The 44,902-nt window shown below is 63.0% G+C and carries 41 protein-coding genes and 1 pseudogene; 33 read left to right on the forward strand and 9 right to left on the reverse strand.

What is annotated here, in order from left to right:
• The 6 genes from ACSR1C_RS18260 to ACSR1C_RS18285 form a co-directional block, all read left to right on the forward strand.
• Positions 1-203 (forward strand): TrbG/VirB9 family P-type conjugative transfer protein (locus ACSR1C_RS18260; protein ID WP_460260547.1); only part of this gene is annotated, 203 nt, incomplete at its 5' end.
• Positions 200-1,579 carry a TraB/TrbI/VirB10 family type IV secretion system protein gene (locus ACSR1C_RS18265; protein WP_054540680.1) on the forward strand — a complete coding sequence of 460 codons (1,380 nt, stop codon included), beginning with the start codon at positions 200-202 and terminating at the stop codon, positions 1,577-1,579. The genes ACSR1C_RS18260 and ACSR1C_RS18265, both read left to right, overlap by 4 nt.
• A 4-nt stretch (positions 1,580-1,583) precedes the next feature.
• On the forward strand, positions 1,584-2,570 hold the full coding sequence (locus ACSR1C_RS18270; RefSeq protein WP_460260548.1) for an ATPase, T2SS/T4P/T4SS family: 987 nt from the start codon (positions 1,584-1,586) through the stop codon (positions 2,568-2,570).
• Complete coding sequence (locus ACSR1C_RS18275) at positions 2,567-2,761, forward strand: DUF4177 domain-containing protein (RefSeq protein ID WP_054540678.1); 195 nt, start codon at positions 2,567-2,569, stop codon at positions 2,759-2,761. The genes ACSR1C_RS18270 and ACSR1C_RS18275 overlap by 4 nt, the downstream gene beginning before the upstream one ends.
• Positions 2,758-3,177: a hypothetical protein gene (locus ACSR1C_RS18280; protein ID WP_054540677.1), complete on the forward strand. Its 420-nt coding sequence runs from the start codon at positions 2,758-2,760 to the stop codon at positions 3,175-3,177. Before ACSR1C_RS18275 ends, ACSR1C_RS18280 begins: the two co-directional genes overlap by 4 nt.
• A 12-nt stretch (positions 3,178-3,189) precedes the next feature.
• Positions 3,190-4,266 carry a TrbL/VirB6 family protein gene (locus ACSR1C_RS18285; protein WP_054540676.1) on the forward strand — a complete coding sequence of 359 codons (1,077 nt, stop codon included), beginning with the start codon at positions 3,190-3,192 and terminating at the stop codon, positions 4,264-4,266.
• A 247-nt stretch (positions 4,267-4,513) separates the two neighbouring features.
• Here the strand turns inward: ACSR1C_RS18285 and ACSR1C_RS18290 are convergent, their stop codons facing one another.
• The 3 genes from ACSR1C_RS18290 to ACSR1C_RS18300 form a co-directional block, all read right to left on the reverse strand.
• Positions 4,514-5,581: an IS110 family RNA-guided transposase gene (locus tag ACSR1C_RS18290; protein WP_054540675.1), complete on the reverse strand. Its 1,068-nt coding sequence runs from the start codon at positions 5,579-5,581 to the stop codon at positions 4,514-4,516.
• Between the two features lie 455 nt (positions 5,582-6,036).
• Complete coding sequence (locus ACSR1C_RS18295; protein ID WP_054540674.1) at positions 6,037-7,197, reverse strand: acyl-CoA dehydrogenase family protein; 1,161 nt, start codon at positions 7,195-7,197, stop codon at positions 6,037-6,039.
• 19 nt (positions 7,198-7,216) lie between these two features.
• Positions 7,217-8,008: an IclR family transcriptional regulator gene (locus ACSR1C_RS18300; RefSeq protein ID WP_054540673.1), complete on the reverse strand. Its 792-nt coding sequence runs from the start codon at positions 8,006-8,008 to the stop codon at positions 7,217-7,219.
• A gap of 537 nt (positions 8,009-8,545) precedes the next feature.
• On the opposite strand from ACSR1C_RS18300, the gene ACSR1C_RS18305 reads away from it, so the two are divergent.
• The 6 genes from ACSR1C_RS18305 (at position 8,546) to ACSR1C_RS18330 (ending at position 15,793) form a co-directional block, all read left to right on the forward strand.
• Positions 8,546-9,448, forward strand: a complete 903-nt coding sequence (locus ACSR1C_RS18305; RefSeq protein ID WP_054540672.1) for an alpha/beta hydrolase — start codon at positions 8,546-8,548, stop codon at positions 9,446-9,448.
• A 115-nt stretch (positions 9,449-9,563) separates the two neighbouring features.
• A complete protein-coding gene (locus tag ACSR1C_RS18310; protein ID WP_054540671.1) occupies positions 9,564-11,201 on the forward strand; it encodes a flavin-containing monooxygenase in 1,638 nt (545 codons plus the stop codon).
• An 80-nt stretch (positions 11,202-11,281) separates the two neighbouring features.
• Positions 11,282-12,037 (forward strand): glucose 1-dehydrogenase, encoded by a 756-nt coding sequence (locus tag ACSR1C_RS18315; protein WP_054540670.1) that lies wholly within the window; start codon positions 11,282-11,284, stop codon positions 12,035-12,037.
• A 165-nt stretch (positions 12,038-12,202) separates the two neighbouring features.
• Positions 12,203-13,102, forward strand: coding sequence for a transporter (locus ACSR1C_RS18320; protein WP_462596930.1), 900 nt, complete (start codon positions 12,203-12,205; stop codon positions 13,100-13,102).
• Between the two features lie 232 nt (positions 13,103-13,334).
• The gene (locus ACSR1C_RS18325; RefSeq protein WP_235974527.1) at positions 13,335-14,303 is read left to right on the forward strand and encodes an alcohol dehydrogenase; all 969 of its coding nucleotides are present in this window, start codon (positions 13,335-13,337) and stop codon (positions 14,301-14,303) included.
• Positions 14,304-14,350: 47 nt separating this feature from the next.
• On the forward strand, positions 14,351-15,793 hold the full coding sequence (locus ACSR1C_RS18330) for an NAD-dependent succinate-semialdehyde dehydrogenase (RefSeq protein WP_054540667.1): 1,443 nt from the start codon (positions 14,351-14,353) through the stop codon (positions 15,791-15,793).
• Positions 15,794-15,859: 66 nt separating this feature from the next.
• Here ACSR1C_RS18330 and ACSR1C_RS18335 read toward each other — a convergent pair whose 3' ends face one another.
• From ACSR1C_RS18335 to ACSR1C_RS18350, 4 genes are read right to left on the reverse strand one after another with little or no spacing between them, the layout of a single operon-like run.
• Positions 15,860-16,723: an HpcH/HpaI aldolase/citrate lyase family protein gene (locus ACSR1C_RS18335; RefSeq protein ID WP_082386786.1), complete on the reverse strand. Its 864-nt coding sequence runs from the start codon at positions 16,721-16,723 to the stop codon at positions 15,860-15,862.
• Positions 16,717-17,610: an HTD2 family dehydratase gene (locus ACSR1C_RS18340; RefSeq protein ID WP_460260550.1), complete on the reverse strand. Its 894-nt coding sequence runs from the start codon at positions 17,608-17,610 to the stop codon at positions 16,717-16,719. The genes ACSR1C_RS18335 and ACSR1C_RS18340 overlap by 7 nt, the downstream gene beginning before the upstream one ends.
• A complete protein-coding gene (locus tag ACSR1C_RS18345; protein ID WP_054540665.1) occupies positions 17,570-18,670 on the reverse strand; it encodes a CaiB/BaiF CoA transferase family protein in 1,101 nt (366 codons plus the stop codon). The genes ACSR1C_RS18340 and ACSR1C_RS18345 overlap by 41 nt, the downstream gene beginning before the upstream one ends.
• Positions 18,670-19,833: an acyl-CoA dehydrogenase family protein gene (locus ACSR1C_RS18350; protein ID WP_407926659.1), complete on the reverse strand. Its 1,164-nt coding sequence runs from the start codon at positions 19,831-19,833 to the stop codon at positions 18,670-18,672. Before ACSR1C_RS18350 ends, ACSR1C_RS18345 begins: the two co-directional genes overlap by 1 nt.
• Before the next feature lie 121 nt (positions 19,834-19,954).
• Between ACSR1C_RS18350 and ACSR1C_RS18355 the strand changes: the two genes are divergently transcribed.
• The 9 genes from ACSR1C_RS18355 (at position 19,955) to ACSR1C_RS18395 (ending at position 29,399) form a co-directional block, all read left to right on the forward strand.
• The gene (locus ACSR1C_RS18355; protein WP_054540663.1) at positions 19,955-20,902 is read left to right on the forward strand and encodes a LysR family transcriptional regulator; all 948 of its coding nucleotides are present in this window, start codon (positions 19,955-19,957) and stop codon (positions 20,900-20,902) included.
• Between the two features lie 451 nt (positions 20,903-21,353).
• The gene (locus tag ACSR1C_RS18360; RefSeq protein WP_054540662.1) at positions 21,354-21,722 is read left to right on the forward strand and encodes a Zn-ribbon domain-containing OB-fold protein; all 369 of its coding nucleotides are present in this window, start codon (positions 21,354-21,356) and stop codon (positions 21,720-21,722) included.
• 1 nt (position 21,723) lies between these two features.
• Positions 21,724-22,875 carry a thiolase gene (locus tag ACSR1C_RS18365; RefSeq protein WP_054540661.1) on the forward strand — a complete coding sequence of 384 codons (1,152 nt, stop codon included), beginning with the start codon at positions 21,724-21,726 and terminating at the stop codon, positions 22,873-22,875.
• A gap of 2 nt (positions 22,876-22,877) precedes the next feature.
• Positions 22,878-24,995, forward strand: coding sequence for an acetate--CoA ligase family protein (locus tag ACSR1C_RS18370; protein ID WP_054540660.1), 2,118 nt, complete (start codon positions 22,878-22,880; stop codon positions 24,993-24,995).
• Positions 24,992-25,837, forward strand: coding sequence for a MaoC/PaaZ C-terminal domain-containing protein (locus tag ACSR1C_RS18375; protein WP_054540659.1), 846 nt, complete (start codon positions 24,992-24,994; stop codon positions 25,835-25,837). Before ACSR1C_RS18370 ends, ACSR1C_RS18375 begins: the two co-directional genes overlap by 4 nt.
• Before the next feature lie 13 nt (positions 25,838-25,850).
• Positions 25,851-26,909 carry an acyl-CoA dehydrogenase family protein gene (locus ACSR1C_RS18380; RefSeq protein WP_054540658.1) on the forward strand — a complete coding sequence of 353 codons (1,059 nt, stop codon included), beginning with the start codon at positions 25,851-25,853 and terminating at the stop codon, positions 26,907-26,909.
• 54 nt (positions 26,910-26,963) lie between these two features.
• Positions 26,964-28,139: an acyl-CoA dehydrogenase family protein gene (locus tag ACSR1C_RS18385; RefSeq protein ID WP_054540657.1), complete on the forward strand. Its 1,176-nt coding sequence runs from the start codon at positions 26,964-26,966 to the stop codon at positions 28,137-28,139.
• A gap of 27 nt (positions 28,140-28,166) precedes the next feature.
• Complete coding sequence (locus tag ACSR1C_RS18390; RefSeq protein ID WP_054540656.1) at positions 28,167-29,096, forward strand: SDR family NAD(P)-dependent oxidoreductase; 930 nt, start codon at positions 28,167-28,169, stop codon at positions 29,094-29,096.
• Positions 29,097-29,162: 66 nt separating this feature from the next.
• Positions 29,163-29,399, forward strand: a complete 237-nt coding sequence (locus ACSR1C_RS18395; RefSeq protein ID WP_054540655.1) for a hypothetical protein — start codon at positions 29,163-29,165, stop codon at positions 29,397-29,399.
• Positions 29,400-29,562: 163 nt separating this feature from the next.
• On the opposite strand, the gene ACSR1C_RS18400 is transcribed toward ACSR1C_RS18395, so the two are convergent.
• Together ACSR1C_RS18400 and ACSR1C_RS18405 are read right to left on the reverse strand one after the other, a co-directional pair.
• Positions 29,563-30,396: an IclR family transcriptional regulator gene (locus tag ACSR1C_RS18400; protein ID WP_054540654.1), complete on the reverse strand. Its 834-nt coding sequence runs from the start codon at positions 30,394-30,396 to the stop codon at positions 29,563-29,565.
• A 222-nt stretch (positions 30,397-30,618) separates the two neighbouring features.
• Complete coding sequence (locus tag ACSR1C_RS18405) at positions 30,619-31,413, reverse strand: IclR family transcriptional regulator domain-containing protein (RefSeq protein WP_054540653.1); 795 nt, start codon at positions 31,411-31,413, stop codon at positions 30,619-30,621.
• 221 nt (positions 31,414-31,634) lie between these two features.
• On the opposite strand from ACSR1C_RS18405, the gene ACSR1C_RS18410 reads away from it, so the two are divergent.
• The 12 genes and pseudogenes from ACSR1C_RS18410 to ACSR1C_RS18465 all read left to right on the forward strand — a co-directional run.
• The gene (locus ACSR1C_RS18410) at positions 31,635-31,817 is read left to right on the forward strand and encodes a hypothetical protein (RefSeq protein ID WP_054540652.1); all 183 of its coding nucleotides are present in this window, start codon (positions 31,635-31,637) and stop codon (positions 31,815-31,817) included.
• A gap of 21 nt (positions 31,818-31,838) precedes the next feature.
• Complete coding sequence (locus ACSR1C_RS18415; protein ID WP_162231845.1) at positions 31,839-32,843, forward strand: acyl-CoA dehydrogenase family protein; 1,005 nt, start codon at positions 31,839-31,841, stop codon at positions 32,841-32,843.
• Positions 32,843-33,979: an acyl-CoA dehydrogenase family protein gene (locus ACSR1C_RS18420; RefSeq protein ID WP_054540650.1), complete on the forward strand. Its 1,137-nt coding sequence runs from the start codon at positions 32,843-32,845 to the stop codon at positions 33,977-33,979. The genes ACSR1C_RS18415 and ACSR1C_RS18420 overlap by 1 nt, the downstream gene beginning before the upstream one ends.
• 17 nt (positions 33,980-33,996) lie before the next feature.
• Complete coding sequence (locus ACSR1C_RS18425) at positions 33,997-34,791, forward strand: crotonase/enoyl-CoA hydratase family protein (RefSeq protein WP_054540649.1); 795 nt, start codon at positions 33,997-33,999, stop codon at positions 34,789-34,791.
• A complete protein-coding gene (locus ACSR1C_RS18430; protein WP_054540648.1) occupies positions 34,788-36,017 on the forward strand; it encodes a CaiB/BaiF CoA transferase family protein in 1,230 nt (409 codons plus the stop codon). The genes ACSR1C_RS18425 and ACSR1C_RS18430 overlap by 4 nt, the downstream gene beginning before the upstream one ends.
• A 2-nt stretch (positions 36,018-36,019) precedes the next feature.
• Positions 36,020-37,450, forward strand: coding sequence for an NAD-dependent succinate-semialdehyde dehydrogenase (locus ACSR1C_RS18435; RefSeq protein ID WP_054540647.1), 1,431 nt, complete (start codon positions 36,020-36,022; stop codon positions 37,448-37,450).
• A gap of 501 nt (positions 37,451-37,951) precedes the next feature.
• Positions 37,952-38,215 (forward strand): hypothetical protein, encoded by a 264-nt coding sequence (locus ACSR1C_RS18440; protein WP_054540646.1) that lies wholly within the window; start codon positions 37,952-37,954, stop codon positions 38,213-38,215.
• Positions 38,216-38,314: 99 nt separating this feature from the next.
• Positions 38,315-39,229, forward strand: coding sequence for an alpha/beta hydrolase (locus tag ACSR1C_RS18445; RefSeq protein ID WP_054540645.1), 915 nt, complete (start codon positions 38,315-38,317; stop codon positions 39,227-39,229).
• A gap of 84 nt (positions 39,230-39,313) precedes the next feature.
• Positions 39,314-40,957 carry a flavin-containing monooxygenase gene (locus tag ACSR1C_RS18450; RefSeq protein WP_460260551.1) on the forward strand — a complete coding sequence of 548 codons (1,644 nt, stop codon included), beginning with the start codon at positions 39,314-39,316 and terminating at the stop codon, positions 40,955-40,957.
• Positions 40,958-41,135: 178 nt separating this feature from the next.
• The gene (locus tag ACSR1C_RS18455; RefSeq protein ID WP_054540643.1) at positions 41,136-41,906 is read left to right on the forward strand and encodes an SDR family NAD(P)-dependent oxidoreductase; all 771 of its coding nucleotides are present in this window, start codon (positions 41,136-41,138) and stop codon (positions 41,904-41,906) included.
• A gap of 309 nt (positions 41,907-42,215) precedes the next feature.
• Complete coding sequence (locus tag ACSR1C_RS18460) at positions 42,216-43,094, forward strand: helix-turn-helix domain-containing protein (protein WP_054540642.1); 879 nt, start codon at positions 42,216-42,218, stop codon at positions 43,092-43,094.
• Positions 43,095-43,419: 325 nt separating this feature from the next.
• Positions 43,420-44,121 (forward strand): annotated as a pseudogene (locus ACSR1C_RS18465) (transposase); the annotation flags it as partial.
• Positions 44,122-44,902 lie beyond the last annotated feature (781 nt).

The raw sequence follows: 44,902 nt of genomic DNA on the forward strand, positions 1-44,902 counted from the left end.
CGTTCACGTATTTCGCGTTTCCAAGAAACGCGCCTGTGCCCGCGATCTTCCGCTACGCGGGCGGCCGCGAGCGCACGGTCAACACGCAAACTCCTGAAGACGGCGTGATCCGCGTCAGCGGCGTGAACCGCCAATGGGTCCTGCGACTTGGCGAAGAGGTGGTCTGCATCGAGGCAATCCCGCCCGGGGAGGCCGCCTCATGAGCGATACCGAGAACACCGAGCTGGAAAAACGCCTCGCCGCCCTTGAGAAAGGCAGTGCCCGCGCCCCCATAGCGGCGCAGCGCCGGTCGCCCCTTCTCGCGCTGGTCGTGGTCCTCGTCATCGGCGCGGGTGGTGCCCTGCTCTATCTTCTCTCCCAGCCCGAGGAAGAGGAAGCCCTGCCGACGGCCACCCCGGACGTGTTTCAAAACGAGGGGGACGGCTTTGGTGCCATCGAGACCTTGCCCCCGCCCGAGCCAGAGGTCGTGTTCGTCGGACCGGATCCAGTCGAGCCCAACGCGGAGCTTCTGGCGCAGATCACCGCCTTGCAGACCCAGATCGAGGAATTGCGCAACGCCCCCGAACCGGTCGTCGAGGAAGACACCGCCGCCGCAGAGGCGATCGACGCGCTGACCGCTCAGATCGCGGCGCTACAAGCCGCCTCGGAAGCCGCACAGCAACGATTTCAGGACGAACTGACGGCGCGGGATCGCAGCCTTGAGCAACTCCGCATGGATCTGGAACTGGCCCAACTCGAGGCCAGCCGACCGCAACCCGCGCCAGTGGGCCCCACGGAAGATGAGCTGCGCGCACGCGAGCAAGAGCGACTGCGCCGCGAGGAAGAAGCCCGGCGCATGGCCGAGCTGGAGCGCCGCGCCGCGGAGGAACGCGCCTTCCAGGAGCGGCGCATCACCTCGCCCACCATCGCTTTTGGCGGTGCCTCCGGAGCGAATGAAACGGCTCTGACCGAACGCACTTTTGGCGAGGTGACGGATTTCGTGCTGAACGGGGCGCTGCCCTCGACGGTGACGCAGGCCGAGGTGATCGCCAATCCCTCCAACACGATTCTACAGGGCACCATGATCCAAGCCGTCATGGAAACTGCCCTTGACAGCTCCCTGCCCGGCCAGACCCGTGCCGTGGTGTCCGAGGATGTCTACAGCGTCGATGGCGTGCGCCTCTTGATCCCCCGCGGATCCCGTCTCGTCGGGCGCTACCGCGCTGGCGTCGATATCGCGCAGCGCCGCGTCACGATCGCCTGGGACCGGATCATCCTGCCCGACAACCAGACCGTCCAGATCAGCTCCTTCGGAGGTGATGAACTGGGCCGTTCCGGTGTCACGGGGTTCGTGGACACGCGCTTTGCCGAGCGTTTCGGGTCGGCCGCCCTGATTTCGCTGATTTCCGCCGCACCAAGTGCCGCCGCATCCGAGGTCCAGGATGAGACTGCCGCCGACGTTCTCGAAGACGTGGGCGATGATCTGGCAGATGCGACGGACAGCGTCATAGGCGATTATCTCTCCATCGGCCCCGTCATCTATGTCGACCAAGGCGCACGCGTCACGGTCATGGTCGACCGCGATCTGGAGATATTCTGAGCCCATGTCGCTGAGCTATCTCGAAACCTCGCTCGACCGGATTAACGCCGCCGCCCGCGACGACGTCATCGAGATCTGCATCAATCCCGACGGGACCTGTTGGGGCGAATTCCAGGGCGATCACTTCATGCGCGCGCTGGACCAGAGGCTGACCGGCGTTCAGGTCAGGGACCTCGGCAACCAGATCGCCTCATCGGCCAATACCACGATGAGCAAGGACCGCCCCATCGTCTCGGTTTCGATCACCTACAAGGGGCGCCCGATCCGCGCACAGGTCATCACCCCGCCCGCCGTGCTCTCGGCCATGTCGATCAGCCTGCGGTTCTTCTCAAGCCTGCCACTCGAGGGCATTGCGCTCGATTTCCTCTACGGAAAAGAGCGCAAGCTCGAAGACCTGCGCGTCGAAAAAAAGCGCGCCTTGCGCGCAGTGGTGGCCGCGGGTTTGATCGATGATGCGCTGGCCTTCTGCGTCGAGAACAAACTCAACATGATCGTCTCGGGTGGCACCTCCACCGGCAAGACCGTCGCCGCGCGCAAGATCCTCTCTCACGTACCGGCCGAGGAACGCATCGTGACCATCGAAGAAGCGGCCGAGCTTCTGCCGACCCAGCCAAATGCCGTTACCCTCATCGCCAATCGCGACGCGGAATTCCAGACCGCCGATGTGCTTCTCACCGCCACGCTGCGCATGCGCCCCGACCGGATCATCCTGGGCGAGGTGCGCGGCAAGGAGGCCATGACCTTCCTCGAGGCCATCAACACCGGCCATGGCGGCTCCATGACCACGCTGCACGCAGAAACCCCGCAACTCGCCGTGCAGCGCCTCGCGATCGCAGCACTCAAGACCGAGATCCCGATGACCTATGCCGACATGATCCAGTACATCGAGAACTCCATCGATGTGATCATCCAGGCCGGTCGCCATGACGGCAAACGCGGCATCACCGAATTCTACCTCCCCGGCGCAACTGAGATTGGAATTTCCCCATGAAGACGTTTGAATACAATATCCTGTCCTTCCCCATGACCCGTAAGACCAGCCTCTCCGACATGCAGGCCAGCCTGAACGAGAAGGGCGCAGACGGGTGGGAGGTGGTGTCGATCAGCACTTCGGAATTCGCCAATGTCGGGCACACGGTCTTCCTGAAGCGCGAAACCGCGCCCCTCGGAGCCGCAGCATGATGCGGGCGCGACGCCGCTTTCCGCTGAGTGCGCTGGCCGTGGCCCTGGGCCTGACGACCACCCCCGCCCTCGCCGAGCGCAACCTTGTGCCGACCCTCGAGCGCAGCTTTGACGTTTGTCCGGACCGGCCCGCCGAGCCGCTCTGGATGCAGGAGATCCCGCTCCGCCAAGTATACCATCGCGTCCTGGTCCAGGACATCTACAGGGCACAGAACCTCGAGCGGGTCGTCGAGACCGGCAACTGCGACTGCGCGACCCGGTTCCCGTCCTGGGACGCGGCCGAGGCCGTGTTTCGGGAGAGCTACGCGAGCGACGAACGGTGGGAAATGCTGCAATCCTCGGACGCCTACAACCGCCGCGCCAATGCCGCCCGCCCTGCCGCCCAGGCAATCTGCGACGCCGCAGGCAATTGGTAAGGCAGCCCCGCGATGAGTGTCGTCACCTACTTCGTTGAAACCTCCCAGGCCTATCTCGACACCGCCGCTGAGACCCAGTTTGGTGCGGTTGCGGCAACGGTCGGCACGCTCCTGGTTTTGGGGACAACGCTGGTGGTGATCCTCGTCGGCATCAACATGATCTATCAATATCGGGCCATGGATGGGCACACGGCTTTCTGGCTCGCGGTCAAGATCGGGCTCATCGGGATATTCGCGACCAATTGGATGCAGTTCAACGCGTTCTCGTCTGCCATTCTCTATGGGATCGACAGTATCGCGGGCGCGCTTGTAGCTTCCGTCGGCGGCGGCAGCCCGGGCCCTTCAGGCACCTTCGCGGAGGAATTCGACCGGCTGATCGCGGAGCTGGGCAACTATTTGAACGCTGCCGGGTCCGAACTGAACTGGATGGCCGGCGCCATGCTCGACATCGTCGGTGTTCTTCTGCTCTCAATCCTCGGCGGACTGGCCGCCTTCATCCTCGTGGCCTCCCGACTGATGATCGCGCTTCTGATCGGGATCGCGCCAGTGATGATCTTCCTGACGCTGTTCGAGGTGACCAAGGATTACTTCGCGCGCTGGTTATCCGCGCTTATCTCCTTCGCGATCTACCCTATCGTGATCGCAGGGGTCTTCGCGACCATCACCGGGGTGGCCTCGGCTCTCATCGGCGAGTTGGGTGATCCGGAAGGGGCTTCCAACATTGGTGCCCTTCTCCCCTTCTTCATGATGGTCCTCATGGCCAAGGGCTTCATCATCGCAACACCCTTCATTGTCCGCGCGATCTCCGGCAACATCATGATGCCTGCCCTCTCCGGAGGCCTCGGTGGCGGATACAGTTTCGCCCGCGCCGCCATGGGAAGCCAGCAGGCCTACAATCGCTACCTCATCGGCGGGGCCAGTGGCGCGGAATACGCAGCCCTCAGGGCGCGGCAGTTCTTCGGGGTGCAGCAGATGCCCGTGCGGCAAGGCATGGGGCAGACGGGTTCTGCAGGCGTCACAGGGTCCGCAGACTCAGGATCAAAAATGCTGGCGCAACTGGCACGGTTGGGGAGGTTAGGGCGGCGGTGACGGCCCAAATGTATGTGTCGGCTGCTGTTCGCAATCGAGAGTTTGGCACGATTTCGGAAATCGCTCATATGTATCCGGCCTGTTGATCGGCTCGCGGGCCGTGGCCTTGATGGGGTTACGCACGCGCCTTGGTCTCATTAGCGGATAGGTCGATGATGACCATTTGGGCCGTCAGACTCTGGGGGCGTATCTTCTCCGTTCCATGCTGTCCTCTCTATCGCGAACTCCTTGGTGACCGTGGAAGGCGTCAGATCGCTTCCATGGCCGCGTCTTTTGGCGCGTCGAACCGGGTGCCGTGTCGCAGAAGGCTCCAGGCGGTTCGAGCGAGTTTGTTGGCAAGCGCGACGGCCGCTTTGTTTCGCGGCATACGGGCGACCGCAGCGGTCAGCCACGGGCCGAAACTGAAGTCCGACCATCGGTGTGGGCGCATCATGATCACTTTTGCCGCCTGCACGAACAACATCCTCAGATAGCGGCTGCCGCGTTTGGTGATCCTGCCGAGAATGGTGCGACCGCCGGTGCTGAACTGTCGCGGCACCAGGCCAACCCATGCCGCGAAATCGCGCCCCCGGTCGAATGCTTCGCCTTTGCCGACGGCCGCGACCATCGCCGTCGAAATCATCGGCCCGATGCCGGGTATTGTCATGATGTTGGCGCAGTTCTCTTCGGTGCGGCTGATCTCTTCGATCTCGCCAGAGACATCCGCGATCCGTTTGTCCAGCCAGAGCCAGTCGCCATAGAACCCGATCAGAATGCCGCTCATCCAGGGCGATATCTCATCCCGTCGCTGTTCGAGGATCGTCTCGAAGGAATTCTTCAGCGCTCGCAGCCCCGACCTGACGGTGATGCCCTGTTCGATCAGGAAGGCCCGGATCTGGTTGATGGTGGCCGTGCGCCGAGAAACCAGCCGTGCCCGGACCCGGTGCAGGGCTTGAAGGTCGAGCTGATCCTGGTCTTTCTCCGAAACGGTCCGAAGGTTGGGTCGCAACGCAGCTTCTGCGATCGCCTCGGCGTCGTTGTAATCGTTCTTCTGGCCCTTGTTGAACGGCTTCACGTAAATCGCCGGTATGATTCGCGGCTCGAACCCCATGCCCCGCAGCGTTCGGCTTACAAAATGGGCGCTGAGGCAAGCCTCCATTCCCACGATGCAGCGTGGGAGTTGCTCAAAAGTGGCATTCAGGGCCAAGCGCTTGATCTGCTTGCGCATGACCAACTGGCCGGACCGGTCGAACCCGACCAGGTGAAACGTATCCTTCCCGATGTCGATCCCGATGACGGCGAGGTCTTCGATGCTTCCTGTTTTCTTTGCACACATAGCTGCTTCTCCTTGTTGCGCGGTTGATCCCGGTTAAGGATAACCCAACGGTGGGGAAGCAGCCGACACATCCCATTAGCCGACTTTCAGAGGGAATGTGGTTGGGAGCGTGGTCGCCGCAGTGGAGCACCGCTCGGAGCGAGCCTAGCACTTGAGCATTTGAAAACTGCGCACTTAGCCCGCCCGCGCCGCAGCGCTAACAGGAATGCCCGCGCCAAACGTGCAGACAGTCGAAATGACCAAGAGACCCGCAGGGTGGGCGGCTGCGGAACATGAAGCACGCATTGCTCTCACGCCTATGAAATAACTGACGTCTTGCGCTACATGTAGTATTTGCGCATTGTCAGTTCACAACAGATCAACCTGCGCAGGTACTCTTTGTCGGGCGCTCCGGCCTGCCATACGATCCTGGAGGGGCAAAGGAAGTTGAAGTTCACTGCAAGGCTCCGTAATATTCAGGCTGCGGCATCGCGGATCATGTTCCGCGCGATGACCATCTGCTGGATCTGGGTGGTTCCCTCGTAAATCCGGAACAACCGGACATCGCGGTAGAAGCGTTCGACGGCATAGTCGGCCATGTAGCCCGCCCCGCCGTGAATCTGCACTGCGCGATCCGCGACACGACCGACCATCTCGCTGGCATACATCTTGCAGCAGGCGGCATCAGTGGAGACATTGACACCGGCATCCTTGCGGCGCGCGGTTTCCTCGATCATGCAGCGTGCCGCAAAAGCCTCGGCGCGGCTGTCGGCCAGCATCGCCTGCACAAGTTGCTTTCCGGCGATGGGTTCCCCGAATTGCTTGCGCTCCATTGCATAGGCAAGGCTGTCGCGGATCAGCCGTTCCGCCGCCCCGACACAGACCGCCGAGATGTGCAGCCGACCACGATCCAACACCTTCATCGCGGTCTTGAAACCCTGGTTCTCGCGGCCGGATCCGCCGATGATGTTGTCAGCAGGAACGCGGACGTCTTGCAGGATGACATCGCTGGTGTGCGAGCCCTTCTGTCCCATTTTCCTGTCATGCGGCCCGACCGACAGCCCCGGCGTCCCGGCCTCGACCAGAAAGGCGGACACTCCCGAGGCATTTGTCGTTGCTGGATCAGTGCGTGCGAAAACCGTGAAGACATGGGCGTGCGGAGCATTGGTGATGAAACGCTTCGTGCCATTGAGGACGAAATGGTCCCCATCGCGGCGAGCCGAGGTGCGCACCGAGCCTGCGTCAGAGCCTGCGTCAGGTTCCGTCAGCGCGAACGAGGCGATCATCTCACCGCTTGCAAGCTTCGGCAGGTAGGTCGCCTTCTGCTCCGGCGTGCCGTCGATGATGATCCCCTGCGAGCCGATGCCGTTGTTTGTGCCGACGAGCGAGCGGAATACAGGCGACGTCTGCCCCAGCACGAAGGCTGCTGCAACCTCTTCAGCCATCGTCAGGCCCAGACCGCCGAACTCCTCGGGGATCGACATGCCGAAAAGTCCCATATCTCGGATTTCGGCGATCAGCGCGGGTGGAATGGCATCCTCTTCCGCCACCCGCTCCTCGTTCGGGATCAGGCGCTCCTTCACGAAGCGGTCCAGTGTGTCCAGAAATTGTGCAAGCGTTTCGGGGTCTAGTGACATGATGTTCGAAGTCCTGAATTCAGTGGGCCACCGCCGACACGCGGCGGACGAGTTCGGTAAGACGGGGCGCGATATCGCTTTCAATCCAGTCGCGCGTCAGGGTCTGGGACGGCCCGCCACAGTTGAAGGCCATGACCGGCGAGCCATCCCGCGGCGCAAGCGCCACGGCGACGGAATTGACATCCGGCTTCCATTCAGTGAGCGACATGCAATAGCCACGCTCCTGATAGCATTCGATCGCAGCCTCGATCCCGCGCCTGACTTCCGGCCAGGCGGCCCCTTCGTGCTGCACAAACTGTTCGAACAACGCGGCACGCTGTTCGGGAGGGATGACAGCAAGATAGGCGCGCCCTGCAGCGGTGGTTGCCATCTTGATATGGGCACCGACCTCGATGGCAAGTGTCACCGCATTCTCTCCTCGGCAACGCTCCAGATAAACCATGGTCAGGCGATCCGGGCTTGCCAGAGCGACAGGCATCCCGGTGTGGTCGGCAAGTTCCTGCATATAGGGCTTTGCGATCTGGCGCAGTGGTATGCCAGCAAGGCACGAAAACCCCAGCGAAAGCACCGGCGGCGCAAGTTGATAGCGCGCAGTGTCGGGATTCCAGCTCAGATAGTCGAGCTTGTGGAGGGTATAGGTCAGGCGCGAGACAGTCGACTTGCTCAACCCGGTGCGCATGGCGAAGTCGCCGTTGCCAAGTGCCTCACCCTCGCGCCGAAAGGCACGAAGAATTTCGAGACCCCGCGCAAGAGCGACCACGAAATCGCGGTCCTGCCCATCGCTTTCTGCGTGCTCCTTGCGTGGTCGCACGTTCGCCCCTCCTCGGCAGACCGCCCCTATATGAATCTAGGGTAGCAGGCGCTAAAGTCTCTGTCAATATCGCGGAATACTTTTCCGCTCTGCGGAATATATCACCTCACCGCCGACTGCTGAACAATAATCCGCTTGTCGGAATAAACACCTCTCCGCTCATGTGATGCGAACGTAACACCGGGTGCGCGACCGCACCGGCGCGGAACGCAGTAACCGCTTGATCGAGGTCACGCCGAGTCATGCGTCTCTTCCGCTCTTATGGGCACTTTCGGCACGCTTCGTGTCCGCGAGGAACGAATTGCTTCTTGCAGGAAGGCCCGGCCTGGCGGCGTTCCAGCCCATGCCGCGCGGACGCGCGCCTCGACCGGGCAGCAAGAATACACAATGAACCGAGCAAGATTATCCAATACAGGCCACTGCAGCGGTTCTAGGCTCAAAGAATTGGAGGGCGATCCGCGACCGGCCTGTGCCGATTGGGATCTCGGTCGAGATGACGCGGACCTGCAAGACAAACCTGTCTCTGGGAGGAGAAATATGCCGATCAGCAAGGAAGCCGATACACTGCGTGCGCTCTATCAGAGTTGGACCGACCAGATGGTCGCGAATCCGAATCTCTCGATCCTGAATCTGCGCAGCATGTTCGATGAATGGGGCCAGCCCGCGCTGGAGCCCGAGAACGTCACCTACAAGAGCGACCATGTCGGCGGCGTCGAGGCGATCTGGGCGCTGCCTGCGGGCGCCGACACCAAGCGCGTGATTCTCTATACCCATGGCGGCGGTTTCTGCGTGGGGTCGGCCGACAGCCACCGCAAGATGGTGGGGCATCTGGCCAAGGCTCTGGGCGTGACGGCCTGCAACCTGCATTATCGCCGTGCGCCGGAACACCCCTTCCCCGCCCAGATCGAAGACGCCGTGGCCGCCTACAAGGCGCTGCTGGCCAAGGGTTTTGATGCAAAGAACATCCTGACGGCGGGCGACAGTGCCGGTGGCAACCTTGCCGTTGCCTCGGTTCTCAAATTCCGCGAGCTTGGCCTGCCGCTGCCGGGTGCCGTCATCGCCTATTCGCCCTGGCTCGACATGGCACTGCGCGGCAAGACGCTGGAAACCAATGCCGGGACGGACGCTCTTGTCAGCCGTGCCATCCTGGAAGGGATGTCGGGAATGTTCCTGGGCGGTGCGACCGACCCGCTGAACCCGCTGGCCAACCCGCTGGAAAACGACTTCACCGGCTTCCCGCCGCTCTACATCACCTGCGGAAGCGCCGAGACGCTGCAGAGCGACTCGGAAGCGCTGCACGCCAAGGCCAAGGCCGCGGGCGTGAAGACGACGCTTTCGGTGGTTCCCGGCATGCAGCACGTCTTTCCGTCGCTGGCGGGCCGTGCGCCCGAGGCCGATCAGGAAATTGCCCGCATCGCCACCTGGTATCGCGCGCTGTGATTGCGCCACCCGATGTCGCATTGCGGCGCTGGGCGGCCTGACGCGTCAAGACAATCAATCCGGCGCCAGGCCCGTATCGCACGGGGCTTCGGAGCCATGATATGGGAAGAGAAACATGACCGAGACTCTTGAAACCACCAAGACCAAAGGGGCCGATTTCGATGCTGTCGTCGTCGGCGCGGGCTTCGGCGGCCTCTACTCCGTTTACAAACTTCGCAATGAGCAGGGCCTGAACGTCAAGGCCTATGACAGCGCCGGCGATGTCGGCGGCACCTGGTTCTGGAACCGCTATCCGGGCGCCTTGTCGGACACGGAAAGCTTCGTCTACCGCTATTCCTTCAGCGGCGAATTGCTGCAGAAAGGCCGCTGGAAGACCCGCTACCTGACCCAGCCCGAGATCCTCGCCTACATGAACGAGGTTGCGGATACCTACGATCTGCGCCGCAGCTACGAGTTCAACACCCGCGTCACCGCAGCCCGTTTCGACGAGGAAACCGGGCTCTGGCATGTGACCACCGACAAGGGACAGACCGTCACGGCGAAATACCTCATCACCGGTCTTGGCCTGCTGTCGGCGACGAACCTGCCCAAGTTCAAGGGCATCGACAGCTTCAAGGGACAGATCCTGCACACCGGCGCCTGGCCGGAGGGGATCGACCTGAAGGGCAAGCGCGTGGGCATCATCGGCACCGGCTCGACCGGGACTCAGGTGATCACCGCCACCGCCCCCATCGCGAAACACCTGACGGTGTTCCAGCGTTCGCCGCAATATGTCGTGCCGATCGGCAACACGCCGCAGGACGAGGCGACGATCGCCGCGCAGAAGGCCAGCTATGACGACATCTGGAAACAGGTGAAATCGTCGGCCGTGGCGTTCGGCTTCGAGGAAAGCACCATCCCTGCGGAAACAGCCACGCCCGAGGAACGCGAGCGCGTGTTCGAGGCGGCATGGCAGCGCGGCGGCGGCTTCTACTTCATGTTCGGCACCTTCTGCGACATCGCGACCAGCCAGATCGCCAATGACGCGGCGGCCGACTTCATCAAGAAGAAGATCGGGCAGATCGTGAAGGATCCCGAGACCGCGAGGAAGCTGACGCCGACCGACCTCTACGCCAAGCGGCCCTTGTGCGGGAACGACTACTACGGGGTCTACAACCGCCCCAACGTCACTCTGGCCGATGTGAAAGCCGATCCGATCGCGGAGTTCACCCCGACCGGCATCCGTCTGGCAAGCGGCGCCGAGCATGAGCTGGACGTGGTGATCTTCGCCACCGGCTTTGACGCGGTGGACGGCAACTACACGAGGATGGACCTGCGCGGCCGCGGCGGCGTCACCATGCGCGACAAGTGGAAGGACGGCCCCTTGGGCTATCTGGGCATGATGGAGACGGATTTCCCGAATCTCTTCATGATACTTGGCCCGAACGGCCCCTTCACAAACCTGCCGCCCAGCATCGAGACGCAGGTCGAATGGTTTTCGGACACCATCAAGATGATGGAGGCCAAGGGTCTGAAGAGCATCGAGCCGACCGAGGCTGCCCGCGACGAATGGGTCGCCCTGTGCCGCACGATTGCCGACATGACCCTGTTCCCGAAAGCTGACAGCTGGATCTTCGGTGCCAACATTCCTGGCAAGAAGAATGCCGTCATGTTCTACTTGGCGGGCCTCGGCAATTACCGCGCTGCGATCGACGCGGTTAAGGATGGTGGCTATGAGACCATGATCTTCGACCGCGAGAAGGCCTCAACCTGACGCGCTGGCCGGGGGGGAGATAGTGCCCTCCCGGCCACAGATTACTTCGACGAAAGCCGAAAAATTAAGGGAGAGAGTCTATGGGACGTGTATCTGGAAAAGTCGCCCTCGTGACGGGCGCTGCGATGGGGATGGGCAAGACCCACTCCGAACTTCTGGCGCGCGAGGGTGCGCATGTCTTTGTCACCGACCGCGACGTAGCGGCAGGCGAAGCGGTGGCCAAGGGCATCGTGGCGGCCGGGGGCAAAGCAGACTTCATCAAGCATGACGTGGCCAGCGAGGACGACTGGAACAACGCCATCGCGACGGTTCGGCAAAAGGCCGGGCGGCTGGACATTCTGGTGAACAACGCGGGTATCCTGATTCTGAAGCCGCTGCACGAAACCTCGCCCGAGGAATTCGACCGGACGATGAACATCAACGTGAAGGGTGTCTATCTGGGCATCCGCGCTGCGGTGCCGCTGATGAAGGAATCGGGCAAGGCCTCGATCATCAACATCTCGTCGATCTATGGCATCGTCGGGGCGGCCATGGCCGGGGCCTATATCACCTCCAAGGGCGCGGTGCGGCTGATGACCAAATCCTGCGCGGTCGATCTGATCCAGTTCGGCATCCGGGTGAACTCGGTCCATCCCGGTGTCATCGACACGCCAATGACCAAGGATCTGCTGCACGGCGATGCCGCGACCCGCAAGGCGATCATGGGGGCGACACTCTTCGACCGGCCCTGCCAGCCGGGCGAGGTATCGAACGCCGTTCTGTTCCTTGCCTCGGATGAGGCCTCGTTCGTGCACGGTGCGGAACTGGTGGTCGATGGTGGCTACACGGCCAACTGACCGTTCCGGGTCCACCGCGAAGGCGCAATCCTGAGAACCTGAGAACTGCCGGCAGCTTGCCTGTCGGCAGTCAACAATCGGGACAGTCGGAAAGCGCATTCCGCCTCGGAGAGTTGTGGCGCTACGGGCCACGTTGAGAGAATGGAAATCAATAGGGAGGAAATGATGATGTCGAAGCCAGGAAAGAATGTTCGGTATTCCGCAATCGTAGCGGCCGGGCTTGCTGCCCAGTGTCTAATGACGGGGACCGCCGCGTATGGGTGGGACGCGCAGCCGCGTGACTTCGTGCCCGCACCCGCGGGAACGCAGCTTGGATTGGCATATTATCTTGGCAGCACCTCAGACACTTTGGTTGACGGCAATGGCGACGAAGTGGCGGGGTCGAGCCTCGACACGAACGTGGGCCTTCTTCGCTATGTCTACTATTTCGACCTCGGGGGAATGCGTGCCGACGTGAACGTGCTGCAACCCTTCGGGGGGCTGGACAACATGAGCATCGGCGGAACCGCCGTTGGCACCAAGGACCTCTCCTTCGGGGACACGACTCTTGTCGGTACGATCTGGCCGCTGAACGATCCCGAAAACGGACGCTATTTCGCCATCGCCACCTATCTCACCATGCCGACCGGCGACTATTCTACCACTGAGCTTGGGTTGGGCTCCAACCGATGGTCCGTCGCCATTCAGCCAGGCTTCGTGTTCAATATTGCCCCCAAATGGTCGGTGGATCTTGTGGGCGACGTCACGGTCTACGGTGACAACGAGGATGGCCTTGGTGGAGCGAATGTCGAGAAGGATCCGAGCTATACCGCGCTCGGCTGGATCAACTACAATGCGAGCGACAGGACGACGCTTTCGCTTGGGGCCACGACAAGTTGGGGGGGTGCCGAAACGGTGGGAAGCATCAAGGGCGCGGACGTGGAATCCACCACCGTTCGGGTGGCCTGGTCCCAGATGCTCGACCCGACAACGCAGTTCCTGATGGAAGTCGGGCACGATGTGGACGCGCAGAATACGTTCGAGCGCGACGCAACGCTGACCCTCCGGCTCGCGAAGTTCTTCTGAACGGTGCGGGAGCGGTGGGTCGAAATATTCCTGGGAAAGGCGGAAAGCGTCGATCGTCCGGAAACGAGCGGTGCTTTCCGCCCCATTCCAGCAACTGCAAATCCAAAAGCTACATCATTGATGAGCTGTAAGGGAGGAAAACATCATGCATTGCCAATGTGTTCATGAATTCGGTCAACCCCTGCGTCCAGACGACAGGCCGGACATGACCCCTCGCGGAACGGAGGTCATCTTGTCCGTGACCGCCGCCGGCGTCTGTCACACCGACCTGCATATCCGCGAGGGGGGGTATGATCTTGGCCACGGCCGCAAGCTGGAATTCTCCAAGCGCGGGATCGCGTTGCCGCTGGTGATGGGGCATGAAACGGTCGGGGAAGTGGTCGCCGCTGGCCCGGATGTCGGCACGCTCGACAGGGGAAAGAAATATGTGGTCTATCCCTGGATCGGCTGTGGCACCTGCGCGATCTGTGCCTCGGGCCAGGAGCAATTGTGCATGAAACCGCAGTTTCTCGGCATGCATGTCGATGGCGGTTATGCCACGCAGATCCGGGTGCCGCATCCGAAATATCTTCATGAGATCGGAGATATCCCACCCGAAAACGCCGCACCGCTGGCCTGTTCGGGGCTTACGGCTTACGCCGCGCTCAAGAAGGTCGAGGGCACACTGAAGGACCATGCGCTTCTGGTGATCGGCGCTGGCGGCCTTGGGCTGATGTGCGCGCAACTGTTGCAGGCGCTGGGTGCCAAGGCGCCCGTCTTCGTCGACATCGACCCTGTCAAGCGGGCGTCCGCCCTTGCCGCGGGGGCCTGTGCGGCGGTCGATCCGCGCGCCGCGGATGCCGTGGCGCAGATTCATGCCGCCGCCGGCGAGGCGCCCCTTGCGGCGATCGACTTCGTCGGCGCCGAGGCGACGGCCGGGCTTGGCTTCGACGCTCTGGGCAAGGGCGGAACGTATGTCATCGTCGGGCTGTTCGGCGGGGCTGCCCCTTGGGCGCTTCCCCTGATCGCCGTGCGCGCGCTCACGATTCGCGGCAGCTATACGGGCTCCCCCGGAGAGTTCGCGGAACTGATGCAGCTTGCCCGCAATGGCGCGATCAAGCCGATTCCCACCACCTGTTACAAGCTCGACGAGGCTGAGGACGTGCTGAACAGCCTCGCCGGTGGCAAGATCGTCGGCAGGGCAATTCTGGCCGGTGTGTAAATGACTTGACTGAAGGCACCACGAAGGCGGGCGCCCGGGGGACCAACATGGAAACGACCTATCCTGATACTCAACTCCTGATCGACGGACGGTGGCGCGATGGCGCGCTGGGGCAGCGAACAGCCGTTTATGATCCGGCAACCGCAGAGGTGATTGGCCATTATGCGATGGCCGAACCTGCCGATCTGGAGGAGGCGGTGCAGGCCGCGGGCAGCGCCTTCGCGGCCTGGCGGGATGCCGGCGCCTATGCGCGCGGCAGCATCCTGCGTCAGGCGGCCGTGCTGCTGCGCGAGCGCGCCGATACCCTCGCGCCGTGCATGACGATGGAAATGGGCAAGCCCCTTGCCGAGGCGCGCGCCGAGGTGATGTCGTCCGCCGATCTGCTCGACTGGTTCGCCGGCGAAGGCCAGCGCGCCTATGGGCAGGTGATTCCGGCGCGTTCGCCGAACGTGACCCAGATGGTGCTCAAGCAGCCGGTGGGTCCGGTCGTGGCCTTCACGCCATGGAATTTCCCGATGTCGCAACTGGTGCGCAAACTTGGTGCCGCGCTGGCCGTCGGCTGCACCGTTGTCGCCAAGCCGCCCGAAGACACGCCGGCTTCGCCTGCGGCACTTGCACAAGCGCTTCTGGACGCCGGGCTTCCGCCGGGCGTTCTCAACATCGTTTACGGCGAACCGGCTGACATCGCGAACTATCTCATTCCACATCCGGTGATCCGCAAGGTGTCCTTCACCGGCTCGGTGCCTGTGGGCAAACAGCTTGCGGCCCTGGCCGGCAAACACATGAAGCGCATCACGATGGAACTGGGCGGCCACAATCCGGTCATCGTCTGCGAGGACGCGAATGTCGAGGCGGCGGTCGCGGCCGTTGCGGGTTTCAAGCTCCGCAATGCGGGGCAGGTCTGCATCTCGCCCACGCGCGTGCTGGTCCAGCGGGGCATCTACGACCGCTTCGCCGCGGCGCTGGCCGAGCATGTGAAAAAGGTGCGGACCGGATCGGGGCTCGAACCGGCCACGGCAATGGGCCCGCTGGTCAGCGAGCGCCGGGTCAAGGCCGTCGCCGGCCTTATCCAGGAGGCAGTGAGCGAGGGGGCGCAGGTGCTGGTCGAGGGCGATGCGGCACCGCGGGCCGGGTTCTTTCAAGCCCCGACCGTTCTCACCGATGTCAGTCTTTCATCGCGCATCCAGAACGAGGAACCCTTCGGGCCGGTCGCGATGCTGTCGCCCTTCGATACGATCGACGAGGCGATCGCTGAAGCGAACCGCCTTCCCTATGGCCTTGCAGCTTATGCGTTCACCTCGTCGATCCGCAATTCGCAAAGGTTTCAGACCGAGCTTGAAGTTGGCATGCTGGCAATCAACCACACCCTTCTGGGATTGCCGGAACTCCCGCTTGGTGGGGTCAAGGACTCCGGTTACGGGTCTGAGGGCGGCTCGGAAGCCATCAACTCATATCTGATTTCAAAGCTGGTGACGCAGGCCGCCGTCTAGGATGACCGCCCGTTGGCGCCGTCCGGCAACCTCCCGGCTGCCGGTCTGGCGCTCCTCGGTCGGGTGTCACCCTGCGCTGTCGCCATGAAAGCCGGCGGCGCGGCGGTTTTCGGGGGCCGCAGCTTCGGCAAGGATGGCGCGCGCCCGCTGGCGGACGGGTTCGTCCACCATGGTGCCGCCAAGTTGGACCGCGCCATCGCCGCTGGCCAGAACGCGTCTGGCCCAGTCGATCTGTTCGGCCGTAGGGGCAAAGGCGGCCAGCACGTGTTCGATCTGGCGGGGATGGATGCACAGCTTGCCGCCCATCCCCAGATCACGCGCGCGCCCCGCGTCGCGCGCCGTTTCGGTCGCGTCGTCCAGCAAGGTGGTCACCCCGTCGAGCGGCCCCGGCAGATCGCCAAGACGCGAGGCGAGCACCAGTTCGGAGCGTGCAGGCAGCAGCACCTCGGGGGTATGCGCGCAGCGAAGATCGGCGCAGAAGTCGACCGAACCGAAGGCAAGACGGATGACGCCCGGCACAACGGCAATCGCCCGGCATTGCGCAAGGCCGCGGGCGGTTTCGACAAGGGCGACCAAGGGTATGTCGGCCAACGCGGCCACGATGCGCCTGAGATCGTCGGGTGCCTCGGCCTTGGGAACCATGACGGCCGAGGGGCGAAGCGCCGCCGCCGCCGCAAGGTCGTCTGCATGCCAGGCTGTCCCGGCGGCATTGATGCGCAGGATCACCGGCAGGGTGGTGAAATCACGGCGCAGCATAGCGCGGGCGGCGGCCTTGGCGGTGGGGGCCACGGCATCCTCCAGATCGAGGATCACCGCATCCGCCCCCGAGGCCGCCGCTTTGCCGAAGCGTTCGGGCCGGTCGGCGGGCACGAACAGCGGGGCGCGGACAGTCGCCATACGGTCGGGGGCGATACGGTCAGGGGTCACCATTCCGCCCGCGCCTCCATCGCCACCGGCCCGCCCTCGGCCGCGGTCCAGAGCCGCAATCCGTCCCCCTCGTCCTGCGCATTCAGGGTGAAGCCGGCGGTGTCGAAGAGGGGGGAAAGGCCGCGAAAGCCGATCTGCGCGGGGCGCTTTCCGCGCAGCGCTTCGGCGAATTGCAGCAGGAGCGTGGCCTGCAGCGGCCCGTGCACGACCAGCCCCGGATAGCCCTCCTCCGCCCGGGCATAGGGGGCGTCGTAATGGATCCGGTGGCCGTTGAAGGTCAGCGCCGAGTAGCGGAACAGCAGCGTCGGGCTTGCGTCGATCGCCCGGCGATACCGGCCCTCTGGCGCGGCCTCGGCAGCGGGAGGCGCAGCAGAGGGGGGCGCAGCGGGACCGGCTGCGCGATAGATGATGTCCTGGCGTTCGGTAACGGCAAGCGCACCGTCGCTGTCGATGCGATGCTCGACCGTGACGAGGCACAGGGGGCCGCTGCGGCCTTGCTTGGCGGTCACATCGCGGACCACCGAGCGGCGGGTGACCATGTGACCGATCCGGATGTCTTCGTGAAAGCGGAAATGGCTGCCCGCCCACATGCGGCGCGGCAGGGGCACGGGCGGCAGGAAACCGCCCCGGGCCGGGTGGCCGTCGGGGCCGAGCGTCGAGGTCGGCGCGATGTCGGGGGCGAGGCAGAGGTGGATCAGGTCCGGGGCCGGTTCGCCTTCCGTCGCGGTTTCTGTGCGGTCGAAGGTGGCGTTGAACCGCGCGGCGATTGCGGTGGTCAGCCGCTCGGCCCGCGTCTCCTCGCGGCCGATCCATTGGCGCAGATGGACAAGGTCGAGCGCGATCATGTCATCATGCCTCGGCAAGGGGCTGAAGCGGCGGGACGGGGCCATAGCTGCGGTCCTCGCCCGAAAAGATGGGCGCGGGCGCAGGAATCTGCACCGGGCCGTTCGGCGTGGCGACGGTCACCCGGCGCAGATGCGGGTGGTGCGACAGCTTTTCCATGTCATTGACCGAGGCCAGCGCGATACCCGCAGCCAGAAGAGCCTCGATCGCGTCAGCCCCGTCGCGGCTGGCAAAAGCCCTGGCGACCGCGGCATCGGTCTCCGCGCGGTTGGCGACGCGGGCGACATTGGTGGCAAAGCGCGGGTCGGTGCCAAGCGCCGGATCCCCCAGAAATGCTTGGGCGAGGGCCCGCCATTCGCGGTCGCTCTGCACCGCGATCAGGATCGGCGCACCGTCGCGGGCGGTGAAGACGCCATAGGGGGCGATCGAGGGATGCGCCATGCCGATGCGCCGGGGGCTCTTTCCGCCTTCGTGATTCAGCAGCGGCACGGTCAACCAGTCGGCCATGACATCGAACATCGAGACCGAGATCGCAGCCCCTTTCCCGGTGACGCCGCGGCCGATCAGCGCTTCGAGGATGGCCGAATAGGCGGTCGCACCTGTCGCGATATCGACCAGCGATATGCCCACCCGCGCCGGTTCGGAAGGCCCGCCGGTGATCGAGCAGAGCCCCGACTCGGCCTGGATCAACAGGTCATAGGCCTTGCGGTCGGCCATTGGCCCGTCATTGCCATAGCCGGAAATCGAGCAGGTGATGAGCCGGGGAAAGTCCCGCGCCAGCCGCTCGGCCGGAAAGCCCAGCCGCGCCAGCGCGCCGCGCCTCAGGTTCTGGACCAGCACATCGGCGCCGCCGATCAGTCGCGCCAGCTCGGCCTTGCCCCGGTCCGAGCCGAGGTCCAGCGTCACCGAGGTCTTGCCGCGGTTCAGCCAGACGAAATAGCTCGACTGGCCCCTGGCCACATCGTCATAGCCGCGGGCGAAATCGCCCTCGGGCCGTTCGATCTTGATCACCTCTGCCCCGGCATCGGCCAGACGCGCCGTGGCAAAGGGCGCGGCCACGGCCTGTTCGATGGCGACGACCTTCACTCCCTGAAGCGGCAGGCCCATCAGAACGACCTCGGCATGCCGAGGATATGCTCGGCGACATAGCTGAGGATCAGGTTGGTCGAGATCGGGGCGACCTGATAGAGCCGGGTCTCGCGGAACTTGCGTTCCACATCATATTCGCAGGCAAAGCCGAAGCCGCCGTGGAACTGGATGCAGGCATTCGCGGCCTCCCAGCTGGCCTTTGCGGCCAGATACTTGGCCATGTTCGCCTGTGCCCCGCACTCAAGCCCCGCGTCATAGCGCCGGCAGGCCTCCCACCGCATCAGGTTCGCGGCCTCGACCTCGATGAAGGCCTCGGCGATCGGGAATTGCACGCCCTGGTTCTTGCCGATCGGCCGGCCGAAGACCTCGCGCTCCGAGACATATTTCGCGACCCGTTCGGTGAACCAGTAACCGTCGCCGATGCATTCGGCCGCGATCAGCGTCCGCTCGGCGTTCAGCCCGGTCAGGATGTACTTGAACCCCTTGCCCTCTTCGCCGATCAGGTTCTCGACCGGGATCTCCAGATTGTCGAAGAACAATTCGTTGGTCTCGTGGTTGACCATGTTCGGGATCGGGCGCACCGCCATGCCCGCGCCCATCGCCGCCTTGATGTCGACAAGGAAGATCGACAGGCCCTCGGATTTCTTCGCCACCTCGGCCAGCGGGGTGGTGCGGGCCAGCAAGATCATCAGATCCGAATGCTGCACCCGGCTGATCCAGACCTTTTGGCCATTGATCACATAACGGTCGCCCTTGCGGACGGCGGTGGTCTTGATCTTCGTGGTGTCGGTGCCCGTCGTCGGTTCGGTCACCCCCATCGACTGCAACCGCAATTCGCCAGCGGCGATCTTCGGCAGATAGAGGCGGCGCTGTTCCTCGGACCCATGCCGGACCAGGGTGTTCATGTTGTACATCTGGCCATGGCAGGCACCGGAATTGCCGCCCGAGCGGTTGATTTCCTCCATGATGACTGAGGCTCCTGCAAGCCCCAGCCCCGAACCGCCGTATTCCTCAGGGATCATGGCCGCCATCCACCCCGCCCGGGTCAGCGCCTCCACAAACTCTTCGGGATAGCCGCGCTCCTCGTCAATCCGGCGGTGATACGCATCGGGAAACTGCACGCAGAGTGCGCGCACCGCATCGCGGATGTCCTGGAATGACCCTTCGCTGGTCTCGATCACCTGTCTGCTCCTCTTTGTGGATGCCATGCAGTTAGCGGATGGGCGACACATCGCACAAATATATAATTGCGACTACAGCCATACCGAAATATGATGGATTGAACAAGAAGGAGGGCCGTCGGTGGATCTGCGACAGCTGCGCTACTTTCAGGCGATTGCCGAGACGGGGTCGATCTCGGCGGCGGCGCAGCGGCTGAACGTCGCCCAGCCCGCGTTGTCGCTGCATCTGCGCAACATGGAGGAGCATCTGGGCACCAAACTTCTGCTGCGCGGCGCGCGCGGGGTGAAGCTGACCGAAGCGGGAGAGATGCTGCTGGCACGGGCAAGGCGTCTTCTGATCGACATGTCGCGGCTGGAAGACGACATCCGCAACCTTGGGCGCGAGCCGCAAGGCGACGTGCGGCTGGGCTTGCCCGGCACGATCGGCGGAATCCTGTCACCGGATCTGGTGCTGGCGGCCAAGGCGCAGCTTCCCGGCGTAAGGCTGACCATCTCCGAGGCGATGAGCGGCTTCGTGCTGGATTGGCTGCGCGAGGGCCGCGTTGACCTGGCCGTGCTTTATCTGCCAGCCACCGATGCGCGTTTCCGATCAGAGCTCCTTCTGCAGGAAGAGTTGGTTCTGCTGGTCCCGCCCGGTCACGACATCTCGGCCGAGATCGAGGCCTCGGCGCTTTTGGACCTGCCGCTGATCCTGCCCGGACCGGCGCATGGGCTGCGCCAGCTTCTGGAAGGCTGGGCCCGCGCCAGAGGGATCAGGCTGGCCGTGAATATCGAACTGGATTCCTATCAGAACATCAAGGAGTTGGTCGAACGCGGGAAAGGCGTCTCGATCCTTCCTTTGCATGCGGTCGCGCGCGAAGCTGCGGCTGGCACATTGAAAGTCGTCCGCTGGCACGCCGCAGACTGCCTGCGCGAGGTGTATCTGGTGGGACCGCTGGCCGAAGCCTCAAGCCATGCTTGCGCGGCGGTAATGTCGCTACTGCGCGAGTTGATGCGCAAACAGGTGCAGGGCGAGCGCTGGACCGGAACGCGCTGGCTTGGCGCTTCGGTGTTTGATTCGACGGTTTGATAGTGTGATATTTTCTGTGGGTCCGAAAGGGACTGACGCGCCCCGGAGTTTGCCGGAGCCTGATGTCGGTTGGTTGCGCGGCCAAGGGTTCAGTTTCCAGAGCTGCGTAGAAGTTGGCCTCGGCCTGGCATGGATGATGTGACCGCCCCCTAACGGCACGGACGTATCGTTCATGCCGGACTACACCATTTTCTCATAGACGAAAGCCATTCTTTATGCGAAAATCAGTCTGATGGTTGATCCTGCGTTGCAATGGGAGGTTGCGATGCCGTGGGCTGCAGATCTTGGAACCGTGCAGGTTGCCCGGCCCCCCGCGCCAACCCTCCCGGAAGCGATGGAACTGCACGTGGAGGCATCTCCGGCTTCTGGCCGGCATGACTAGCAAATGGGGTATGCGCACGAGGCAGATGTGGTTCTGCCGTGCCAGCATCCTCATCCGAGGAGGGGAATGATGGACGATACAGCAAAAGCAACCGCCGGGCCGCAGGCGATTTACGAGAGGTTCCTGGCCGAGGGACGTTTCATGATCCAGCGCAGCCGCGAAACGGGCGAATACGTCTTCTATCCGAAGGTGATGGCACCTTCTGGCGCGGTCGATCTCGGCTGGGTCGAAGCCTCCGGCGGCGGCACGGTCTATGCCATCACGGTCAATCGCAAGCGCGAAGGCTCCTACAACGTGGCGCTCATCGACCTTGACGAGGGGCCGCGGATGATGGCCACGGTTGTCGGCGCCCTGACGCTGCCCATCGGTTCCCGCGTCAGGGCGCGGATCGAGGCGGGGGCAAATCCGCGCGTCGTCTTCGATCCGGAGGAGAAGTGACATGAGCCATTCCATTCGCGGGAAAACAGCGATCGTCGGCATGGGTGTGGCGGGCGTGGGTGAGGCGCCCGGCTACTCGGCCATTGAACTTCTGGGGCTTTCCGTCCATGCGGCGCTGGCGGATGCCGGCCTCAAACTCGGCGATATCGACGCGGTTTTCGCGGCGACCAGCAGCCACGCCTTTGCCTCGATGAGTGTCACCGAATATCTTGGCCTGAAGCCGAAATACTTCGACAGCACCAATGTCGGCGGCTCCAGCTTCGAGATGCATCTCTTGCAGGCATCTCTCGCGCTGGAGGCGGGACTCTGCGACGTGGCGCTGATCTGCTACGGTTCCAACCAGCGCACGGCAGGCGGCCGCCTCGTCTCCATGTCCGAACCGCAATGGCACGAGACGCCCTACGCGCCACGCCATCCGATCACGGCCTATGCGCTTGCCACCAGCCGGCACATGCACCAGTTCGGGACCACGCGGGACATGCTGGCCGATGTCGCGGTTTCCGCGCGCCAGTGGGCGAACCTCAACCCCGATGCCTTTGCGCGTGGCCCCTTGACCCGCGACGACGTATTGTCGAAGCGCATGGTCAGCGATCCCCTGACTGCCGGCGACTGCTGTCTGGTGACCGATGGCGCCGCCGCCTGCATTCTCGTCCGGGCGGACAGGGCCAGGGACTTCCCCCAAAAGCCCGTCTATTTCCTCGGCGCGGCCGGCGCGAACTGGCATCGGTCCATTCAGGCCATGCCCGACCTTACCGTGACCGCCGCCAGTGAAAGCGGGCCGCGCGCCTTCGAAATGGCGGGTCTGACCCGCGGCGAGGTCGATCTCGTCATGCTCTATGACGCCTTCACGATCAACACCATCCTCTTCCTGGAGGATCTCGGCTTTTGCCCGAAGGGCGAAGGCGGCCGCTTCGTTCAGGACGGGCGCATCGCACCGGGGGGGGAACTGGCGGTCAACACCAACGGCGGCGGCCTGTCCTGCGTGCATCCGGGAATGTATGGCATGTTCCTGATTGCCGAAGGCGTGGCCCAGATCAGGGGGGAAGCCGGCGAGCGCCAGTTGAAGACGGCGGATGTCGCACTCCTGCATGGCAATGGTGGCACACTGTCAAGCCAGGTTACGGCCTTTCTCGGTTCGGAGGCCGTGCTGTGACCATGACCGCAAAGCCCCGCACCCATGATTTCGCATCCCTTGGCGCGCTGCTGGCGCCGCGGTCCGTCGCGATCATCGGCGCATCCGCGGATCCTGCGCGTATCGGCGGACGCCCGATAGCGGCCATGCTGAGCGGCGGTTACAAGGGGCGCATCCTGCCGGTCAATCCCGGCCGTGACGAGGTCCAGGGGCTGCCCTGCTATGCCTCGGTCGCCGATCTGCCCGAGACGCCAGAGGCCGGCATCATCGCGGTCGCGGCGAAGCAGACGCCCGAGATCGTCAGGGCGCTTGGCGAAAAGGGGTGCCGCTCGGTCACGCTGTTTTCCGCGGGCTTTGCCGAAACGGGTGCGGAAGGCGAGAAAATCCAGGCCGAAGTGCTGGCCATTGCACGTGGCTACGGCATGCGCGTGCTCGGTCCCAACACGCTGGGGGTCTACAATGTCGCCGTGGGGTATTACGGCACCTTCTCCTCGTTTCTGGAAATGGCATTCCCCCTGCCGGGCAATGTCGGCATCGCCAGCCAGTCGGGCGCTTACGGAACGCATCTTGCGGCCGTGGCGCGGATGCGCGGCCTTGGGACCTCGGTTCTGGTTACCACCGGCAACGAGGCGGATGTGACGGTCGCCGACGCCATCGGCTGGATGGCCGGCAGCGATGCGGTGGACGTGATCTGCGCCTATCAGGAGGGTTTTCGTGACGCGGACCGCATGATCGCCGCCCTTGATGCGGCGCGTGCAGCCGGCAAGCCGGTCTTCATGCTGAAATCCGGACGCAGCTCCATCGGTGCTTCGGCGGCCGCCTCGCATACGGCCTCGCTCACCGGGGACGATGCTGTGGCCGAGGCGGTTCTTGCCGAGCATGGCGTCATCCGGGTGCGCGATACCGAACAGATGCTTGATTTCGCCTACGCGGCGCGGCAGCGGATTTATCCCGTCCACAACAGTCTCGGCGTAATCACCATCAGCGGCGGCGCGGGGATTGTCGCCAGCGATGAGGCGGAACTGTTGGGCTTGCCGATGCCGGCCATGCCGGCCGAGGCGCAGGTCCGCTTGAAACAGCTTCTGCCCTATGGCGCTCCGGCCAATCCGCTTGACTGCACGGCCCAGGCGCTGAACGACATGTCGTTGTTCGAGGAGTTCACCCGCGCGGCGATCAGGGATGGCGGATACCAGTCGATCCTGTGTTTCATGACCTATGTGGCTGGAAGCGCGACGCTCGCGCCGAAGCTGCGCGAAACCTTGCACAAGATCCGGACCGAGTTTCCCGAGCGGCTGCTGGCGCTGTGCATCATCGCGGATGATGCCGTCACGCGCGCCTACGAGGAGGCTGGTTTCCTTGTATTTTCCGATCCAAGCCGGGCCGTGCGGGCCATTGCGGCGATGGGACGGGTGGGCGAAATGATGGCGCGAAAGCCGAAGGGTCTGCCGGATCTGCCGGATGTTCACCTGCCAGCCGTCAGCCCCGACGAATACGCGGCAAAGGTGCTTCTTGCGAAAGCAGGCATCGCGGCTGCCCCCGAACGGATCGTACACTCGGCGGAAAGCGCCGCCGCCGCCGGGACCGAACTCGGTTTCCCTGTCGTGATGAAGATTGTCTCTCCCGACATCGTTCACAAGTCCGATATCGGCGGTGTCAGGCTGAACCTGGCCGATGCCGAGTCCGCCCGCGTTGCCTATCAAGAAATTCTCGACACCGTCGGCAGGGCTGCTCCCGCGGCGCGCATTGCCGGTATCCTGGTGGCCCGACAACTTTCGGGGGGCGTCGAATGCCTGATGGGCATTAGCCGCGACCCCGTCTTCGGCCCTGTCGCCGTCTTCGGTCTGGGCGGGATCTTTGTCGAGATTCTCAACGACGTGGCGATCCGCCCCTGCCCCTTCGACGAGGCGTCGGCGCGGGAGATGATCCTGTCGATCAAGGCTGCGGCAATCCTGACTGGGGCACGCGGCCGCGCGCCCGTTGATATAGATGGGCTTGCCTCCATGTTGTCACGGCTTTCCGCATTTGCCACCGCTGCGGGCCCTCGCCTGCGCGCGATTGATCTCAATCCGGTGCTCGCGCTGCCCGACGGGGCCTTCGCGCTCGACGCGGTGATCGAGTGCGATGAGGAGGATTTGCCATGATCGACTACGAAAAGATCAGGGCCTACCACATTCCCGAGGTCCGCCAGAGCTACGGTCCGCGCGAGTGCGCATTCTATGCGTTATCTATCGGCGTCGGACAGGACCCGATGGACCGGGGTGATCTGGGGTTCGTCGGCGCAGGCGCGCTGACCCCCTTTCCGACCCTGCCCCTAGTGCTCGGGCATCCTGGGTTCTGGCTTGCCAACCCCGATACCGGGGTCGATGCGCTGCGCCTCGTCCATGGTGAGCAAGGCATTACGCTGCATGCCCCGTTGCCGCCTGAAGGTGTGGTGATCGGCAAGACCCGCGTGACCGGCATCATCGACAAGGGCGCCGGGCGCGGCGCGCTGCTCTATACCGAAAAGGAATTGCGCGACGCGGAGGATGGCAGGCTCTACGCGACGACCCGTTCCACCACCTTCCTGCGCGGGGACGGAGGCTTCGGGGGGCCGACCGGTCCGGTGAAGCAGACCCATGTGCTGCCCGAAACCGAGCCCGCATATGTCCGCAAGATGCAGACGCGGCCCGAACAGGCGCTCTGGTATCGCTGGAATGGCGACAACAATCCCTTGCACCTTGATCCTGATGTTGCCGCCAGGGCGGGATTCGAGCGGCCCATCCTGCACGGGCTGTGCACCCTGGGCATCGCCGCGCATGCTCTGGTGAAGACGCTTTGCGCAGGCGATCCGACGCGGCTCAAGGGGCTTGATGTTCGTTTCAGTTCGACGGTCCTGCCGGGAGAGACCCTGCTTACGGAAATCTGGCCGGACGGCTCATTCCGCATGCGCGTGACAGAGCGCGATGTGGTGGTGCTCGCAAACGGTCTCGCCCAATTCGAATGAGGAGGAAACGGCGATGGATGTAGTAAACGCGACGGGCGAGGACAGGCTTGAGGGGCTGCGCATGCTGGTCGGAAGCGCCGCAGGCGTTGCTGCGCGCGATGGCGATCTCAAGGCTGTTCGACAGCTGCGCTTTGGCAGGCCGGGGCTGGACCGAGGCCGCTGGAGCGAGATCTCCGCGATGGGTTGGCTTGGACTTCGGCTGCCGGAAGCGGCGGGCGGGGCCGGTCTCGGCATGGCCGAATATGCGGCGCTCACCGGCGAGGTCGGCGCGGCGTTGCTGCCCGAACCGTTCATCGAGGCCCAGCTTGCGCTTGATCTCATGGGCAAGGACGCACCTGCCGAAGCGTTGAGCGGTGACAGGCTCATCTTGCCGGCCTGGCTTGATGCCCCCGATGGCCTCACGATCGCCGGAGACATCACCGAGGCCGAGGGGCGGATCTCGGGAAGACGGCGTTTCGTGCCCATGGCCGCCGCCGCCGATGCGTTTCTTGTCGTTTCGAGTGAAGCCTGCTGGTTGATCGACGCGAAAGCCGCGGGCCTGTCGCTTGAAATTGAAGACACCGTCGATGGCGGTCACACGGCGACCCTGATCCTCGATGGGGTCGAGGCGGACCGGTTGTCCGCGCCCGATGCGAAGGCCCTTGAAGCGGCGGCCCTAGCCACGGCGTCGGCCTTGCTTGGGATCATGGAGCGCGCCTTTGCCATCACGCTTGACTACCTCAAGACACGCGTCCAGTTCGGCCAACCTATCGGCCATTTCCAGGCACTGCAGCACAGGGCTGTGGATATGGAAATCGAGATTGGCCTGACGCGGGCGGTGCTGCACGATGCCATCGAGGCCTTCGATGCGGGCGACGACTGCCGTCGTATCACCTCCAGAGCGAAGGCGCGGGCGGCCGATGCCGCCATGCTGGTCACCAGAGAGGCGGTGCAGTTGCACGGTGCCATCGGTTACACCGACGAGGCCGATATCGGGTTGTTCCTGCGCCGCGCCATGGTGCTGGCGCCGCGCTACGGCAGTGCCGGCTTCCATCGCCAACGCTACGGCAGCCTGACGGAGGGGCGGCCATGAGCGGGATCACAGCGGCTTTTTTCGGAAGCGCACCCGCTTCCAGGGGAGAACGAAATGACAGCCACCGCTAGCCTGACGGCACCTCAGCCGCATGCGGATCTGAACCTGCTTTCGGATACCGACTTTCGCGCTGCGGTGCGTGGTTGGATCGCTACCAACTATCCGCAGGACCTGCGCAGTCCTCCCAAGCGGTTGCACGCTGCAGAAGCCATGCCATGGTACAAGATACTGTCGCAGCAGGGCTGGCTGGCACCCGGCTGGCCGCGCGAATATGGCGGGATGGGACTGACGCCCTCGAAGCTGCTGATCCTGATCGAGGAAATGGAGCGCTATGGTTGTGCGAGACTGCCCGATACCGGAGTGACCATGGTCGGTCCTCTCCTGATCGCGCATGGAACCGATGCGCAGCGCGCCTACCATCTGCCGAAGATCCTCTCGGGCGAAGTCATCTGGTGTCAAGGCTACAGCGAACCCAATGCCGGCTCCGACCTGGCGGCGCTGCGGACCTCTGCCGTGCGCGAAGGCGATCAGTGGGTGATCAATGGCCAGAAGGTCTGGACGACGCTGGGCATGGACGCACAATGGATTTTCGTGCTTGCCCGCACGAATCCTCAGGCCGCCAAGCAAAAGGGCATAAGCTTCTTCCTGGTGCCGATGGATACGCCCGGCGTGACGGTCCGTTCGATCATCAACATCGACCTGCATGACGAATTTGCCGAGGTCTTCTTCGATGATGTCCGCATTCCCGCCGACGCGATTGTCGGCGCGGTGAACGAGGGTTGGACCATCGCCAAGAACCTCCTTGGCTTCGAACGCCTGTTCCTGGGCTCGCCAAAGCAATCGGAAGGCGCGCTCGACCATCTTGAGCGGCTTTGCGACCATCTGGGAAAGAGGGGCGACTATGCATCGCTCCTCAACGGATTGCGCATGGAGCTCGAGGACCACAAGTCCTTCTACACGACCTTCGCAGACAAGGTGCGACGTGGCGATACGCTGGGTCCCGACGTTTCCATGCTGAAGATCAACCAATCCGCGCTCTACCAGAAGATCGCAGACCGCATCATGGACGTTGCCGGGGAACTGGGAACGCTTGCCGGGCAAGTGCCCGACGCGCCGACGCTCTATCCGGGCAGCGTCTTCCTTCAGGCGCGTCCGACATCGATCTATGGCGGGTCATCCGAAATTCAACGCAACATTGTTGCCAGGCAAGTGCTCGGTCTCGGCCGATAAAGCGCCTATTCAAGGAGGAAGTACGAAATGACAGTGGGTTTGGGGCTTGAGGGCAAGGTTGCGGTCGTCACCGGGGCGGGCGGCGGGATCGGGCGCGGCATCGCGCTGGAATTCGCCAAGGCGGGTGCCCGCGTGGTAATCAACGATATTGGCGTCTCACTGGGAGGAAGCGGCGAGCGTTCCAGCGCACCCGCCGAGGAAACCCGTGCGATGATCGAGCAGATCGGCGGGCAGGCGATCATCTCGAGCGAAAGCGTGTCTGAATGGAATGCCGCGCGCCGCACCATCGAGATGGCGATGGACAGTTTTGGACAGGTGGATGTGGTGGTCAACAATGCCGGCATCCTTCGGGACGTCATCTTCCACAAGATGGACCCGTCCGATTGGGAAGCGGTGATCAACGTCCACCTGAACGGCAGCTTCTACATGAGCCGTGCGGCGGCCGAGCCGTTCCGGGCCCAGGGCAGCGGCGCGTTCGTGCATATGACCAGCACCTCGGGGCTGATCGGCAATTTCGGCCAGGCGAATTACTCCGCAGCCAAGCTCGGCATCGTCGGCCTTTCGAAATCAATCGCCCTGGACATGAGCCGGTTCGGCGTGCGCTCGAACTGCGTCGCGCCCTTCGCCTGGAGCCGGATGACCAGCTCCATCCCGGCAACGACACCGGAAGAGCAGGCGCGTGTCGAGCGCATGAAGCGCATGACACCGGAAACCAACGCGCCGCTCGTCGTCTTCCTGGCGTCGGCGGCGGCGGCGGCGGCGGGTGTTACCGGGCAGGTTTTCGCGGCGCGCCTCAACGAGCTGTTCCTGTTCAACGCCATGCGACCGATCCGCAGCGTCCAGTCGGGAGATGGCTGGACGCCGGCCCTGATTGCAGAACGCGCCCTACCAGCCTTCCAGGCGGGTTTCACCCCGCTGGAGCGTTCGGGCGACGTCTTCTCTTGGGATCCGATCTGAGGTGCCAGGGGGAAACAACCAGCGGGCTTTTCCCGGATCTTGTTGAAGTGACGGCCCCGAAGACAGGTGACACGTGAGCTTATCAAGCAGGATACTTTCATCGACGCCGGCAACATCGGTCCGGCAGACTATTTTTCGATGATAGAGCGAGACCAGAGCATTCGCGGGGGCAGCTATGGCGGCGATCTGCTCGTCGATCATTGCGCCGGATCGCCGCTGCGGATGTTCTTTCCGGTCAGCGTTGTTCGCAAACTGATCGCCGAGGATTTCGACGATAGCGGAACGGATCAGCGACAAGCCTGACACCTGATCGGCGGTGTGCAATTCCGGGGCGGCGTCTGCCAGTCTCCGGCCAAGGCGGAGTAAGCCGATCGCAGGGGGTCGTGAAGACGTCGCAGCGAAGGAGGGCAAGGAGCCGGACAGCCAACCAACTGGCTACGAATGAAAAGCCGACCCATTACGCCATCTAGGCATCCGTCACGCGCGGGTCCTCGTGGGTGCCGTAAAGATTGGCGGAAACGCGGTTCGTCGTATCCCGCAGTTCGCGGGCCAATGCGTCGAGTTCCGTCTTCGTCATCTGGCCCATGATGGCAATGCCGCTGATACCGAAGCGCGCCCGGCCCTCGTGATCAACGATGACGGCGGCCGCAATGTCGAGCCCCTGGAAGAGGTTCCCGTGGTCGAAGGCGTAACCCGTCAACTGGGCACGCTCCACGTCTGCGGCATACTCCTCGAAAGTCGGTGCGTTCTGCCAGCGTAGCGAGTTGAACCGGCGTTGCAGTTCCGATTTCGGCAGTCGGCGGGTCGCCGCGATGCAGCGGCCCACTGCGCCGGCAAGAGCCGGGAGGCGCGATCCGAGCGCCATGTCGACACGGACCGTCTTGCCTTCCACGACGCGATCCACAAGCACGATGCGGTCATGGGGCGTGACTTTCCACAGGCCGATTAACGCCCGGTGCCCGACCGAAAGCTGCTCCAGGACAGGGTGCAGCAGATCGATCTGGTTGGTGCCAAGCAGGGGAATGGAGAATTCGAGAAGGCCGAGTCCGGGTCTATATTCCTTAGTCGCCGGATTCATCGAAATCAGACCCTCATTCGCCAAGGTGCGCAGGATGTTGAACGTGGTCGAAACGTTGATGCCGGTTTCACGTGCAATTCGGGCGACACCCGACGCCGCGTGGTCATGGGACAGGAAACGCAAGATGGAAATGGCATTCTCGACTGCGCCGACAAACTTCTGAGCGCCGCGCGTCGTCTCGTTTGCCTTTTCCTCGCCGACGATCCCTTGCACCTCTTTCATGCCTCACTCCATTCGGCTTTTCAGCCTATCATAGAATGGCCAGGACGAATTCGAAAGTACGTTGTTCGCCTTGAACAATTCCCATACAGCCAAGTGGCGATAGCAGCTTATCGAGCCGGCCGCGCGAAGCCCATAGCCCCGAGGCCCACGAAGCCTATGGCTTGTGGCATCTGGGAAGTCCTTCGGGATTGGAATGGTCGGGACGCGCGGCAGCGACACATATCAGGCGACGTCGCCCGTATGCATTTCGAGTTTCGCGGCCAGTTTGTCCGCAACCTCGACCAACGGCGCGAGAAACTGATCGCGCGCCTCATCAGGTGTCATGGCGCGGCGCAGATACATGATGTTCATGGAGCCGAACACCTGCGCGTGCGTCCGGATCGGGACGCCGATGCTGAAAAACTGCGACTCGTAGTTTTCGCGCGAATAGCCATCGTCCATCGTGGCATAGCCCCGCGCCCGCACGGTTTCGAGCAGCGCTTCCAATGCATCCGGGGCGCGCGCGAGGGCGAATTCCGGTGCGGGATTCTTCTGCGCGCGCTCCAGGAAAGCTTGCCGTTCCTCTTCCGGGCAGAAGGCGAGATAGGACCGCCCGAGGCTGGTGTAAAGCATCGGTGCCCGATATCCGGGCTTGCGGAAAAAGCGCATCGGCTCGGTTTCCCGAGATGTCTCGACGACCAGCATTGCGTCCTCGTCGAAGATCGACACATCCGAAGGCCAACCAATGAATTGCCGGAACTGCGCCAGATCCTCTGACACAATTGACCCGATGGCCTGATGCCGGTTGTAGCCCGCGCTGAGTTGCAGGGTCTTACCGGTGACGCGGTAGGTCCGGTTGTCGCTGTCGCGCACAATATATCCGGCATGGGCCAGCGTGGTCAGCATTCGCACGATCGTTGCCTTGTCCAGCGTTGTCAGGCGGTGAATTTCACCGACAGTGGCCTTTCCGGCTGTCTTGCTGATCGCAGCCAGAACGTCTAGCACCCTCAGTGCCGCAATCACCGGTTGATAGGCCATATCAGTTACCCCCTAACATTGTCATTTCCCCAACCGGCGCTTCCACCGGTCGAGAATGAAGTGGATGTGTTAGCAAAAAATTCCCCCGTCCGCAGCCTCACCTAGCAGTCTTTGTGATCGGCGAACAGCCTGTCGAACCGGGTTGCATTTTGCATCAGGAGCGCTAAAGTTTAAATGAAATAGTGTTTCAGCTGGTGAAATCATTCGAATCAGGAGAGACCATGTCCAGAACTGCATTTGTCGGCCTTGGTGCCGTAGGCGGCGCGATGGCGTCTGGCGTCGCGCGGAAGCTTCTTGCGATCGCCGCTTATGACATCGCGCTGGCGGCGCTTGCCCGCGTGGGCTCAGTCTTCGTGTCGGCCTTCGGGCCAGTCTTCGTGTCGGCATCGAGCGGGTGGGTCTGAGCCATGGCCGAGGGTGATGCAATGGACAATTCGACATACTCCATGGTCCTTGAGACATCGGAGAAGCTTTTCGCCGGCTGCGGGGGCGACGGTTTCGACCCGGCGCTCTGGTCGGCTGCCGAAGAGGCGGGCTTTCCGCTTGCCTTGCTGCGCGAAGAGAACGGTGGATTCGGTTTCTCTGCCCGCGAAGCCTTTGCCCCCGTGCGGGTGGCGGCGGCCCGTGCCGTCGCCCTGCCGCTGGGCGAAACGCTGCTGGCCAACTGGGTGCTGTCGCAGGCCGGGCTGGGATCGCTCGACGGGCCTCTGGCGCTGGCTTGGGCCGGCGTGGAGGCGGTGCCATTCGGGCGTCATCTGCGCGCGGTCGTCCGCCTGTCCGAACTGGATGGCGGTGTCGGGCTGTCGCTGATCCATACCACCGCCGATCTTTGGAACCCGGGCACCAACCATGCGGGCGAAGCGCGTGATAGTCTGATCGTTCAGGAACCGACCGCGCCGCAGGCTCGTATCGCAATGTCCCCCGTGGCCTTGCGCGCGCTCATGTCAACCTTGCGCACCGTGCAGATGGCCGGCGCAATCGAGGCGGTTGCCGATATGTGCCTGCGCTATTGCAATGAGCGTGAACAATTCGGGCGCGCACTGGGAAAGTTTCAGGTCATCCAACACCAATTGGCCATTCTTGCGACCCAAAGTTGTGCCGCCACCGTTGCCGCCGACATGGCGCTGGCAGCTTTTGAGGCGCTCATGACACAAGGGGAAGAGGTTTTCGTTCTGACTGCGGCGGCGGCAAAGCTGCGCACGGCAGAGGCCGCGACGGCAGCCGCGTCAATCGCGCATCAGGTTCATGGGGCGATCGGCTTTAGCGAGGAATATTCCCTGCATCTGCTGACCCGCCGTCTGTGGGCGTGGCGCGACGAGGACGGATCTGAATCGCAATGGGCCGAATATCTGGCGAACTGGGCGCAAAACCAACCCGAGCGGGGTCTGTGGCCAGCACTGACCGCCTGCGACTTGGCAAAGGTGGCATGATGGCACTTCCGACATTTCCGCTTGAAACGACAACTCCGGCGCAGGCGGCGCTGAGGGATGATGTCCGCGCCTTTCTGGCCGAGGCGCTTTTGGATCTGCCAGCCCGCGAACGGGCACGATCCTGGACCGGGTTCGACGCAGATTTCAGCAAGAAACTGGGCGAACGTGGCTGGCTGGGCATGACCCTGCCGAAAGCATACGGCGGCCATGACCGCAGTGCCGTGGACCGGCATATCGTCGTCGAAGAACTGCTCGCGGCGGGGGCGCCCGTCGCGGCCCACTGGATCGCGGATCGCCAAAGCGCGCCCCTGATCCTGCGCCATGCCACCGAGGAACAGCGCCGGACCATCCTGCCGCGCATCGCTGCGGGAACCTGTTTCTTCGGCATAGGCATGAGCGAGGCGGGCAGCGGATCGGATCTGGCTGCCGCGCGGACACGGGCCGAAAAGACGGCTGATGGCTATGTCCTGAACGGAACCAAGCTGTGGACGACTTACGCGCACAAGGCGCATTACATGATCGTCTTTTGCCGCACGAGCCAGGCCGAAACCCGATACGGCGGCTTTAGTCAGGTTCTCGTGGACATGAGCCTTCCGGGGATTTCCGTCAGCCCGGTTCTGGACATCAGCGGTGAGCACCACTTCAACGAAGTGTCGTTTGACAATGTCGCGCTGCCCCCCGACGCCCTCTTGGGCAAGGAAGGCGACGGCTGGGCGCAAGTCATGTCGGAACTGGCGTTCGAGCGCAGCGGTCCGGACCGGTTCCTTTCATCCTTCGTGTTGGTGGATGAGCTGCTGCGCTGCGTCAGACGCATCCCTGGATCGGCAGAAACCGCCGATCTGGGTCGCATGGTCGCCCGGCTGATGGTGCTGCGGCAGATGTCGCTGTCGGTCGCCGGGCGTCTGGCGCGGGGCGAACAGCCGGTTCTGGCGGCTGCAATCGTCAAGGATCTCGGTGCGTTGTTCGAACAGGACGTGCCGGAAATCGCGCGGCGCGTTCTGCGCGAAGATGCGTCTGACCCCGAATATGCGGCGGTGTTTCGGCGCATCCTGCTCGCCGCCCCCAGTTTTTCGCTACGGGGAGGAACCCGCGAAATCCTGCGTGGAATCATTGCCCGTGGCCTCGGGCTACGCTGAAGAAAAGGGAAGAGAACATGACACTTGTAACGACAAAGCGTGACGCGGCGGGCATTGTGACCATGACGCTCAACGCGCCGGCAACCCGCAACGCCATTTCGGAATTACCGATGATCGAGGCGATTCTTGCCGCGCTGACCGAAGTGCAGGCTGATCCGGAGGCCCGGGTGATTGTGCTGACGGGGGCGGGGCCCGTCTTTTCCTCGGGCGGGAACATCAAGTCGATGTCGCCGGGGCAAGGGCTGGTGGACAAGGTTCCGGCGATCACGCGGCGCAACTACCGGGCCGGGATTCAACGGCTGCCGCTTGCCTTCGAGGATTGCGACCTGCCCATCGTCGCCGCGGTCAATGGCCCCGCAGTCGGTGCCGGTTGTGATCTGACATTGATGTGCGACCTGCGCATCGCCGGCGCGTCTGCGACGTTCGCCGAAAGTTTTGTCCGCATCGGCATCGTGCCGGGCGATGGCGGCGCGTGGCTGCTGCCGCGCGTTGTGGGCTTTGCGCGCGCCTCGGAAATGGCGCTGACCGGCGACACGATTGATGCGCAAACCGCGCTGAGCTATGGGCTGGTCAGCCGCGTGGTTCCGGACGACGCGCTGATGACCGAGGCGCGCGCCATTGCCGGACGCATTGCCGCCAATCCGCCTCACGCCGTGCGCATGACCCGCCGGCTGCTGCGTCAGGCCTATAACCGTGATCTGTCCGTCACGCTGGAGCTGTCATCGGCCATGCAGGCCCTTGCACATGAAACAGATGACTACACCAGGGCGCTTGCGGCCATGCGCGCGCGCATCGAGAAATCCAGATCATGACCGGCGCGCTTGACGGGATCCGGGTGCTCGATCTTTCTCGGGTTCTGGCGGGACCCTGGGCCACGCAGATTCTGGGCGATCTGGGGGCCGAGGTGATCAAGGTCGAACGACCCGGCGCGGGCGATGACACGCGCGCCTGGGGGCCGCCTTCGGCCGAGCTGGGCGGAGAGCAGTTTTCGGCCTATTACCTGACCTGCAACCGCAACAAGCAGTCAATCGCCATTGACATGGCCCTGCCCGAGGGGTCGGCGCTCATCAGGCGCATGGCCCGCGAGGCGGATATCCTGGTCGAGAATTTCAAGACCGGCGATCTGGCGCGTTACGGGCTGGACTATGACAGCTTGCGCGCGATCAATCCGCGGCTGATCTATTGTTCCGTTACAGGGTTCGGCCAGACCGGACCCTATGCCGGGCGCGGCGGCTATGATTTTCTGGTGCAGGGCATGGGCGGACTGATGAGCGTCACCGGCAAATCTGCCGACGACCCGGTGAAGGTCGGCTTGCCGGTCATAGATATCTTTACCGGCCTCTACGCCACCATCGCCATTCAGGCCGCCCTGCACCACCGCGAACGCTCCGGTGAAGGGCAGTACATCGATTGCGCCCTGCTGGATACATCTGTCGCCATTCTGGCCAATCAGGGGATGAACTGGCTTATCGGTGGCGTGACACCTCGCCCCATGGGCAATTCACATCCCAATGTCGTGCCCTACCGCGCCTTTGCGACGGCTGACGGGCATGTCATCGTTGCCGTGGGCAACGACAAACAGTTTGTTGCGCTGTGCCGGGTGCTGGGCCGGGCCGACCTGGCTGGACACCCCGACTATCTGACCAATGAACTGCGCAATCGCAACCGCGCGACGCTGGAGCCGGAACTTGAACGCGAGATCTCCGGCTGGAACAGCCCTGACCTTCTTGCCGCGATGGAGGCTGCCCGAGTGCCGGGCGGACCGATCAACCGCATCCCGGAGGTTTTTGCCGACCCGCAGGTGCAGGCGCGCGGCATGGTCGTGCCCGTCGCCACCCCTGCCGGACAGGACACGCCACAGGTCCGGTTTCCACCGATCATGACCGCCTCGCCTGCCACGATCCGGCGCGCACCACCGGCGCTTGGGGCTGATGGTTCGGCGATATTGCGTGGTCTGGGGCTCGACGACACTGAAATCCAGCGGCTTTCCGCGACGGGAGCAATCTCTTTGCCAGAGCCAAATCAAGGGAGGAAATGACAATGACTCACCCCACCTTCATCCTGAACGGAGAGGCCCGGGACACGGGAACCCTGGGAACGTTACCGTTGATGGACCCGGCGACCGAAACCGAAATCGCCCAAATCCCCAAAGCGGGCCGGGCCGAGGCGATCGAGGCGGCGCGACTTGCCGCCGAGGGCTTTGCCGAGTGGTCCGCCGTTTCACCCTTTGAACGAGGCAAGATCCTGCGCGCTGCCGCAGCGATCATGCGGGAACAGGCGGACGCCGCCGCCGCCGACATGACCCGTGAGCAGGGCAAGCCCCTGGCGCAGGCGCGGGGCGAATGGATGATTTCCGCCGACACTCTGGATTGGTGCGCCGAAGAGGGTCGCCGCACCTATGGCCGCCTTGTCCCGTCGCGGACGGAAAACATGACATGGGCCGTGCATCAACGGCCCGTCGGGCCGGTCGCGGCCTTTACACCCTGGAACTTCCCCGCCTTCACGGTGATGCAGAAACTTGCGCCGGCGCTGGCGGCGGGCTGTTCCGTGGTCCTGAAGCCGGCGGAGGAAACGCCGATGACGGCCTGGCGCATCTGCCGGGCGCTGCTTGACGCGGGATTGCCGCCCAAGGCCATCGGGTTGATCTGGGGCGATCCGGCGGAAATTTCCGACACGCTGATCAAGGCGCCGGAGATCCGCAAGATTTCCCTGACCGGGTCCATCCGCGTCGGGCGTCTGCTCGCCAGCGCCGCCGGCCATGAACTCAAGAAAGTCACCATGGAACTGGGCGGCCACGCACCGGTGATCGTTGCCCGCGATGCCGATCTGTCCCAGTTGGTTCCGCTGGCGGCAGAGTGGAAGTTCCGAAATGCGGGGCAGGTCTGCGTTTCGCCAACGCGGTTTCTGGTCGAGGCCCCTCTCTATGACGACTTCGTTTCAGGTATGGCCGAAGCGGCTGGGAAAATCACTGTCGGCAACGGGGCAGACCCGAAGACAGCCATGGGGCCGCTGACAACCCCAGCGCAGATGACCAAAGTGCAAGAGCTGTACGATGACGCCGTGTCCAAGGGCGCTCGCGTCGCTGCGGGCGGTGCACGGATCGGAAATCAGGGCTGGTTCTTTGCCCCCACCGTACTGGCGGACATGACGGCCGACATGCGCGCCATGAACGAAGAGCCCTTCGGCCCGCTGGCTCTGGTGGCAAAGGTTGAAGATATTGACGCCGCGCTGGCAGAAGCGAATCGGATGCCGGTCGGACTCGCGTCCTATGCCTTCACCGGAGATTCGCTAACGCGGCATCGCATCGTTTCCGGCATCAAGGCCGGGATGCTGGGCGTCAATCATTTCGCCCTGGCGATGCCCGAGACACCTTTCGGTGGTGTGCTTGACAGCGGAATGGGGTCGGAAGGGGGGATGGAAGGCATAGGCGCTTACCTGACACCGTTCCTGGTCACCGCACGGGAATCATGATGCAACCCTGAGAAGGTTTCGAAAGTCTTCGGAAATCAATGTCAAAAGGCCCGCCCCATCCAGATTGGGGCGGGCATCGCAGCAAGATCATGCTTCAGGCGTCTCTTGCACAAATGCGCTGACGGCGGGCGTTGAAAGTCCAGCCACGCCGCACCCCCTCACGAGCATTGCAATGGCCTGGTTTGCGGCGCCCGGCACCTCGCGCGCACATCATCAGTCGCTCGGCATCGCGTGCTCGTCGCACATTTGTTCCCGGTTCGGGGATAGGCGACAGGCCTCGATCTTATGTAGCATTTCATTTGATGAAGTACAATTTCATTGACAGGGCGCCATTCGCCTATAAGCTTGAAAATGTCAAAATGGGGAGCCCCGCTGGCAGCTTTGGAGGAAAGCTGGGAGCGGGAAGGTGGACTGGGCCGTCGGTTGCTCAGGCGCATTGTCGCAGCAGGCCAGGGGGGCTGTCTCGGGGCGGTAATACCTGAGCGGAGGAGGAACGGTAGCATGGCAAACACTGAAATGAAGGTGGTGGATTGCGGTCCGCTTTCGCCGGAGAAGGCGAGCAGCGTTGCGCTCGCCGAAGGCGGGATCAGCACCCGGAGCACGGGTGTTTTCGGGGCCCTCGGCGTACATGGCGTCGCGCGCGATCACGCGGGCGGAATGACAGGCGGAATGATCTGTTTCCCCGATGCCGTGCACGTCACGCAGACCCATCAGGCCGGGGGCGCCACCCGCACCGGCCTTGGGCCTGTCCGCGAGGCTGCATAGCCTCCGCAACAGCGACGTCCGTCGCGCTCTTGTCAACTCCAGGCGAGGAATCCCCATCCGGGGACCGGCCATTTACCAACCAAGGGAAGGAAGTACGATATGCCAAGCAAGGAATCTGAAGCGCTCGCCGATCTCTACCGGTCGTGGGTCACCGCAATGACGGCCAAGCCCGACATGGAGCTTGAAGAAATCCGGCGTCTGTTCGGCCATTGGGGCGACGTGACCGCCGATCCGACGCGCGTCGACTACCAGGAGATCGCGGTCGAAGGGATCCCGGCGATGTGGGCGATCCCCCACGGTGCCGTGCATGATCGCGTTCTGCTTTGCTCGCATGGTGGCGGTTATGTCGTCGGCTCGATGTACTCCCACCGCAAGCTCTTTGGCCATATCGCCAAGGCGGTCGGCTGCCGGGCGCTGATCGTCGATTACCGGCGCTCCCCCGAGAATCCGCATCCCGGTCCTGTCAATGACATGGTCACCGCCTATCGCTGGTTGCTGGAGTGCGGGGGGTTGAAGCCGGAGCATATCGCGTTGACGGGCGACTCGGCCGGCGGCGCGCTTGCGCTCACCACAATCGCCGCCGCGCGGGAAAAGGGGTTGCCGCTTCCGGTGGCGACCATGCCGATGTCCCCCTGGGCCGGAATGGATCTCTCGGGCGAGACCTACGAAACGAACAAGGACAGGGATGCGCTGGTTTCGCGCGACACCACCAGGAACCTGGGCAGTCTTTTCATCGGTGAGAAGGGCGATCCGAAGGATCCTTTGGCAAATCCGCTTTACACCGACTATTCGAAATTCCCGCCGATATACCTCACGGTCGGAGACGCCGAGACTCTTCTCGACGACAGCCGGCGCATAGCGGAGCGGGCGAAGGAAGCGGGCGCGGACGTCAAGATCGATGTTTTCCCCGACATGCAGCATGTCTTCCAGTTTCTCGCGGGAACCGCGCCTGAAGCCGACGATGCAATCAAGCGCATGGCCGAGTGGGTTCGTCCGAAGCTTGGTCTGAGCTGAGTCGCATAGGGAAGATTGTACCAATCGCGCGATCCGGGCGAAGACGATTCGTCCGGGCGCCACGAAAATCATGGGAGGACGCAAATGAACATTGCCGAAAAAGTGCACTCGAACACGAAGCTCGAAATGGGCGAGGGCGAGTTGGACGTTGTCGTGGTAGGCGCCGGCTTCGCTGGTTTGTATCAACTTCACAAGCTTCGCGAGAAGGGCTTCAAAGTGAAGCTCCTCGAGGCTGGTTCGGATATCGGCGGCATCTGGCACTGGAACCGCTATCCCGGCGCGCGCGTGGATAGCCACGGGGCGCTTTATCAGTACTCGGATCCCGCGTTGTGGAAAGACTGGGCGTTCAAGGAACTCTATCCGGATTGGCAGGAACTCCGCGAGTATTTCGACCATGTCGATTCAAGGTGGGATCTGCGCAAGGACGTCATGCTCGACACGCGCGTGACCGGCGCCGAGTTCGACGAGACCAGCCGCAAATGGACGATCCACACCGAGGGCGGTCGGGATTTCGTGGCGCGCTTCTTCGTCCTCTGCACCGGATTCGCGGCCAAACCATATATTCCGGCTTTCAAGGGGCTCGAGAGCTTCAGGGGCGAGACCCATCATACCGGACTCTGGCCTCAGGAAGGCGCCGATCTGACCGGCAAGCGCGTCGCCGTGATCGGCATGGGCGCAAGCGGGGTTCAGGTCGTGCAGGAGACGGCCCCGGAATCCAGCCACCTGACGCATTTCGTTCGCACACCCTGCCTGGCCATTCCGATGTGGCAGCGAACGATGAGCGAAACCGACAACGAGGAGATGTGGCGCGACATGCCTGCCGACATGGCAGTGCGACTCAAGACGTTCGGCGGCTTCAACTACGATTTTTCCCCTTGGGGTGTCTTCGATATCGCGGACGAGGACCGTGAAGAAGTATTCGAGCGCATCTGGCAGCGCGGTGGCTTCTGGTGGTGGCTGAACAACTTCAAGGACGTTATCTTCGACGAGAAGTCCAACCGCGCACAGTATGACTTCTGGCGCAAGAAGGTTCTGGCGCGGATCAAGGATCCCAGGCTTGCCGAGATCTACGCACCGAAAGAGCCGCCGCATCCCTACGGCGTCAAGCGTCCGTCGCTGGAGCAGAACTTCTATGAAGTCGTACAACGGGACAATGTCGATGTGGTCGATCTGAAGCGCGAGACAATCGAGTGCTTCACCGAGAAGGGGATCAAGACCAGCGAACGCGAGTACGAGTTCGACGTGATCGTCCTGGCGACAGGTTTCGATGCGGTGTCCGGCGGCTTGACCTCGCTGGACATAAAGGGGGTTGACGGCCGCACGATTGGCGAGAAGTGGAGCGATGGCGTGCGCACCCAGCTGGGAATGGCCACGAAGGGGTTCCCGAACCTGTTCTTCCTCTACGGCCCGCAAAGCCCGAGCGGCTTTTGCAATGGTCCCACCTGCGCCGAGGCACAGGGAGGCGTGATGGTCAAGATCCTTGAAAATCTGCGTGCCGAAGACGTGACCCGGATCGAGGCTCAATCCGACGCCGAGGAAGCATGGCGCAAGTTCTGTCTGGAGGTGGCCGACATGACGCTCTTCCCCAAGGCCAACTCCTGGTACATGGGCGCGAACATCCCCGGCAAGCCGCGTGAACTGCTCATGTATCCGGCAGGGCTGCCCTCGTATCTCGAGGCATGCGAGAAGTCGATCGCAGAGGGGCTCTCGGGTTTCCAAAAAGCTTGATGGACGGGTGTCTGGCAAATGGTAGGTAGACACACAGCGCCACCAGGGTTCGACGGCTAAATGGCCGCGCGGCCCTTGGGAGACTGGGCGACCGCCTTGAACTTCGAGAGACGACTTCGGGACCGGTCGGTTCCGATGCCCGAGCACAGTAAAACACAAAAGCGAAGGAGAAGAGATTATGCGTCTCGCAAACAAACTTACGGTCATCACCGCCGCCGCATCCGGCATGGGCAAGGCCGCCGTGGAACTTTTTTCGAAAGAGGGCGCGCGCGTTGCGGCGATCGACCTCAATGAGGAAGGACTGGCTTCGCTCAAGGCGGAGATGAAGGAGAAAGGCTTCGACATCATCACCATCGCCGCCGACCTTTCGACGGAAAGCGGCGCACGCGACAGCCTTAACGCCGCCGTCAAGGCGTTGGGCGGCCTTGATGTTCTCTGGGCTCATGCGGGGATACCCGGACCGGGCGGCATCGAACAAGTGGATATGGCAGCGTTTCGCAAGTCGCTCGCCGTAAATGTCGAAGCCGCAGTCATTGCCGCCGGCGAGGCGGTGGGCCACATGCGTCAACGCGGGGGCGGGTCAATCATTTTCACGAGCTCGATATCCGGACTCGTGGGGTCGATGTGGAGCCCACTCTACTCCGCAGCCAAATTCGCTGTCGTCGGCCTGACCAAATCCCTCTGCCAGACCTACGCCCTCGACAATGTGCGCGTGAACGCGATCTGTCCCGGTCTGACGGAGACGCCGATGGCCTTCGAATTCACCAGCCGGAAGGGTGATCCGAAGGAGGCCGCCAGAAACAAGGAAATGATGGTCAATTCCGTGCCGTTGAAACGGCTCGGTCGTCCCGAAGACATGGCGCAGGCCGCCCTCTGGCTGGCCTCGGACGACTCTGCCTACGTCACAGGCGTCGCTCTTCCCGTGGACGGGGGTTTCACCGCAAAATAACGATCCTGCGCGTGCGTTGCAGCGAAGCGGGGGCGAAACGGCGCTCGACAAGATTGGCGGCGGCCAGGGAAGCAACAGATGCCGTGGTCGGGTCTGTCGTTTGGAACCGCCGCGAGACAACCATACTGGTCGCAAGATGTGCTCAGCATCCGCCTTTGCCGTTCGTGCAAGGGGTCTGACACCCAAATCCGCTTGATCAAGACGGATACTGCAGGCCGGCATCGTGATCGACGCGCAGGAATTGGCGGCCACCGACTGATCGAACATGGGGGTGCCGGGGAGGGCACCTCTTCCCTGAGGGAGGAAAACATGAACAATCTGATACCACCAGACCTGATCCCGCAGTGGATACCCGGAAACAGGACGCTCGACAGCACATGCCTCGGCTGGAAAGGCATCACGCTGATGGGCTACCAATACGATGAGCAGGAAGCGGACATCCCCGAGATGCGCGACTACATGATCGTCGTCTACCAGGGCGGGAAATCGACCATGCGGCGACGCAGCGGCGGCCCCTGGCAAACGGCGACCGTGGAGCGCGGCGTCGTGTCCCTGCTGGCGCGGGCCGAGCAGTCGACCTGGCATTGGGACAAGCCGATCGACGTGAAGCATATCTATTTCAGCCACGACTCCCTTGCCGAGACCGCGGCACAGGTTTTCGAGCGCGAGCCGACATCGATCGAGATCGACGATCACCTCCGCCGCGTCGATACGGTCATTCCGCAGTGCCTTCAGGTTCTCGAGGATGAGATGGCGCATGGTGGTCCTGGTCAGAAGCTTCTGGTCGACGCCGTCCGAACCCAGATCGCCGTTCATCTGTTGCGCCGGTTCGCGAGGGTCGATCTCCCGAACGTGAATCCCGCCGTCTTCAGCGCACGGCAGAGACACAGGATTCTCGAATTTGTCGAGGAACATCTATGTGAGAACTTCGGTCTGGAAAGCCTGGCAAGCACGGTCGCGCTGAGCCCTTTCCACTTTTCCAGGCAGTTCAAGGCCGAGTTTGGTCAGCCACCGCACTCTTTCATTGTCCGCAAGAGGATCGAACGTGCAAAGTCGATGTTGAGAAAGGGCAATATCGCGATGAAAGCGGTGGCCCTTGACTGCGGGTTTTCAGACCAAAGTCATTTCTGCCGGACCTTCCGCAAGATGGTTGGCGTCACGCCCGCAGAATATCGGCGGTCTGCGTGACCTGAGGCAGGCTGCCTCCAGGTCGACCCCCAACATTCGACTGTAGGGCACCTCGATTTATCACGGTTTTCTGCTGTTCCGGGCCGGTTCGGCGGGTTGAAGCGCGCATGAGGCGGCCGCGCGCGCCGTGGCCGTCCCGGGCTCTGCGGGTGGCATTCGCCGTTTTTGGAGAGATACCGTAATGGGCCCGGCGCGTATCTCAGCCGTTTTGCTTGATTACGGCGTAGTAGACAGGGTGTCGTTGCCCAATGACACGCATGAAGTGTGTCTGCGAGGCTTTGCCACAAGGTGCGCCTCAATTTCTACGAGCGAAGAGGACAACGACATGGAAATCTTTATCGGGCTGGACGTCTCTCTGGCAAGCACCGCTGTTTGCGTTCTTGGTGAACGCGGCAAGATATTGAAAGAAGCTGACGTAATCAGCGAGCCGGAAGCGCTGGTCTCGTTTTTTAAAGATCTGCCCTATGCAATCACCGGGATCGGCCTAGAAGCCGGGCCCTTGTCGCAATGGCTGCACAAAGGCATATCCGAGGCTGGGCAGCCGGTGGTCTTGATGGAAACGCGCCGGGTAAAGAAGGCACTGAACGCGTGCGCCATCAAGACTGATCGACGGGTCGCACAAGGCATCGCTCGTCTTCTGCAAATGGGCTGGTTCAGCGAAGTGCATTGCAAGTCGGTTCCAGCTCAAGAAACACGTGCGCTGCTAACGGCGCGCAAAGCGATACAGAATGCGCTGATAAACCTGGAACTGTCGGTGCGTGGTGTGTTGCGCAACTTTGGTCTGAAGATCGGGCCGGTCTCAAAAGTCCGCTACGATGTGCGTATCAGGGAACTGGCTGCTGGAAATACGATGCTGCAGGCTGCGGTCGACGATCCCACGCGCTTTCGGAGATCACGCGATATCGGTCCTTGGGTTGGACTGACTCCCGGTCGGGACGAATCCGGGGAGCGCTCCATTGCAGGCGCAATTACCAAGGCCGGGGATGCGGGGCTCCGAGCAGCGCTCTATAAGGCAGCCAACGTGATGGCATTGTTGCAGAAAGGCGGCTTGAGGCGTGAGTTCCCCTTTCCCCTTCGGGTTCAAGCCACGCGGACGATCTCGGCGGTGCCGAGGGCGTTGAAGCGGTTCATGAGTGCGATGCGGACGTGGATTTCGGCGGTGAAATCGACTGGTCAGGTCGTGTCTCCAAATGCGGTGACGGCGCGATGCGCGGACTGCAGTTCGAGGCGGCATCCTGCGTCATTCGTCAGGTCAAACGCCTCTCGGCCTTGAAAAGCTGGGCCGTGCGTCTCGCGGGACGGCGCGGGTTCCGCAAGGCGGCAGTGGCGACTGCACGCAAGATCGCCGTTCTCATGCTGACACTCTGGAAGAACGAAACCGAATATCAATGGGCGAAGGAGGCCGCTGCCTGATCTGAATTCGCGCCCCGGAAGCGGGGAGCGAAGTCCCGACGGGACGGAGGAAGATTGATCTCGCACAAACGGTTGGGCGCGGCCCCGTGCCGCTTACCCCGCAAACGACATTGGAGACGATCCGCCACCGAACACCATCATGAGGCGCGAAACCCGCGACCTCGGAGAGAACCATGACCCCGGACGGACAAACCGCTCACCCGCTTGACAAAGCCGCAGTCAGAGAACCGTTTGTGACATTCAGCGTTACGGAAGCTACGCGCAGGTCGCTATGCGAGACTGTGTGAAATTTTGTGCCCTGACGCGCTTTCTTACGCCATGGGGAAGCGGTCTTCGAACATGATGGCAAGTTGACTTCTGACAGCGTGCCATTCGCGCACGGCGCGCTTCCACTC

The sequence above is a fragment of the Actibacterium sp. D185-2 genome, from assembly GCF_054954595.1.

Bases quoted from the DNA above. Each gene is read 5' to 3' on its own strand.
- ACSR1C_RS18265 (WP_054540680.1), top strand. From the start codon at position 200: ATGAGCGATACCGAGAACACCGAGCTGGAAAAACGCCTCGCCGCCCTT.
- ACSR1C_RS18270 (WP_460260548.1), top strand. From the start codon at position 1,584: ATGTCGCTGAGCTATCTCGAAACCTCGCTCGACCGGATTAACGCCGCC.
- ACSR1C_RS18275 (WP_054540678.1), top strand. From the start codon at position 2,567: ATGAAGACGTTTGAATACAATATCCTGTCCTTCCCCATGACCCGTAAG.
- ACSR1C_RS18280 (WP_054540677.1), top strand. From the start codon at position 2,758: ATGATGCGGGCGCGACGCCGCTTTCCGCTGAGTGCGCTGGCCGTGGCC.
- ACSR1C_RS18285 (WP_054540676.1), top strand. From the start codon at position 3,190: ATGAGTGTCGTCACCTACTTCGTTGAAACCTCCCAGGCCTATCTCGAC.
- ACSR1C_RS18290 (WP_054540675.1), bottom strand. From the start codon at position 5,581: ATGTGTGCAAAGAAAACAGGAAGCATCGAAGACCTCGCCGTCATCGGG.
- ACSR1C_RS18295 (WP_054540674.1), bottom strand. From the start codon at position 7,197: ATGTCACTAGACCCCGAAACGCTTGCACAATTTCTGGACACACTGGAC.
- ACSR1C_RS18305 (WP_054540672.1), top strand. From the start codon at position 8,546: ATGCCGATCAGCAAGGAAGCCGATACACTGCGTGCGCTCTATCAGAGT.
- ACSR1C_RS18310 (WP_054540671.1), top strand. From the start codon at position 9,564: ATGACCGAGACTCTTGAAACCACCAAGACCAAAGGGGCCGATTTCGAT.
- ACSR1C_RS18315 (WP_054540670.1), top strand. From the start codon at position 11,282: ATGGGACGTGTATCTGGAAAAGTCGCCCTCGTGACGGGCGCTGCGATG.
- ACSR1C_RS18320 (WP_462596930.1), top strand. From the start codon at position 12,203: ATGATGTCGAAGCCAGGAAAGAATGTTCGGTATTCCGCAATCGTAGCG.
- ACSR1C_RS18330 (WP_054540667.1), top strand. From the start codon at position 14,351: ATGGAAACGACCTATCCTGATACTCAACTCCTGATCGACGGACGGTGG.
- ACSR1C_RS18335 (WP_082386786.1), bottom strand. From the start codon at position 16,723: ATGGTGACCCCTGACCGTATCGCCCCCGACCGTATGGCGACTGTCCGC.
- ACSR1C_RS18340 (WP_460260550.1), bottom strand. From the start codon at position 17,610: ATGGCCCCGTCCCGCCGCTTCAGCCCCTTGCCGAGGCATGATGACATG.
- ACSR1C_RS18345 (WP_054540665.1), bottom strand. From the start codon at position 18,670: ATGGGCCTGCCGCTTCAGGGAGTGAAGGTCGTCGCCATCGAACAGGCC.
- ACSR1C_RS18360 (WP_054540662.1), top strand. From the start codon at position 21,354: ATGGACGATACAGCAAAAGCAACCGCCGGGCCGCAGGCGATTTACGAG.
- ACSR1C_RS18365 (WP_054540661.1), top strand. From the start codon at position 21,724: ATGAGCCATTCCATTCGCGGGAAAACAGCGATCGTCGGCATGGGTGTG.
- ACSR1C_RS18370 (WP_054540660.1), top strand. From the start codon at position 22,878: ATGACCGCAAAGCCCCGCACCCATGATTTCGCATCCCTTGGCGCGCTG.
- ACSR1C_RS18375 (WP_054540659.1), top strand. From the start codon at position 24,992: ATGATCGACTACGAAAAGATCAGGGCCTACCACATTCCCGAGGTCCGC.
- ACSR1C_RS18380 (WP_054540658.1), top strand. From the start codon at position 25,851: ATGGATGTAGTAAACGCGACGGGCGAGGACAGGCTTGAGGGGCTGCGC.
- ACSR1C_RS18385 (WP_054540657.1), top strand. From the start codon at position 26,964: ATGACAGCCACCGCTAGCCTGACGGCACCTCAGCCGCATGCGGATCTG.
- ACSR1C_RS18390 (WP_054540656.1), top strand. From the start codon at position 28,167: ATGACAGTGGGTTTGGGGCTTGAGGGCAAGGTTGCGGTCGTCACCGGG.
- ACSR1C_RS18400 (WP_054540654.1), bottom strand. From the start codon at position 30,396: ATGAAAGAGGTGCAAGGGATCGTCGGCGAGGAAAAGGCAAACGAGACG.
- ACSR1C_RS18405 (WP_054540653.1), bottom strand. From the start codon at position 31,413: ATGGCCTATCAACCGGTGATTGCGGCACTGAGGGTGCTAGACGTTCTG.
- ACSR1C_RS18410 (WP_054540652.1), top strand. From the start codon at position 31,635: ATGTCCAGAACTGCATTTGTCGGCCTTGGTGCCGTAGGCGGCGCGATG.
- ACSR1C_RS18415 (WP_162231845.1), top strand. From the start codon at position 31,839: ATGGACAATTCGACATACTCCATGGTCCTTGAGACATCGGAGAAGCTT.
- ACSR1C_RS18420 (WP_054540650.1), top strand. From the start codon at position 32,843: ATGGCACTTCCGACATTTCCGCTTGAAACGACAACTCCGGCGCAGGCG.
- ACSR1C_RS18425 (WP_054540649.1), top strand. From the start codon at position 33,997: ATGACACTTGTAACGACAAAGCGTGACGCGGCGGGCATTGTGACCATG.
- ACSR1C_RS18430 (WP_054540648.1), top strand. From the start codon at position 34,788: ATGACCGGCGCGCTTGACGGGATCCGGGTGCTCGATCTTTCTCGGGTT.
- ACSR1C_RS18435 (WP_054540647.1), top strand. From the start codon at position 36,020: ATGACTCACCCCACCTTCATCCTGAACGGAGAGGCCCGGGACACGGGA.
- ACSR1C_RS18440 (WP_054540646.1), top strand. From the start codon at position 37,952: ATGGCAAACACTGAAATGAAGGTGGTGGATTGCGGTCCGCTTTCGCCG.
- ACSR1C_RS18445 (WP_054540645.1), top strand. From the start codon at position 38,315: ATGCCAAGCAAGGAATCTGAAGCGCTCGCCGATCTCTACCGGTCGTGG.
- ACSR1C_RS18450 (WP_460260551.1), top strand. From the start codon at position 39,314: ATGAACATTGCCGAAAAAGTGCACTCGAACACGAAGCTCGAAATGGGC.
- ACSR1C_RS18455 (WP_054540643.1), top strand. From the start codon at position 41,136: ATGCGTCTCGCAAACAAACTTACGGTCATCACCGCCGCCGCATCCGGC.
- ACSR1C_RS18460 (WP_054540642.1), top strand. From the start codon at position 42,216: ATGAACAATCTGATACCACCAGACCTGATCCCGCAGTGGATACCCGGA.